This window comes from Butyrivibrio sp. NC2007 (assembly GCF_000421405.1).
Classification (GTDB): domain Bacteria; phylum Bacillota; class Clostridia; order Lachnospirales; family Lachnospiraceae; genus Butyrivibrio.
The window spans coordinates 1-57,671 of sequence record NZ_ATWY01000020.1; the positions used below are offsets into that span (position 1 = coordinate 1).

The 57,671-nt window shown below is 45.9% G+C and carries 57 protein-coding genes and 3 pseudogenes (1 of these 60 running past the window's edge); 44 read left to right on the plus strand and 16 right to left on the minus strand.

Annotated features, from left to right (window positions below):
* A pseudogene (locus G632_RS22180) lies at positions 1-219 on the plus strand (ABC transporter ATP-binding protein); the annotation flags it as partial.
* Between the two features lie 242 nt (positions 220-461).
* Positions 462-1,784 carry an NUDIX domain-containing protein gene (locus tag G632_RS22540; protein WP_330361287.1) on the plus strand — a complete coding sequence of 441 codons (1,323 nt, stop codon included), beginning with the start codon at positions 462-464 and terminating at the stop codon, positions 1,782-1,784.
* Positions 1,785-1,890: 106 nt separating this feature from the next.
* Here G632_RS22540 and G632_RS0114820 read toward each other — a convergent pair whose 3' ends face one another.
* Positions 1,891-2,865, minus strand: a complete 975-nt coding sequence (locus G632_RS0114820) for a hypothetical protein (RefSeq protein ID WP_022770186.1) — start codon at positions 2,863-2,865, stop codon at positions 1,891-1,893.
* Positions 2,866-3,643: 778 nt separating this feature from the next.
* Here G632_RS0114820 and G632_RS0114825 point away from each other — a divergent pair.
* The 12 genes from G632_RS0114825 (at position 3,644) to G632_RS0114890 (ending at position 12,293) form a co-directional block, all read left to right on the plus strand.
* The gene (locus G632_RS0114825) at positions 3,644-5,500 is read left to right on the plus strand and encodes a C-type lectin domain-containing protein (protein WP_022770188.1); all 1,857 of its coding nucleotides are present in this window, start codon (positions 3,644-3,646) and stop codon (positions 5,498-5,500) included.
* Between the two features lie 106 nt (positions 5,501-5,606).
* Positions 5,607-6,422 (plus strand): helix-turn-helix domain-containing protein, encoded by an 816-nt coding sequence (locus G632_RS21415; RefSeq protein WP_051154957.1) that lies wholly within the window; start codon positions 5,607-5,609, stop codon positions 6,420-6,422.
* Positions 6,423-6,650: 228 nt separating this feature from the next.
* Positions 6,651-7,049 carry a hypothetical protein gene (locus tag G632_RS0114840; RefSeq protein ID WP_022770189.1) on the plus strand — a complete coding sequence of 133 codons (399 nt, stop codon included), beginning with the start codon at positions 6,651-6,653 and terminating at the stop codon, positions 7,047-7,049.
* 74 nt (positions 7,050-7,123) lie between these two features.
* The gene (locus G632_RS0114845) at positions 7,124-7,357 is read left to right on the plus strand and encodes a hypothetical protein (RefSeq protein WP_022770190.1); all 234 of its coding nucleotides are present in this window, start codon (positions 7,124-7,126) and stop codon (positions 7,355-7,357) included.
* Positions 7,358-7,394: 37 nt separating this feature from the next.
* The gene (locus tag G632_RS20285; RefSeq protein WP_022770192.1) at positions 7,395-7,691 is read left to right on the plus strand and encodes an HNH endonuclease; all 297 of its coding nucleotides are present in this window, start codon (positions 7,395-7,397) and stop codon (positions 7,689-7,691) included.
* A gap of 5 nt (positions 7,692-7,696) precedes the next feature.
* Complete coding sequence (locus G632_RS0114855; protein WP_022770193.1) at positions 7,697-8,848, plus strand: ankyrin repeat domain-containing protein; 1,152 nt, start codon at positions 7,697-7,699, stop codon at positions 8,846-8,848.
* Positions 8,849-8,854: 6 nt separating this feature from the next.
* Positions 8,855-9,268: a (deoxy)nucleoside triphosphate pyrophosphohydrolase gene (locus tag G632_RS0114860; RefSeq protein WP_022770194.1), complete on the plus strand. Its 414-nt coding sequence runs from the start codon at positions 8,855-8,857 to the stop codon at positions 9,266-9,268.
* Between the two features lie 65 nt (positions 9,269-9,333).
* The gene (locus G632_RS0114865) at positions 9,334-9,879 is read left to right on the plus strand and encodes a prolyl-tRNA synthetase associated domain-containing protein (protein ID WP_022770196.1); all 546 of its coding nucleotides are present in this window, start codon (positions 9,334-9,336) and stop codon (positions 9,877-9,879) included.
* Positions 9,880-9,882: 3 nt separating this feature from the next.
* The gene (locus tag G632_RS0114870; RefSeq protein ID WP_022770197.1) at positions 9,883-10,167 is read left to right on the plus strand and encodes a Nif11-like leader peptide family natural product precursor; all 285 of its coding nucleotides are present in this window, start codon (positions 9,883-9,885) and stop codon (positions 10,165-10,167) included.
* Positions 10,168-10,169: 2 nt separating this feature from the next.
* On the plus strand, positions 10,170-10,775 hold the full coding sequence (locus G632_RS0114875) for an SOS response-associated peptidase (protein ID WP_022770198.1): 606 nt from the start codon (positions 10,170-10,172) through the stop codon (positions 10,773-10,775).
* 114 nt (positions 10,776-10,889) lie between these two features.
* Positions 10,890-11,261 (plus strand): heavy-metal-associated domain-containing protein, encoded by a 372-nt coding sequence (locus G632_RS0114880; protein WP_022770200.1) that lies wholly within the window; start codon positions 10,890-10,892, stop codon positions 11,259-11,261.
* A gap of 213 nt (positions 11,262-11,474) precedes the next feature.
* Entirely contained in the window at positions 11,475-12,293 is an 819-nt protein-coding gene (locus tag G632_RS0114890; RefSeq protein ID WP_022770202.1) for an MBL fold metallo-hydrolase, read from the plus strand.
* Here the strand turns inward: G632_RS0114890 and G632_RS0114895 are convergent.
* Both G632_RS0114895 and G632_RS0114900 read right to left on the minus strand, forming a co-directional pair.
* The gene (locus G632_RS0114895) at positions 12,290-12,532 is read right to left on the minus strand and encodes a Fur family transcriptional regulator (RefSeq protein ID WP_022770204.1); all 243 of its coding nucleotides are present in this window, start codon (positions 12,530-12,532) and stop codon (positions 12,290-12,292) included. The two genes, G632_RS0114890 and G632_RS0114895, sit on opposite strands and share 4 nt — an antisense overlap.
* 12 nt (positions 12,533-12,544) lie before the next feature.
* A complete protein-coding gene (locus G632_RS0114900; RefSeq protein ID WP_022770205.1) occupies positions 12,545-13,120 on the minus strand; it encodes a DUF3793 family protein in 576 nt (191 codons plus the stop codon).
* Between the two features lie 111 nt (positions 13,121-13,231).
* On the opposite strand from G632_RS0114900, the gene G632_RS0114905 reads away from it, so the two are divergent.
* Both G632_RS0114905 and G632_RS0114910 read left to right on the plus strand, forming a co-directional pair.
* Positions 13,232-13,939 (plus strand): ABC transporter ATP-binding protein, encoded by a 708-nt coding sequence (locus G632_RS0114905; protein ID WP_022770206.1) that lies wholly within the window; start codon positions 13,232-13,234, stop codon positions 13,937-13,939.
* Between the two features lie 12 nt (positions 13,940-13,951).
* Entirely contained in the window at positions 13,952-16,642 is a 2,691-nt protein-coding gene (locus tag G632_RS0114910) for an FtsX-like permease family protein (RefSeq protein WP_022770208.1), read from the plus strand.
* 52 nt (positions 16,643-16,694) lie between these two features.
* Here the strand turns inward: G632_RS0114910 and G632_RS22615 are convergent.
* Positions 16,695-16,793, minus strand: a pseudogene (locus tag G632_RS22615) (flavodoxin); the annotation flags it as partial.
* 206 nt (positions 16,794-16,999) lie between these two features.
* On the opposite strand from G632_RS22615, the gene G632_RS0114920 reads away from it, so the two are divergent.
* The 3 genes from G632_RS0114920 to G632_RS0114930 all read left to right on the plus strand — a co-directional run bounded on the left by G632_RS0114920 (position 17,000) and on the right by G632_RS0114930 (position 19,720).
* Positions 17,000-17,692, plus strand: a complete 693-nt coding sequence (locus tag G632_RS0114920; RefSeq protein ID WP_022770210.1) for a YczE/YyaS/YitT family protein — start codon at positions 17,000-17,002, stop codon at positions 17,690-17,692.
* Between the two features lie 115 nt (positions 17,693-17,807).
* Positions 17,808-18,785: a hypothetical protein gene (locus G632_RS0114925; RefSeq protein ID WP_022770212.1), complete on the plus strand. Its 978-nt coding sequence runs from the start codon at positions 17,808-17,810 to the stop codon at positions 18,783-18,785.
* A gap of 98 nt (positions 18,786-18,883) precedes the next feature.
* Positions 18,884-19,720, plus strand: coding sequence for a putative ABC transporter permease (locus G632_RS0114930; protein ID WP_022770213.1), 837 nt, complete (start codon positions 18,884-18,886; stop codon positions 19,718-19,720).
* A gap of 26 nt (positions 19,721-19,746) precedes the next feature.
* Here G632_RS0114930 and G632_RS20290 read toward each other — a convergent pair whose 3' ends face one another.
* Positions 19,747-21,105 (minus strand): MATE family efflux transporter, encoded by a 1,359-nt coding sequence (locus G632_RS20290; RefSeq protein ID WP_022770214.1) that lies wholly within the window; start codon positions 21,103-21,105, stop codon positions 19,747-19,749.
* Positions 21,106-21,234: 129 nt separating this feature from the next.
* On the opposite strand from G632_RS20290, the gene G632_RS0114940 reads away from it, so the two are divergent.
* On the plus strand, positions 21,235-21,861 hold the full coding sequence (locus tag G632_RS0114940; protein WP_026512616.1) for an alpha/beta hydrolase-fold protein: 627 nt from the start codon (positions 21,235-21,237) through the stop codon (positions 21,859-21,861).
* Between the two features lie 19 nt (positions 21,862-21,880).
* On the plus strand, positions 21,881-23,413 hold the full coding sequence (locus G632_RS21420; protein WP_022770217.1) for a PP2C family protein-serine/threonine phosphatase: 1,533 nt from the start codon (positions 21,881-21,883) through the stop codon (positions 23,411-23,413).
* 83 nt (positions 23,414-23,496) lie between these two features.
* On the opposite strand, the gene G632_RS0114950 is transcribed toward G632_RS21420, so the two are convergent.
* Positions 23,497-23,703 (minus strand): hypothetical protein, encoded by a 207-nt coding sequence (locus G632_RS0114950; protein ID WP_022770218.1) that lies wholly within the window; start codon positions 23,701-23,703, stop codon positions 23,497-23,499.
* A gap of 234 nt (positions 23,704-23,937) precedes the next feature.
* Between G632_RS0114950 and G632_RS0114955 the strand changes: the two genes are divergently transcribed.
* The 3 genes from G632_RS0114955 (at position 23,938) to G632_RS0114965 (ending at position 27,524) form a co-directional block, all read left to right on the plus strand.
* Positions 23,938-25,095, plus strand: a complete 1,158-nt coding sequence (locus tag G632_RS0114955; RefSeq protein ID WP_022770220.1) for a hypothetical protein — start codon at positions 23,938-23,940, stop codon at positions 25,093-25,095.
* A 124-nt stretch (positions 25,096-25,219) separates the two neighbouring features.
* Entirely contained in the window at positions 25,220-25,930 is a 711-nt protein-coding gene (locus G632_RS0114960; protein WP_022770221.1) for an ABC transporter ATP-binding protein, read from the plus strand.
* A complete protein-coding gene (locus G632_RS0114965; RefSeq protein WP_022770222.1) occupies positions 25,923-27,524 on the plus strand; it encodes a putative ABC transporter permease subunit in 1,602 nt (533 codons plus the stop codon). The genes G632_RS0114960 and G632_RS0114965 overlap by 8 nt, the downstream gene beginning before the upstream one ends.
* 79 nt (positions 27,525-27,603) lie before the next feature.
* On the opposite strand, the gene G632_RS0114970 is transcribed toward G632_RS0114965, so the two are convergent.
* The 5 genes from G632_RS0114970 to G632_RS0114990 form a co-directional block, all read right to left on the minus strand.
* Positions 27,604-28,341, minus strand: a complete 738-nt coding sequence (locus G632_RS0114970) for an amino acid ABC transporter ATP-binding protein (protein WP_022770224.1) — start codon at positions 28,339-28,341, stop codon at positions 27,604-27,606.
* Positions 28,328-29,014 (minus strand): amino acid ABC transporter permease, encoded by a 687-nt coding sequence (locus G632_RS0114975; RefSeq protein WP_022770225.1) that lies wholly within the window; start codon positions 29,012-29,014, stop codon positions 28,328-28,330. Before G632_RS0114975 ends, G632_RS0114970 begins: the two co-directional genes overlap by 14 nt.
* 8 nt (positions 29,015-29,022) lie before the next feature.
* Entirely contained in the window at positions 29,023-29,790 is a 768-nt protein-coding gene (locus tag G632_RS0114980; RefSeq protein WP_022770226.1) for a basic amino acid ABC transporter substrate-binding protein, read from the minus strand.
* Positions 29,791-30,435: 645 nt separating this feature from the next.
* Positions 30,436-31,287 carry a permease prefix domain 1-containing protein gene (locus tag G632_RS0114985; protein ID WP_022770228.1) on the minus strand — a complete coding sequence of 284 codons (852 nt, stop codon included), beginning with the start codon at positions 31,285-31,287 and terminating at the stop codon, positions 30,436-30,438.
* Between the two features lie 22 nt (positions 31,288-31,309).
* Positions 31,310-31,639, minus strand: coding sequence for a PadR family transcriptional regulator (locus G632_RS0114990; RefSeq protein ID WP_026512618.1), 330 nt, complete (start codon positions 31,637-31,639; stop codon positions 31,310-31,312).
* Between the two features lie 212 nt (positions 31,640-31,851).
* On the opposite strand from G632_RS0114990, the gene G632_RS0114995 reads away from it, so the two are divergent.
* Entirely contained in the window at positions 31,852-33,477 is a 1,626-nt protein-coding gene (locus tag G632_RS0114995; protein ID WP_022770229.1) for a transglutaminase domain-containing protein, read from the plus strand.
* Positions 33,478-33,520: 43 nt separating this feature from the next.
* On the opposite strand, the gene G632_RS0115000 is transcribed toward G632_RS0114995, so the two are convergent.
* Entirely contained in the window at positions 33,521-33,808 is a 288-nt protein-coding gene (locus tag G632_RS0115000) for a hypothetical protein (protein WP_022770231.1), read from the minus strand.
* A 112-nt stretch (positions 33,809-33,920) separates the two neighbouring features.
* Here G632_RS0115000 and G632_RS0115005 point away from each other — a divergent pair, with 112 nt between their 5' ends.
* The 15 genes from G632_RS0115005 to G632_RS0115075 all read left to right on the plus strand — a co-directional run bounded on the left by G632_RS0115005 (position 33,921) and on the right by G632_RS0115075 (position 48,233).
* Positions 33,921-34,748 carry an alpha/beta hydrolase gene (locus G632_RS0115005; RefSeq protein WP_022770232.1) on the plus strand — a complete coding sequence of 276 codons (828 nt, stop codon included), beginning with the start codon at positions 33,921-33,923 and terminating at the stop codon, positions 34,746-34,748.
* Between the two features lie 24 nt (positions 34,749-34,772).
* Positions 34,773-36,215, plus strand: a complete 1,443-nt coding sequence (locus G632_RS0115010; RefSeq protein WP_022770233.1) for an MFS transporter — start codon at positions 34,773-34,775, stop codon at positions 36,213-36,215.
* 42 nt (positions 36,216-36,257) lie between these two features.
* Positions 36,258-36,902 (plus strand): MBL fold metallo-hydrolase, encoded by a 645-nt coding sequence (locus G632_RS0115015; protein WP_022770235.1) that lies wholly within the window; start codon positions 36,258-36,260, stop codon positions 36,900-36,902.
* A 109-nt stretch (positions 36,903-37,011) separates the two neighbouring features.
* A complete protein-coding gene (locus tag G632_RS20300; protein WP_330361288.1) occupies positions 37,012-38,865 on the plus strand; it encodes an ABC transporter ATP-binding protein in 1,854 nt (617 codons plus the stop codon).
* A gap of 17 nt (positions 38,866-38,882) precedes the next feature.
* Positions 38,883-39,362 (plus strand): methylglyoxal synthase, encoded by a 480-nt coding sequence (locus G632_RS0115025; protein WP_022770237.1) that lies wholly within the window; start codon positions 38,883-38,885, stop codon positions 39,360-39,362.
* A 25-nt stretch (positions 39,363-39,387) separates the two neighbouring features.
* Positions 39,388-39,780, plus strand: a complete 393-nt coding sequence (locus G632_RS0115030) for a pyridoxamine 5'-phosphate oxidase family protein (RefSeq protein ID WP_022770239.1) — start codon at positions 39,388-39,390, stop codon at positions 39,778-39,780.
* Positions 39,781-39,815: 35 nt separating this feature from the next.
* Positions 39,816-40,547, plus strand: coding sequence for a PrsW family intramembrane metalloprotease (locus G632_RS0115035; RefSeq protein ID WP_022770240.1), 732 nt, complete (start codon positions 39,816-39,818; stop codon positions 40,545-40,547).
* A gap of 144 nt (positions 40,548-40,691) precedes the next feature.
* Positions 40,692-41,795 (plus strand): TRAP transporter substrate-binding protein, encoded by a 1,104-nt coding sequence (locus G632_RS0115040; protein WP_022770241.1) that lies wholly within the window; start codon positions 40,692-40,694, stop codon positions 41,793-41,795.
* A 20-nt stretch (positions 41,796-41,815) separates the two neighbouring features.
* A complete protein-coding gene (locus tag G632_RS0115045; protein WP_022770243.1) occupies positions 41,816-42,340 on the plus strand; it encodes a TRAP transporter small permease in 525 nt (174 codons plus the stop codon).
* Positions 42,340-43,635, plus strand: a complete 1,296-nt coding sequence (locus tag G632_RS0115050; protein WP_022770244.1) for a TRAP transporter large permease — start codon at positions 42,340-42,342, stop codon at positions 43,633-43,635. The genes G632_RS0115045 and G632_RS0115050 overlap by 1 nt, the downstream gene beginning before the upstream one ends.
* Positions 43,636-43,656: 21 nt before the next feature.
* Positions 43,657-44,127, plus strand: a complete 471-nt coding sequence (locus tag G632_RS0115055) for a YcxB family protein (RefSeq protein WP_022770245.1) — start codon at positions 43,657-43,659, stop codon at positions 44,125-44,127.
* 75 nt (positions 44,128-44,202) lie between these two features.
* Complete coding sequence (locus G632_RS0115060) at positions 44,203-45,705, plus strand: sensor histidine kinase (RefSeq protein WP_022770247.1); 1,503 nt, start codon at positions 44,203-44,205, stop codon at positions 45,703-45,705.
* 10 nt (positions 45,706-45,715) lie between these two features.
* On the plus strand, positions 45,716-46,489 hold the full coding sequence (locus tag G632_RS0115065; protein WP_022770248.1) for a response regulator transcription factor: 774 nt from the start codon (positions 45,716-45,718) through the stop codon (positions 46,487-46,489).
* Entirely contained in the window at positions 46,486-47,502 is a 1,017-nt protein-coding gene (locus tag G632_RS0115070) for a TRAP transporter substrate-binding protein (protein ID WP_035782845.1), read from the plus strand. Before G632_RS0115065 ends, G632_RS0115070 begins: the two co-directional genes overlap by 4 nt.
* Before the next feature lie 17 nt (positions 47,503-47,519).
* Positions 47,520-48,233, plus strand: a complete 714-nt coding sequence (locus G632_RS0115075) for a hypothetical protein (protein WP_022770249.1) — start codon at positions 47,520-47,522, stop codon at positions 48,231-48,233.
* Here the strand turns inward: G632_RS0115075 and G632_RS21425 are convergent, their stop codons facing one another.
* From G632_RS21425 to G632_RS0115090, 3 genes are all read right to left on the minus strand, one after another.
* Positions 48,234-50,723 (minus strand): EAL domain-containing protein, encoded by a 2,490-nt coding sequence (locus tag G632_RS21425; RefSeq protein ID WP_022770251.1) that lies wholly within the window; start codon positions 50,721-50,723, stop codon positions 48,234-48,236.
* A gap of 82 nt (positions 50,724-50,805) precedes the next feature.
* Positions 50,806-51,315, minus strand: a complete 510-nt coding sequence (locus tag G632_RS0115085) for a helix-turn-helix domain-containing protein (RefSeq protein WP_022770252.1) — start codon at positions 51,313-51,315, stop codon at positions 50,806-50,808.
* A gap of 69 nt (positions 51,316-51,384) precedes the next feature.
* Positions 51,385-52,029 carry a phosphoribosyltransferase gene (locus G632_RS0115090; protein ID WP_022770253.1) on the minus strand — a complete coding sequence of 215 codons (645 nt, stop codon included), beginning with the start codon at positions 52,027-52,029 and terminating at the stop codon, positions 51,385-51,387.
* 97 nt (positions 52,030-52,126) lie between these two features.
* Here G632_RS0115090 and G632_RS0115095 point away from each other — a divergent pair, with 97 nt between their 5' ends.
* Positions 52,127-53,113: a diaminopimelate dehydrogenase gene (locus G632_RS0115095; protein WP_022770255.1), complete on the plus strand. Its 987-nt coding sequence runs from the start codon at positions 52,127-52,129 to the stop codon at positions 53,111-53,113.
* 105 nt (positions 53,114-53,218) lie between these two features.
* Here G632_RS0115095 and G632_RS21430 read toward each other — a convergent pair whose 3' ends face one another.
* Positions 53,219-54,694 (minus strand): diguanylate cyclase, encoded by a 1,476-nt coding sequence (locus tag G632_RS21430; protein WP_022770256.1) that lies wholly within the window; start codon positions 54,692-54,694, stop codon positions 53,219-53,221.
* Positions 54,695-54,872: 178 nt separating this feature from the next.
* Between G632_RS21430 and G632_RS0115105 the strand changes: the two genes are divergently transcribed.
* The 3 genes and pseudogenes from G632_RS0115105 to pncB form a co-directional block, all read left to right on the plus strand.
* Complete coding sequence (locus tag G632_RS0115105; RefSeq protein ID WP_022770257.1) at positions 54,873-56,150, plus strand: O-acetylhomoserine aminocarboxypropyltransferase/cysteine synthase family protein; 1,278 nt, start codon at positions 54,873-54,875, stop codon at positions 56,148-56,150.
* Between the two features lie 40 nt (positions 56,151-56,190).
* Positions 56,191-56,400, plus strand: a pseudogene (locus G632_RS22620) (adenylyltransferase/cytidyltransferase family protein); the annotation flags it as partial.
* Positions 56,401-56,712: 312 nt separating this feature from the next.
* Positions 56,713-57,671, plus strand: partial view of a nicotinate phosphoribosyltransferase gene (gene pncB, locus G632_RS0115115; RefSeq protein WP_026512625.1) — the 5' portion only. Its footprint extends 253 nt past the window's final position; 959 of the gene's 1,212 nt are visible here — the first part of the coding sequence; its start codon is at positions 56,713-56,715; its stop codon lies beyond the right edge, outside the window.

Here is a 57,671-nt window from a genome sequence, read left to right on the forward strand (position 1 = left end):
AAGACTACGATTGTTGCGATTCTTCACGACATAAATCTCTCGATCAGGTACGCCGACCACATCTTTGCCATGAAGAGAGGCAGACTTATTGCCGAGGGCGAGCCCAGGGAGATCATCACACCTGAGCTTATGATGGAGGTCTACGGCATGGAGAGCGACATCATCACAGATCCTGTCACAGGAGACCCCTACGTTATCCCAAGAAGTAAGGCCTGCTAAAAATGAGCCCTGGGGACGGAGGTAGCGGACCAAAGGTGAGCCCTGGGGACGGAGTCAGTGGCTCATTATCTGATAATTAACCGCTAGAAAAATAACTTTCAGATAATGAGCCACTGACTCCGTCCCCAGGGCTCACCTTTGGTCCACTGACTCCGTCCCCAGGGCTCATTTGGCGTATTGGAAATTTGACTGTTGTTAGGCGGCTGTCTTGGTGTAGAATAGGGGTTGAATTGGAGGCTGACATGGAAGAGATTTTTGATATAACCGATGATAACGGAGTTCCTACAGGAGAGACGGTGACCAGGTCAAAGGCTCACGAAGAGGGAATTCCTCATAGAACTGCACATATTTGGATTGTGAGAAAAGAAGGAGAGTCTTATCAGGTCTTGCTTCAGAAGAGAAGCGCTGAGAAAGAGTCTTTTCCTAGTATGTACGACACTTCGTCCGCAGGCCATATTCAGGCAGGAGATGAGCCCTTAGAGTCTGCAAGGCGTGAGCTTTTTGAGGAGCTTGGCATAAAGGCGGAGGATGGTGATCTGACATTTGCGGGAAGATTTCATATAAAGTACGCTATGCCATTTCACGGGAAGATTTTTAATGACAATGAAGTGGCATTTGTTTATGTCTACGAAAAGCCCGTAGATGCAGGAAACCTCGTGCTTCAGGAAGAAGAGGTGGAAGAAGTAAAGTGGTTTGACATAGACGAAGTGATAAAGGGCTGTGAGCACCGCGACGGTACTTTCTGTGTGCCGACGGAAGGGCTTGATATCGTGCTGGAATACCTGGGACTTAAGAGCGGGTTTAAGGTTGACAGGCAGAAGGTCAAGGAGCAGTTTGCTTCTTACACAAGAAACTACGATCCGACTGATCCCAAGATCGCGCTGAAGATTGCGCATACTTACAGAGTTGCGGATAACTGCGAGCAGATCGCAAGGTCCATTGGCCTTTCTGATGAGGATGTGGAGTTTGCCTGGCTTTCGGGGATGCTTCACGATATCGGAAGATTCGAGCAGGTGAAGAGGTACAACACCTTCATTGATTCTCAGTCCGTTGATCACGCTGAGTTTGGTGCGGACCTTCTTTTTGGAGACGATAAGCTGATTCTGGATTACGTTGATGACAGGTCAAGGGATGGTGAACTCGAGACCGTAATAAGACAGCACAATAAGTACAGGATTGATGAGAAAGTTTCGGGAAAGACCCTTGTCTTTTGCAATATACTCCGTGACGCGGATAAGGTCGATATCCTTCGGGTAAACGTAGAGACCCCGATGGAGGAAATCTACAACGTCACTGAGGACGAGCTTCTGACCTCCGGGGCCTCTGATATTGTCATGGAACATGTGAGAGAGCATCACGCAATTCCAAGAGATATTATGGTTTCTCCTGCGGAGCACCTTATCGGGCACATCGCCCTTACCTTTGAACTGGTCTACCCAAAGAGCAGGGCGCTTGCCAAAGAGCAGGGCTACCTTAACAAAATGTTCGACTTCCCCACCAGGAACTCTAGCACCAAAGCCGCCCTCATCGAAACCCGCCACGAACTCGAAAGCCTAAACATATGAGTCACCGGGGACGTTTCACTTTGACTCATTTTGAGTCACCGGGGACGTTTCACATTGTCTCATTTTGAGTCAATGGGGACGGTTCTCTTTGACTCCATAGATGGCGTTAGTACTTGAAGGAGAATTCATAGGTTTCATTTGTGTTAACTACTGCGCCGTCAGATACTGATGCGTAGAAGGATGCGCCAAGTGCGAAGCAGTCGATTCTTCCTTCTACAGATCCATCATCGCTTACAAAAGAGATGTACTCTGACTCGGGAGCGTCTTCTGTCGATCCATATCCGATAAGCTCTTTTGAATTATCAAAGTGGATCTTGATAGCGTAGGAGTCACCTTCCATGCCTTCTGTGATGAGAAGATAGCTATCGCCTGCGTAGTCGCCGTAGTATCCACAAGGTGAGTTGTCAGGGAATGAGAAAGCCACATCGCCGGTTACATCCGCAAGAGTGCTGGCAAGGACGTAGGCTTCTCTCTTAAAGCGCATGGCCTCGTTGTAGGAATACATAGTAGGATAGATGCTTCCGCCTTCGTATACATAGGTCATCTTCTCTGCCATGGAAGGCACATATTTGAGCCAACTCTCATATTCTGAATAGATGTTGTTATAGTTCTCGCTGTCTTTTTCTTTGAGTCTGTCGAGAAGACTTGTAACTTCATCTTCCCATACCAGTGTTTCCCACTGGCAAAGGCAGTTCATCTCTGCCTGATCTGATGCGTTCGCAGTCATATCCGCATATTTGTCATATAGTTTGTTTACAGCTACGAGTTCATCTGTAAGTGAATCTGACGCAAGAGCTGCGATCTCGGATTTGATCTGCTCGGTGTAGTCGTCGGTCTCTGCTGTGGTCTGGTTTGCGCTATCTGCGCCATCGGCGTTTGCGTCTGCGTTGCCTGCTGCGTTTGCGTCTGCGCTTCCGACTGCGTCTGCATTGGAGTTCTGGCCTGCTTCCTGATTTGATCCTTCGCTCTGATCAATCTTTTCAAAAACACTACTGCTTTCATCCGGAGCAGAAGCATCTTTTCCGCATCCGCTCATAACAAGAGTCATGGCGATAAGTACCAGTATCAGTTTCCTTTTCATAATATTTCCCTCCTCGCATAAAGCTCTTTTACAAAAAATATACAAAAAAGGGTAGCACGTATAACAATTTAGTGCAAATTTGGGGAGTCAATGGGGACGGTTCTCTTTGACTCATTTTTGATCCCTGGGGACGGAGTCAAGGGCTCATTTTTTGGGCCCCGGGGACGGGGGTTAGGGACCATTTTCGGAAAAGTGGGCCGATTTTGCATCACAAGGCCCCGATCTTTTGGGCGTTGGTTGGAAACGTAATTTCGACCGCCCCACAACTTCCTCCTATACATAAAATAGTTGGAATTTGCAAAAAAGATTTTTGAACTTCCATAAACAATTACATCACATGGCATCCGTAGGCCAAGTGTTGTGATGTAGGATGAGCGTTAGGAATCAAATTATTTAGATCCATGGCTTGGAAAAGAGCTTGTAATTTCCAACTATTTTTTCATATATCAATTTTTGTGATGCATTTCAAAAATCGATTCAAACCATGAAACCAATATTTCCTTTTTGTGATGTAGTTTGGCCGGCATTTACTATAAAGGGACCACTGGATTAGTCCCTAAGGACCGAAAGCAAGTCAAAAGAACCGTCCCCCTGACTCAAAATGAGACAAAGTGAAACGTCCCCATTGACTCAAAATGAGTCAAACTGAAACGTCCCCGGTGACTCAAAATGAGTCAAAGTGAAACGTCCCCGGTGACTCATTTGCTTAAATGGGGGAAATGAGATTAAATGGAAGTAACTGAGATAACTTGAGCTTTGTAAACAAAGAGGAATTGTTATGAAACTTAGAAAGTTGAAATATATCATAAGCACACTATTACTCACGACCATAATAGGTTGTGGAAGCAATGCGCCTGCTACTGAAGAGGCACCCGACAAGAATACAGCCGCGGAAACAGAAGCAGAATCAGAGCCTGGGCAGGCAGAAACCAATGCCAATACTACAGCAGAGGCTGAATCCGATTCCGGCCCGGATTCCGCCGCAGCCACCACCCTCCCCATCTCCGGCGAAGACTTTTACGCAGAGATCCTGGACCAGAACTACTTTGTTCTACTGAACCAGAAGATGTACGACAACTTTTACCTGCCGTATTCCATGCTGACCTACGCCTATTCCGTGGACGGATACGACAAAGAAAAAGCCCTTGATTACTCAGGTTATGGCTTTGAAGACCTGGATGGCGACGGTATGAACGAGCTGATCATTGGCAACATATCCGATGACCCCAAGCTCGATAAGATGATCTACACAATATGCACCAGGCATAACAATGTGCCCTATGGCGTGGTTGCCAGCACTGATTACACCAATTACTACCTGTGCTCAGGCAAGTTCATCGGCTATGAGCAGCACGGCTCCAAGTGGTACAACGAGGCAGGGCTCTATGAGTTCACATCAGATGATCTCGGAACGACGCTGATTACCGGCGTTAAATCTGGCAGGGCTGACGATGACAGCATAACCTGGACGAAAACGGATGTCTCCGGAAATGAGTTCAAGATCACAGAGGACGAGGCACAAAAGGCCATGGAAGAGTACAGAGGCAGGAGAATTGCTCCGACGCTGACTGCTTTTTCGAATTACAAGCCACAAAACCCTGAAGATTACTATGACGGCGCAGCACATTCCACCTTCGGAAAAGGCTACGATTCCTGGAACGAGGGCTACCTGGCTTACCTTGAGGAGCGCATACCTGAGGACCTCATGGATATGTCTTTTGCCCTTATATATGTCGATGATGACGATGTGCCCGAACTTGTGATTGATTCAGGGTTTGAGGCCGGTGGCTGCCAGATCCTGTCTTTCTATGACGGAACCGTAAGAGAACTGCAGACCGCAAGGCTCTACTTTACCTATATTGAAAAGAGTGGGCTCCTCAATAACTCTGAAGGCCACATGGGCTACTACTACGACTATGTCTACAAGCTTGATAAGGGGCTTTGGAAGCTGGTGCTAAGCGGCGATTACTATGAGCTTGACGAGAACGCCATTGAAGAGGATCAGATGTACAACGAAGAAACAGGCAGATTCAGGACGCTCCACTATTCCATCGATGGCGAGGAGACTGACGAGGAGACCTACATGTCACGGCTCAGGGAAGTCTATGATCTTGATAAGGCAAAAGACCCTTCGAGCTACCTCCGCATTGATGATCTGAAATCATATCTTTCCACCGGCAAGTACGTCTCCGATGGCCACAGATACGAGCTTGTGATCGAGGACTGCACTTGGGAAGAGGCAGCCAAAAAGTGCGAGGAAAAAGGCGGCTATCTCGCCTGCCTTACTACCGATGAGGAATTTGAGATAATTGACGATCTTATCAGATCAGAAGATAAGCTGAACAATGTCTTTTACATAGGTGCAAACCGTATAGACAGCTTCTCGTGGCATTGGACGGATCCAAGTCTTACCCAAAACGAGTGCGTTGGCAATTGCTATTGGAAGCACTGGCTTGACGGAATGCCGAGCTATTCGGATAAGCTCCCGGACAGCACTGAGATTGACGAAGAATATGTGGAATATTTCTACAGGAAGTCCGAGGACAAGTTTTACATGAACGACATTCCAAACGACGTTATCGGAAACTACCCCAGCTACAAAGGCCGCATGGGCTACATCTGCGAGTACAACTAAACTCAAGTCAGACTTGAATTAATTATTGAAACTTAAACCCCTGCTCTATAGAATATAAGTGGAATCTGAAATACCATAAAGGCATCAAAGAAAACGGAGGATGCAGATGAGTATCGGTTCAAATATCAAGGCGTTTAGAGAGGAAAGAAAGCTTACGCAGGAACAGGTTGCGGAGGCTTTGGGAATTTCGTTTCAGGCAGTTTCTTCCTGGGAAAGAGATGAGTACAATCCGGACACGGACAAGCTGATAAGGCTCGCAGAGGTGCTTGGCGTGTCGGTTTCGGCCCTGGTGGAGGAGAAGCAGAAATTCTTCAAGACCAAGGAAACCATCTATGACTGGGAGCATATGAAGACCTACGTCAAGACCACCGCCAGAAATCTTAAGCTCCCCAATACGCTAAAGGCTGTCGACTTCGCAGTCAAGGCCCATGAGGGGCAGAACAGAAAGCGCTCAACGACGCCTTACATCTATCATCCGCTGAACCTGGCCTGCCACGCGCTGTCCATGGATATTAATGAAGATGAGATTATTGCTGCATGTCTTTTGCACGATGTTGTTGAAGACTGCAAGATCGGCGTGAATGACCTCCCGGTGAACGAGGAGACAAAAGAGCTTGTAAGGCTCCTTACCTGTGAAAAGACAAATGACGAGAACCGCCACGAGATCATCAGCAGGTACTATAAAGAGATCATGACAAACCCCAAGGCGGCTCTCATAAAGTGCATGGACAGGTGCAACAACCTGACCACCATGTCCTGGGGACTTTCCCGCGAGAGGATCTACAGGATGATAAAAGAGACTGATGAGTTTTACCCGGGGCTTCTGCAGGTAATAAAGGAAACCACCGAGTACAACAACGCAGCATGGCTCCTCAAGTACCAGATTGAGAGCATGCTGGATATATATAAGAGACTTTTGTGAAAAATCACTCATGTTTCAATCTTAAGAAAATCTTAAAGATTTCCTTTTGCTTTTGTGCTATCATCTTCTTGGAATTTGGGATATCAGGCATTGATCATCAATGCCAATCCCACACCAATTCTGAATTCTTAGGCATTTCGCCAGAAATTCATGTTGCAGGGCACAGACCCTAATTTTATAATAAAGGAGATGAAATATTGCTAGAAACAGAAAAAAGTAAAGGTCAGAATGCTCAATATCAACTATGGACGTAATGCAGACCTGCTTAGAGTATGTAAGCCATTGGAAGAATATTCATGGTTTATAAACAGGATTAATGAGATTCTGTTTGATCAGGATCCAAAGGATATTGTTATTGCAACTAAAACAGCAATTGATGAGATACCAATGGACTTTGAAATCAGATCGTTCCTGATTTCACATAAAGCGGAGGTAACAGGCATGCTGGATACTGAATATAATGAGGCGGAGATAAAAGAATTATTCGTTGAGGAAGGACTCCAGAAAGGCATTATTGGATGCATAGAACTGCTTCGCTCGTTAGGACTGGATGATGTAGTTATAGCTGAAAAAATTATGCAACAATACTCTCTTACTAAAGAAGAAGCTGCAAAATATCTGAATTAGTTAATCTCAAAGGGGAGATAGCAATAGGCTATTTCCCTATTGTTAAATATGGAGTCAAAGAAGGAACATTGATTATGAATTCAATTTTGATAAAAGATACAACCAGAGAAGAAAGAGAGCGCATCGTTGCTGAGTCAATCGGCAACATCAGCGGATCCTGTGACGGATGCATGTCCGGACTTGCGGATATGTACCAGGACTACATTGACGGCAAGAAAGAGATACGTGAGATCAACATGGAGTTCAGGGCACACTACGAATCCGGCGTTGACGGCCCGGAGAAGGCCGATTGCGGATACAAGATGTAAGTGCAGGGAAGAGCTAAAGGGGCAGGAGAACAGCGCTATGAGGGGACGTAAGAGGCAGAAATCCGATACGAAGAGACTGATCCTGGAAAAGACAGGTGGAGTCTGCGCACGCTGTGGAAAGCCGGTGCCTCAGGAGAAAGTGACCATCGATCACTTCGTTCCGAAATACCGTGGCGGCGATGATGATGACAGAAATCTTCTTCCCCTATGCAAGAACTGCAACAAGCAAAAGGGCTCCAGAGTGGTGACTACAGAGGAGTACTACCCATACTTAAAAGACACTTACCGCCTTATGGCCGATGAATACAAGGCGGAATGGGAACGGGGGATTTAAGGGGCATGAGCATATTTGATCTGTTTAAGAAAAAGAAAATTGCCGTATCCGAAGAAAATGCGCAGGAAGAATTGTCAAAACCGGCAGCCGTGAAGTCTGGCAAGTCGAAGCGCAAGACCCTGCCCAAAGACCTTGAGGAGTACATTACGGATGACGAAGCGGTAAAAGCGGTTTTTGAAAAGTGCGACATCAATGCCTACGGTACTTATAACAAGGGAAATATTTTCTCGTATCTGATCTCTGAAGATATGATCAAATGGTGCATAGAGCAGGGGGCTGATATCAACTACATCGACCGGTTTGGGAGTACACCCTTGATGCACCATCTGAGTTACGGCAACAAAGAACATGAAAAAGAGGCGCTCCTTCTTATTGCGAATGGTGCAGACATACACTACACGGCTAAGATGCATAAGGAGAGTGCGATTTTCAAGGCGGTACAATCCAAAAGAATTGAAGCTGTTGAAACGCTGATCGCAGCAGGTGCAGATCTTTATCAGAAGAACTTGTATGATCATACTCCTCTTGAAAATGCATTTTGTAATGCAAGGCCAATAGATATACCGGAGCTGGTGCCGGTAACTGAGCTTCTGCTCGGGAAAGGTGTGCCGGTCACTGAAACTCTTAAAGCCGAATATATAAAAGCAGCCAAGGATGTAGAGTTCAGAAGGAGTAGTATAAACCCGGATTTTGTGCCGAGGCTTGATGCTGCATTGGACAGACTGTATGAACTTCTGGATGTGGAGCGTGTCCCAAGAAGGCAGCAGTACGACGGCAAGAGTGAGATAAGTCCCAAATCCGATACCTGGCAGAAGCAGCACGCCGAGCTTTGGGAACTGCTTGTTCCGGGAAGCGGCCATGCATCAACTGTCCAGGGCGAAGTCATTAGGATATCGGGGAAGGTGTGCTACGAGATTCTTGATAATGGCTGCATGAACTGGGACTCAGACTATCAGAAGCTTGTAAAAGCTTTCGTCAAATATCTCGATATGGGGCAGAAGCTTTCGGACGAAGAGCGTGCAGAGATAGCCGAGATCACAAAGGGCATTAAGTACAGAGATGAAAAAGACCTGAACAGACTTACGGAGCTTGGCGTAAAATGGGTGACTTTAAACCCTATGCCGATAGCGCTTGAAAGTGTAGAATACAAGAGATAAGCAAACATGAACAGGAAGATAGTAAACGTCGTCGCAGCTGTGATCTGCGACGATTACCATAAAAAGACCAGAGTATTCGCAACGCAGCGCGGATACGGAGAATACAAGGACGGCTGGGAATTTCCCGGAGGCAAGATCGAGGCGGGAGAGACCCCGGAGGCTGCCCTGAAAAGGGAGATAAGAGAGGAGCTCGAGGCTGAGATAGAAGTCCACGATCTCATCGATGTCATAGATTATGACTACGATACCTTTCACCTTCACATGAACTGCTACTGGGCAACGCTATCAGGAGGCGAGCTTAAGCTCCTTGAGCACGAGGCGGCCAAATGGCTTGGCAGTGCAGATCTTGAGAGCGTAGACTGGCTCCCGGCAGACCTTTCGCTCCTGCCCAAACTCTCCGCCGCCATGCAGATGAGCTGACATGTAGACGAGCTGACGCGACTTGGCAAAAGAGCTGACACAACAATCTAAACAGGAGAAGAATCATGGAATTAGTAGTTGGGAGACCAGAGAGCCCCGAGGGAAGGCTAGGCAGAGAGATCAGGGTTTACGACATGCTCGACAATCTGGGGATCGAGTACGAGAGAGTCGATCACGAAGCAGCAATGACAATGGAAGCCTGCGAGGCCATAGATGTGGCCCTTGGAACACTCATGTGCAAGAACCTCTTTTTGTGCAACAGGCAGAAGACCGCATTTTACCTGCTTCTGATGCCCGGGGACAAGAAGTTCAAGACAAAAGAGCTGTCGAATCAGATAAACTCAGCCAGACTCTCTTTTGCGGAAGCAGAAGATATGCTGAAATATCTGGACATAGAGCCCGGAGCGGTGAGCGTCATGGGGCTTATGAATGACAAGGACCATGCAGTAAGGCTCCTTGTGGATGAGGACGTCAAGGCCGGCGCATTCATAGGGTGCCACCCTTGCGTAAACACTTCGAGCCTCAAGATAAAGACCTCTGATATTTTTGATAAGTTTTTGCCTGCAACAGGGCATGTAGCTGAGATTGTTCACCTGGTTGGAGAGGACTAAAACATGAGCATCGCTGATAAATTGGAGATCCTTTTAAGCAAAGCTAACGAAAACCCGGAGCTGAAGCAAAAGCTCCTTGACACCAGAAACGCCAAGGACCAGCTCTCTGAGTTCTGCAAGATCGCGCAGGAGAGCGGCGTTGACATCACGGTCATGGACATCGTCAATCAGGGCGAGGAGTTCTATGCCGAGATTAAGCGCAGCACCAACGGAGGCGGCGAGAACTCACCGGACCTTGAATTCCAGAACGACGAATACTCGATCTTCATGATGAGACTTGGTGGCTGACCATGTGCGGACGGTATTTTTTTGGCGACAGAACTGCAGATGAAGTGGAAAAAGAGCTCGGACTTCGGCCCGGGTCTATCAGTCCGCGCCCGGGTGATGCGACTCCCGGGATGATTCTGCCCGGAATCGTAAGACGCCGAAATGGCGAACAAAACCATGACAACGAGCCTCAGGCAACAGACGTCCGAGACCTCTTCTGGGGCCTTACTTCCCGTGACAACAAGCTCATCATCAACGCCAGAGCCGAGTCCGTCTTAGACAAGCCCATGTTCTCGGATAGTTTCTCAAACAGAAGATGCCTTCTCCCGGCAGCAGGTTTCTACGAATGGGACAAGGCCAAGACTAAATTCATCTTCAAAAGACCTGACGGAAAGCCCATGTATCTGGCAGGTTTCTATGATCTTAATGAAGGCAAAGACTCTTTTGTCATATTAACGACATCCCCCAACAGCTCCATGGAACCTGTCCACGACAGAATGCCCGTTATGATCGAAGCCGCAAACGCACAGGACTACCTGCAGGATGCGTCAGCAGCCATGGACATGTTAAAAGAGCCCATGCCTGAGCTTGAGCGCAGCACAGACTACGAGCAGCTAAGTCTTTTCTGATCTCTTATTCACCAACCCATTGCTAAAAGGGCTAAATGACTGCTATAATCGTTAGTGACTGCTAACAAAATGTCACAAGATAAGTGCGGACAAAAATCCGCCGGAGGAATATACATGTTATCAAATGTACTGGTTATAGCAATCTTAGCTGTGGTACTCTTTATAGCTTTGAGAGGCAGTATCAAGCATTTCAAAGGAGAGGGCGGATGCTGCGGAGGCGGCGATTCTGTCAAAAAAGAGCCTGACAAAAAGCTTACAGGACCCATAATAAAAACGACGATATTCAAGATAGACGGAATGCATTGCGAGAACTGTTCAAACAGAGTAAAGCGTGCCATCAACAGATTGGACGGCGCTTCAGCCAAGGTGAATCTCAGGAAGAAAGAGGCAGTTGTCCGCTATGAGAAAGACATCGCCGATGACGTTATCACAAAAGAGATCGAGGACCTTGGTTATAAGGTGACTGAGTGTTATGGTAAAGTGTAAGAGCGTGGAGTTTACCATTCCTTCCGTAGAAGGCGATGATATAGCCAAGAATTTTGGACCCTGGGGACGGAGTCAGTGGCTCATTATCAGATAATTAACAGCTAGAAAGATAGTTTTCAGATACTGAACCACTGACTCCGTCCCCAGGGTCCAAAATTCTTTGGTATAATCAGTGTATGGTTTGTGATAATAGATGAGTAAGGCGGGGAAAACATGAAGACAAAACTTACGGTTGTAGTAGATAATATATCAAGCGAAGGCGTCACCGGTGAGTGGGGCCTTTGTTTGCTTGTGGAATTTAATGGAAAAAAGATCCTGGTGGATGCCGGGGCGTCAAAGCTCTTTCTGACAAACATGGAGAAGCTTGGGCTTGATGTTGCGGATGTCGACTACGGCGTGCTGAGCCATGCTCACTACGACCACGCAAATGGAATCCCGGCGTTTTTTGAACACAACAGCAAGGCGAAGTTCTATTTAAGGGATGGCACGGCAACGAACTGTTACCACAAGATGAAGATTTTCAAGAAATATATTGGAATTCCAAGGAGTATGCTAAGAAAGTATCCTGACAGAATAGAGATGGTTTCAGGCGACTATAAGCTCATTGAAGGGGCATATCTTATCCCCCACAAGACCGCCGGCCTTTCCGAGATCGGAAAGCGCGAGCGCATGTACAGGAAGGAAAATCACCGCTGGATCCCTGATGATTTTTCGCACGAGCAGAGCCTTGTGCTTGATACCGACAAGGGCCTTGTTATCATCAACTCCTGTTCACACGGAGGAGCAGCCAATATTATAAATGAGGTAAAAGAGTCTTTTCCTGACAAGCACGTATATGGGCTTATCGGAGGATTCCACCTGTTCAACAAATCAGGCGAAGAGATAAAAGATGTGGCCGGAAAGATAAAGGACACAGGGATAGATTATGTGTGCACCGGACACTGCACTAAAGGCCGCGCCTATGGCATCTTAAAGGAAGAGCTTGGCGATAAGATAGAGCAGATGAAGGTTGGATATCAGATGGAGTTCTAGTATTTGCCGGTCAGGGTGATCATGTCGACGTGCTTTAATATGCCGACATCCTCGAGAAGCCTGATCATTCGATAAACAGTGGCGGTACCGACGGTATTGTCTTTTGCAATCACCTTGTGGTAGATCTCTTTGCAGGATGCACCGTCGCTCCCGAGAATGATATCTATTATAAGTTTTCTTTGTTTTGTGATCCTAAAGCCCTTTTCTTTCAAAAGGGATATGACGTATTCGTTACTCATGTCAGCCTTTCCTTAAGATGCGACGCATCTGTTTCTGGTAGTATTAACGATCATCTGTGATAAGTGTCTGCCTCCGGACAGGCACTTTTTATATACTTCAGTACACTTCTTATAACTGGAAAAGGTCTTTTCCGCCTTCTCCTTATCCCCGTAAACCTTCCAGTAGCCGACGCATTTGACGCCCTTCTTGGTATCCTCCATGAAGCCTCTTACATCAACAGGGGGATAGCCCAGGAAAAGACCTATTTCGTGAGGGAAAGAGTTTTGGCTGCTTATCTGGTTGATGAGATGAACAATGTCGTTCTCCACAGATTCACAACTGTATCCCTTTGCCAGGAGAATCTCACGGGCTTCTTTGCAGGAAAGATCGGCCTTAAGCTTATCCGGTCTGTAAAGATAAAGAAGGACATTTTTATCGGATATTTTAAGAGGAATTGCCCGAAGCCCCTTTCCTGCAAAGCACTGATTAAGCTGCCTTAGTTCTTCATTTATATCGGTGATAAGAGACCTGTCCACTGTGAATATGTTCCCCGTTTTGATCCCCGCCAGTGTTGGTGAACAGTTCTCGACAATGATATTGTCAGGCATTTACATGACTCCCCGAAAAAGATATTTTTGCAACGTTAGCTATTGCTAACGAAATTATAGCGTATTATAATTCTGTTAGCAATAGGTAACTTTGTGCTATGAGGAGGAAAAATGAAAGAACAGTTTCTTGAGATCAAAGATTTAAAGAAGAGTTTCGGAACAGGAGAGGCCAGACAGGATGTCCTTCGGGGCATGAATTTCACTGTTAAAAAAGGTGAATTCTGCGTGCTTCTTGGGCCATCCGGATCCGGGAAATCAACACTTTTAAACATCATCGGCGGAATCGATACGCCGGATGAAGGGTTTGTCAGCATAGGCGGTGACAAGCTGGAAGAGATGACAGAGAAGGAGCTTACGCTGTACAGAAGAAAGCACCTGGGATATGTTTTCCAGATGTACAACCTGATCCCGAACCTGAACGTCAAGGAGAACATCGAGGTGGGAGCATATCTCTCCGACAATCCTCTTGATGTGGAGGAGGTACTGACCACACTTGGACTTCAGAAGCACAAGTACAAGTATCCCAACCAGTTATCCGGCGGACAGCAGCAGAGAGTATCAATTGGCAGAGCTGTCGTTAAGAATCCCGACATTTTAATGTGCGATGAACCAACAGGCGCACTGGATTACAAGACATCAAAAGAAATACTGGCTCTCATTGAAGAATGCAACAATAAGTTTGGCAGCACCGTGATCATGGTGACTCACAATGAGGCGATCAAAAATATGGCGGATCATGTCATCAAGTTAAGGGATGGTGTGGTGCGCCATAATGATATCAACGAAAATAAGATCTCTGCGATGGATCTGGAGTGGTAGGAGGTAGGCGCTATGAAAAATCCTCTTATCAGGAGAATCCCGAGAGAACTTAAAGGTGACTGGCACAAGTATTTGGTTATTATCGTTTTCATGGTGATCATGATCGGAGTTATATCCGGAATGTATGTCGGTCACGATTCTATGCTGGCGGCTGTGTATGCGGGAAGAGATGAGCTTAACCTCGAGGACGGAAGTTTTGAACTGTCCAAGAAGGCGTCGCAGAACCTGCTTGATGATATAAGCTCAGGTAAAAAAGCTGACGTAAGAAGCTACTATATCGACAAGGGCAACAAGGAAGCCGATAAGAAGGTGGCGGAGGCTGTAGAAGATGAACTCAGTGAGCAGGTGACTGCAAAGATTGAGGAAGCTGTCAGGGCCCAGTGTGCTGCATATGGTATTACAGATGAAGAGATGATCAAGGGTCAGATCGATGCGGCCATGGAAAGCTCTTTTGACAAAGCACTTGAAGAAGCAAGGGAGTCGGATGAGTTTAAGAAAGTCGTGGATGAAGCCTATGATGAAGCCCACGAAGAAGTGGTTAAAAAAGTCGATGAGGAGTGGGACGAAGTCGCAGACAGGTACAACCTTAATGATGAAATCAATCCGGTCACGGTTAAGATATATGAACACTTTTACAGAAATGAGTCCGAGGATAACAACGGCGATGGCGTAGAGGACGCCACTGTCAGGGTTTACAAGAGTGACTCGGAGATAGACAAAGCGTCTTTTAACGAAGGACGGGCACCTGAGGCGGATAACGAGATTGCCATCGACAGGATGCATGCTGACAACGTGGGCGTTGCACTGGGCGACACGATCAAAGTCGGCGGAAAAGAGTTCGAGGTGGTTGGACTTCTTTCGTATGTAAATTATCTGACGCTCCATGAGTCCAACACGGACCTGATGTTTGATGCCTTCGGGTTTGACGTTGCAATGGTGACACCTGAGGCGTTCAGCGGATTGCGGTCCAGAGTGCATTATAGCTATGCGTATAAGTATGATAAGGCGCCTGAGTCGAAGGTGGAGCAGCAGGACTATTCAGAGAATTTCATGAAGGCTTTGATCACGCAGACTCTTGTTTACGACAACGAGATTGACGATTATCTTCCTGAGTATCTGCGCCAGGCCAGCAACTTTGCCATCTCTGACATCGAAGGAGATTCAGTCGGTGCAAGCATTCTCTGCTACATACTTATCGGTGTTATCGCTTTTATATTTGCAATCATCATCAGTAACACCATTGAAAAAGAGGCTTCGGTCATCGGGACTCTCAGGGCTTCGGGCTATAGCAGGTCAGAGCTTGTGGTGCACTACATGTCAATGCCGGTTATCGTTACACTGATCGGGGCTGTGATTGGAAATGTCCTGGGATATACGGCGTTTAAGAACCTGGCGGTTTACCTGTATTTTAACAGCTACAGCCTTCCCAAGTGCCACGCGGTCTGGAGCAACACGGCGCTTATTAAGACCACGATAATTCCGCTGCTATTGATGTTCTTCATAAATCTTTTTGTTATCGTGAAGAAGCTGCAGCTAAGCCCGCTTAAGTTCCTGCGTCACGACCTGGTAAAGACAAGAAGGACCAAGGCTATGCGCCTTCCAAGATGGTCGTTCCTAAAAAGGTTCAGGTTAAGGATCCTTTTCCAGAATATTCCAAACTATCTGGTGCTGATATTCGGAGTAATCTTTATTGAGCTCATGATGTGCTTTGCCTTCGGACTTCCGGATTCTCTGAATCATTATGCGAAAGCTGCGCCGGACATGATGTTTGCTGAGTATCAGTACATGCTGATGGATAGCAAGAATTCTGATGGAGATGTGATCGAGACATCCGAGGAAAGTGCGGAGCGCTTTAGCATGACAAATCTTTTGTATCCCAAGAAGAGCAGTTCTTTCCGCGAAGGAATGGGAAGCGGCCAGGATGAGAGCGTGACGGTTTACGGAATCAGCGAGGATAGTGATTACATCACTTTGGGAAAAGACACTTCGAAGGATGCACTGTATATCTCCAGCGCCTTCTCCAAGAAATTCGGAGTTAAGGCAGGGGATAAGATAACGCTTCACGAGGAATATGAGAATAAGTCCTATGAATTCAGCGTTCAGGGAGTTGTGGATTACGACGGAGGAATTGCAGCGTTTCTTGATGCTAAGAGCTTTAATACCGTTTTTGAAAAAGACAGCGATGACTTCTCCGGGTATTTTTCACGAAATGAGATCACTGACATAGATGATCAGGACATTGCGACGGTCATCACTTCCGAAGATATCGTGAAGGTCACAAATCAGCTGATGCACTCCATGGGCGGCTTTATGGGAGTATTTAAATATGCTCTTATAGTACTGTCGGCGTCGCTGATATATCTTTTGGCCAAGATCATCATTGAGAGGAATGAGCACTCTATCTCCATGGCGAAGATCCTGGGATTTAAGAACGGAGAGATCGGATCACTCTATATTATTCCGACGGCCATCGTGGTGGTAGTGTTTGCGGTAGCTGCATTTGTGGTTGGATATTATTTGATGGTGTGGATATTCCACGCATTCATGCTTCAGCTTGACGGGTACTTTGCGTTCTATATGAACCGCTCGTCCATGGTGCTGACGGTGGTTTATCTGCTGATAGGATATGCGTTTGTGTCGCTGGTTGATTTTGCGAGAATTAAGAGAATTCCACTGGATGTGGCGCTTAAGAACATAGAATAAAACTTAAACCTCTGTAAAGAGGGGGCAGCCGGGCTCTCTAAAAAAGGAAACCCACTGAAGCTCCGCTGCTTACGGCGCCTGCCTTAACAGCTTCTGCCATTGACTGTGTGTTACCTGTACCGCTCCAATATACTATTGCTACTTTACTCATACTTTCCTCCTTAATTACACGTTGTTGTGTTCGCTTGAGTTAGAATATGCTAACAATAACGTTTCCTCGGGGCCTAGTCAAGGCACTTCGTTGATAAAATATCTCAAAAGAAATTTTTGTGCTATAATCGAATGCGAATTTGGCTATATGTAGATTTGATTTTGGAAAGATATATTTGGAAAGATATATTTTGGAAAGAATAAGAAATGTTTAAGAACAGTAGATTACAAGATAATAAAACCAGCAGAGATATTCTGCTTAATATGGTCATTGCAGCTATCAGTTTGTTTGTAAATGGATTTGGAGTTTATCTTACAATCCAGGCCAATATCGGCGCCGGCCCCTGGGATGTCCTGAATCTTGGACTTTCAAAGACCTTTGGAATCCTGTACGGAACAGCCTCGGTTGCAGTTTCCTATGCGATACTTGGAATTGATATCGCGCTAAAAGAGCCTATTGGAATAGCAATGTTCATTGATGCCTTCGTGGTTGGTAAGGCAGTTGACCTCTTTAACAGGATTAACCTTGTACCTAAGTGCGACAGCCTCGCTACCGGAATTCCCGTGATGATCCTCGGACTTATCATCATGGCTTACACCCAGTACACCTACATGAGCGCATCACTTGGCTGTGGCCCGAGAGATACACTTCTTGTTGCTCTTGCAAAGCGCGCAGGCAAGATCCCAATCGGCGCTGTGAGCATAACACTTCTTAGCCTTGCGACCTTTATCGGCTGGCTCCTCGGAGGCCCTGTCGGCATCGGCACCCTTATCTGTGCCTTCGCCACCGGCCCCATTATGCAGGCAGCCTTCACTTCCGTTAAATTCGACGCCAAGAGCGTCCACCACCAGCACCTTTTCGATTCAGTAAAAGTCTTCTCCACCCACAAAGCCGCCTAACTTTTTGAGCCCCTGACTCCGTCCCTGGGGCTCAAAAATTTATGGTTTTTTAATTTTTTGGGTGCATAAAGTGATGTAACATTTTATTTGATGTTATATACGAGGAGGACGGGTTATGAAAAAGAATGGACTTAAGATTTTTACGGTACTTCTGCTTTCCGGTGCGATTGCCGCAGCGCTTATGATGGGATGTGCGGATAAGACAGCGCAGAATGCGGCTGCTGGGGAGGCTACAAGCGAGAGCGCAACTGCCACAGAGGCTACAACTCAAGCAGCGGAAGCTGCTACAGAGCAAGTGGCTGAAACAGCTGCTGAGATTCCTGCACCACCTTATTTTACAAAGGGTGTATATGTTAATTACGCAAAAGAAGCAGAGAATCCATCCAAGACTTACTTCTATGTGATCAATGACGAAACCTACGGACACACAGAGGATGGCGAGCATGATGGAATCGGACTTCCGTTTGCTATCACACAGAAAGACGGCGCAGTTGAGTTCTCATTCGGTGGCGCTGACGAAGCTATAGATACACTGACAATTCACTCCGTAGAAAACGGCGTGATCACAGGTGCATTTGAAGACGGTCTTGAGCTTGTTTTCGAGCCGGTAGCAGATGCAGATCCTGAAACATTTAGTTCAGAGAACTTTGTAAACGGCCCTGAGAATAGCGTATATCACGATGCAAACGGCTGGAGCGTTAAGTATGACGCAACAAAGTTTGAAGTAAACCAGAACGGCCCTCAGGTATTTATCGTATACACAGGCGACAGCGCAGGATCAAACCTTATAACCGTAACATACACAGTGGACAACAAGGCTGAAGCTGCGATAAAAGAGCTTGGAAAGCCCTACGGCGATAAGGCAGAATATACAGAGTGGCCATTTCCGGGCGTAAGTGATGTCACGGGCTACAACGTTTCTGTTCCTGTGGACAAAGAAGGATCGGGATCTTACATGACAGCCTTTGCAAGAGATTACATGGACGGAGCTCTTATTTTTGAGACAGACGGTCATGACGGTGACGATGAAGAGATGAACACAGAGGTGCATGCAGCCCTCACAAGCGTTCTTAACTCACTGACCTTTGACTGATGACCAAGATGATTACAAGGCGCCTGAGAAATCAGGCGCCCTTTTTGTGCTAGAATATAATTGTTGCAATACATAAGAAAAAGAAAGGCACCAACATCATGTTAATCGCACAATACTTTGTTGAATTCATATTTTACAGCTTTCTGGGCTGGGTTTGGGAATCCATTTACTGCTCAGCCAACGAGAAGAAATGGGCGGACAGAGGGTTCCTCTTTGGCCCAATTTGCCCAATCTACGGCTCATGCGTAGTTGGAGTCTCGATACTGTTTTCACTGATAAAGCCGCTGTCATCTCCAACATTCCCGATATGGGGGATCTTCATCATATGCTACATAGGCAGTGCAATCGCAGAGTACGGAACATCCTGGGTCCTGGAAAAGAGATTTCACGCCAGATGGTGGGATTACAGTAAGCTTCCGCTGAATATAAACGGAAGAATCTGCGTACCGGTGAGCATAGCCTTTGGTCTTGCGGGAGTAGCGGTAGTCAAGTTCCTGATCCCAGCTGTTGAAGGAGTTCACGCCGCCGTCAGCCCGATCATATACGAGGTTCTCGCAATCGTGATCGCCATGATCTTCGGCGCAGACTTCGCCCTGACGGAAGCCAGCCTTAACGCGCTCCTAAAAGATGTAGAGAAAATGCACGAGGAGTTCAACTTAAAGGCCCAGGAGAGCTATGAGAAGGTCGCCTCAGCACCTAAAGTGATAGAGCAGAAGATCAAGGAAGAAAAAGAGCAGATTGAGGCTCGCCACGACCAACTTGCCAGAGCCTATGCCGAAAAGCTCTCCCTTAACCAGAAGAGAATTCTTCTTGGTATTCAGAAATTCATGCCAAAAGCCGGAGAAGATGAGAACAGCATCGACCACGTTCCGCTGATCCGTGCTACAGACAAGCTAAGAGAGAGGGTCAGAGACCTGAGAAATAAAAAGGCTTAAAAGCTTAGAGAATATAAAAGAAGGCGCTAAATATCGCGCCTTCTTTTTAATGTCCCGGTTTGCAACACGCGAGTAGCCACAAGCCTCATCCAGGCTGTGATTCCGCTGATCGCCCACACGATTCCCGCTGAAAACCAGATACCTGTGGCGCCCATGCCAAGATATTTGGTAAACAGGATCGGAACGGTAAATCTGCCCACAACCTCGACAATGCCGTTGAACAGTGCGAAGAAAGCATCGCCAACGCCGTTCAGAACGCCTCGAACCACGTAGATAAGACCAAGTACAGGGTAGAATATACTGGTTATCTTAAGTCCCATTGCACCCATGGCAATGATCTCGGGCTCATCAACAAACAAGGATGTGATAACACCGCCGAAGAGCTGCATTGAGACGATCATTACAGCCGCAAGGATGACCATTATCAAAAGACCTTTTCTATATCCGTCACGTACTCTGTCAATCTTCTTGGCGCCATAGTTCTGCCCGACGAAGGTAGAAATCGAAGCGTTCAAAGTGGTGAAGGGCTGATGGATGAGCTGTTCAATTCTGTTGGTGGCGGTAAATGCAGCAACAACAGTTTTGCCGTAGCCGTTAACTATACGCTGTACAGCCATTCCTGAGATGGCAATAAGTCCAAACTGAAGTGAGAGAGGAATTCCGAGTCTCAAAACCTTGATGGCAAGGTCCGGGACAAAGACAATGTCCTCTCTTTTTAATTTGAAATAAGGGTTCTTAAGGTATGCATAGATTCCGCAGCAGGCAGCAGCTATGAACTGCGAGATGACGGTTGCGATGGCTGCACCGTTTATTCCCATTCCCATCACATAAACAAACAGAAGATCCAGGGCGACGTTGATGATCGCCGACAGGATAAGGAAATACAGAGGAGTCTTGGAATCACCCAGAGCCCTCATCATTGATGTTATGTAGTTGTAGAGCGACACAAAGATAAGTCCCATGCACATATAGCGCACATAGGAGGTGGCATCTGCAAGGATCTCAGTAGGCGTACTCAGGATCCTGAGAATGTTATCAGCGCTGATATAGCCAATTATCGCAAAGCAAGCAGGTATGATCAGCATGATGATCCCTGTATTTACAATGCCCTTCTTGACGCGTTCGTCATCGTGGGCACCGTAAAACTGTGACACAATGATTCCGCCGCCGCTTCCGATTCCGTTGCACAGCGCAAAGAACAGGAAGGTTATGGAACCTGTGGCACCTACGGCCGCCAGGGCATCAGGCCCTACAAACCTGCCCACTATGGCAGAATCTGCAATATTATACACTTGCTGGAAGATATTTCCGATCAGAGCCGGCAGGGCAAAGAGTATCAGGTGCCTTGTAGGGCTGCCAACTGTCATATCTGTAGTATTTCTCATAAATCACAACTCCATGCATTTTTATTCGCTTCTCTAAGTATAACCTAGTTTTTGTACATAATCTTCTCATATTTGGCTTTGTATATTGTCAATTTTTGGTGGATAATTAAAAGAAGGAGCTAAATGACTATGGATACTTTTTGCTTTGGTAATCCGGATGCACAAAAGGTCCTCATCCAGCCTGTGGATGAGCACGACCTGGAGGTTTTGGAAAGCGAATTCAATATAATAAAGAGCCTGACTGACACGGACTTTTACCTCATTGCAGCCAAGGTCGGCAACTGGAACAAAGACTTATCTCCCTGGAAGGCACCTGCGGTATTTGGAAGCGAAGATTTCGGCGAAGGAGCCGGGGATTTTCTGAAAGCTCTTTTACCATTGTGCTCTGATGGGCAAAAGACATATTACATAGGCGGATATTCACTGGCAGGCCTGTTCGCACTCTGGACCGCCTACCAGACAGACACATTCAAGGGCGTGGCAGCAGCATCGCCATCCATGTGGTTCCCGGGCTTTACCGATTATATGGAAAAGAGCTCCATCCGCACCGACGCAGTTTACTTAAGTCTCGGCGACAAAGAAGCCAAGGCCAGAAACCCTATCATGGCCACAGTCGCAGATAAAATGTCCGAGGCTCAGGAAGTCCTTAAGTCCAAAGGCGTTAACGTCACCTTCGAGTGGAACAGCGGAAATCACTTCAAAGAGTCAGACCTGCGAACGGCCAAGGCCTTCTCCTGGGTATTAAATCATACATAAATGTTTTTGGAGGAATACTATGCAATATATCAGCAAAGCACAGATGAAACGGCTAATGTGGGTATCAGCTTTCTGCATACTTATGATGTTCCTTATGGCGCAGTTTACGTTTTTGAGGGGCGTAGCCAATCTCAAACCCATGTATGTGCTCAACATAGGAATGGATATGGTCAGCATGATGATGGGATACATGCTCTTTGTATGTTTTGTCATCGATGTGCAAAAGAACGGATCAGACCTTCGTTTTCTGATGTTACTGCTTATAACGGCTTATATCGGGTGCTTTACCGATGCCTGTGCATGGCTTGTGGATGGAATCCCGCTGCTGAGATGGGCTAACATTTTAGACAACACGGTGTACTATCTCTGCGCTCCGCTTGAAGCGTGCTATTTCTGGCTCTACACCATGACCTACTTAAAGCTTGATGACAAATACATAAGGCTCGTGGGAAGGATCATTGTCCTCGGACTTATAGGGCCTATCAGCATGAGGATCATCAATCTTTTCACCGGAATATATTTCACAGTGGATGCAAATGGTGTTTATCAGAGAAGTCCCATGTATCTTCTCTCATTGATCTACGCATATGTTGTTATGATCCTGGCCCTCATCGGCGTTATTTATCAGAGAAAGAAACTTCAGAGATTTCAGATGGTCACCTTCTTTGCGTATGCAGCAGTACCGCTGATCATTGGAGGCCTTACGGCGACCATGTACGGTCTTTCGCCAAGCGCATCCGTTGCAATGCTGATAATCCTTTTGATATACGGAATCCTTAACGTCAATCAGGGCAGGGAGAAAGCTGCAGCAGACAGAGATCTGATGGTGGCATCGGCCATCCAGGAGAACATACTTCCCAAGATCTTCCCGTATCTGCCCGACAGAAAAGAGTTTGATCTCTATGCCACAATGAATCCCGCAAGGGAGGTTGGCGGCGACTTCTATGATTTCTTTATGGTGGATGACGACAGGCTTGTGCTCGTTATGGCCGACGTATCAGGTAAAGGGATTCCGGCAGCTCTTTTCATGATGGTATCAAGGACGCTTATCAAGAACAGGGCGCTTCTGGGAGAAGATCCCGCCAAGATCCTCTATGAAGTAAACAACCAGCTCTGCGAGGGCAATAAGGCGGAACTCTTCGTTACAGTATGGCTTGCCACAGTTTCTTTATCCACAGGAGAGGGCCTTGCGGTCAATGCAGGACATGAGCATCCGGTACTCAAGCACAAGGACGGAAAGTTTGAACTTGTTCATTACAAGCACTCACCTGCGGTAGCTACCATGGAAGGCCTGAAATTCAGACAGCACGAGTTTAAACTTGAACCCGGCGATACCTTCTTTGTTTACACCGACGGTGTCACGGAAGCAGCTAATGCAAACAATGTGTTCTTCGGAGAAGAGAGAATGCTGGAGGCTCTGAACAAGGATCAGGATGCAGATCCCGAAAGAATTCTTCTCAACGTTTCGCAGAGTATCAAAGAATATGTTGGAGATGCCAAGCAGTTTGATGACATCACGATGCTGGCATTTACATATAACGGCGTTAATTAGACAAAATAAAAGAACAGGAGGGGCAGCTTCCTGTTCTTTATTTTTTTGTTTGTTTTCCATATTCAGTTTTTATATTTTTTAAATCAGCCAACTAAGAACATCCTTCTTGCTGCCTTGTTTCTGATGGAAACTTTGCGGATCTGGCCGATGATGATCTGAATTGCGATGCATCCGAAGATTATTCCGCAAGCTGCTGCAAAGATAGGATAAAGAGCTGATCCTGCTGCGATAGTGATTACTTCAAATACCAGTGTTAAGATGATGATTGCCTTTGCGATAATAGTTGTCATAATTTTGTTCCTCCTTAATTTAGGTTTTTCTCTCTTCTATTTTTGTGTTGCTGTGTTTGTTTTGTTGATTGTATGTTATCAGACTGAGTGTCACAGAATTATCACACGAGCGAAAAAGCGCGTGGTTATGCTTTTTTTAGAAACTCTTAAGATTTGTTGTGCAGCAACGGTGCTATAATGACTCTGTTGTGTAAATCGAACTGACTGAAAATCATAATAAGAAGAGGAGAGATTATGAAAAAGAAAATTTTACTTGTAATGATGATGAGTGTCTTTGCGCTTCAGATGACTGCATGTGGAAAAGAGGCAACTCCTGCCGAGACAGAGCCTGCTGAGACAACTGAAGCTGTAGAGACCACAGAGAATACTGAAAACACAGAGAATACAGAGCTTGCAAATCCCTGGACAGAGATCACAGAGGAGCAGGCAACAGCGAAGATTCCAAACAGCTTTAGCGCTCCCGAGGGTGCAACAAATGTAGTATGGAGAGCAATGGGTGACATGGATCCTTCTTCTTTTGAAGTTCCCGGACCTGTTGTAGAGCTTGACTTTGACCTTGACGGAATGAGCTTTACTGCAAGAGAGCAGATCACCGGAGATGATAACCAGGATATTTCAGGAATGTTCTATGACTGGACAGTTACAAATGATATAACACTTGCAAACTGGGCTGATGGCAACATGCCTGCAAAGGCTTCACGCTATGTAGGTGATAGCGAGAGCGCAGACCTTGTAACCTGGTATGATGTAGAAATCGGAATCAGCTACAGCCTTTCTACTGTTGCAAAAGACCTTGACGGCTTTGATCCTCAGGCTATCGTAGAAGCAATGTATGATCCAAACAAGCAGGCAAGCGCCGGCATTCCCGATGATGCAGACGAGCACGTTCCTATGGACATCACAGGATGTGACACATTCACACAGATCGTTGACAAGCTCCAGGCTGGACAGGGCTATGCAAATGTAACTATCGCTGACAAGGACGTTCTTTTAGTTGCTTCAGGAACATATGATTATGACGGCGACGGCAAGAAGTTCGTTGCTATCGATGCTGATGTTTATGAGTACAATGCAGATGGAAAGATCCAGTATCTCGGCTATGTAGAGTGCGGCGGAACAGCTTATCCTCTTGCAGTTGACAAGGGTATCCTCTATGTCGGAAACAACCACGGCATGCAGAAAATGACAATCACAGAGTTTGATCTTCTTGCAGTTGATGAGAATGCCTACGTTGAGTATGACTCAGACGGAAACGGAACTTACTACTACACATCAGATCTTCGCACAGTTAATGAAGATCCTGATGGCAAGGTTGCAGATGATTCCAAGCTCAACGAGTTCTATGCAGATTACGAGAAAGCAGAGATGGTTGAATTTAATACAGTACAGTAATTTGCCAAATCAGGTGTAAAACGGGTCGATATCAGTGCGATATCGACCTTTTTTATATGCATATACTATGATAATGTTTAAATAACAAAAACTTAAATGGGGTTCAGTTATGGAGGAAGTATAAATGTTGGAGATAAAAAACTATTCTAAGTCTTACGACGGAGGGAAAAAAGCTGCGGACAACGTGACACTTACCGTGGAGAGCGGCGATATTTACGGCTTTATCGGTCACAACGGCGCAGGAAAATCTACAACCATCCGTGCAGTGGTAGGCGTCCTTGATTTTGACGAGGGTGAGATCCTTATTGACGGCCATTCCGTAAAAGATGAGCCCATGGAATGCAAGAAGATCACCGCCTACATCCCTGATAATCCGGACCTGTACGAGAATCTCACAGGAATCCAGTACCTTAATTTCGTGGCAGATGTTTTTGACATAAGCGCCAAGGACAGAGAAGAGAAGATCAAGAAATATGCGGATCTGTTCGAGATCACCGATGCCCTTGGTGATCAGATCAGTTCTTACTCACATGGAATGAAGCAGAAGGTTGCCATTATCTCAGCACTGATCCATGATCCAAAGCTTCTGGTTCTCGATGAGCCCTTCGTTGGTCTCGACCCCAAGGCGACTTTTACGTTAAAAGAGATCATGCATGAGATGTGCGATCGTGGAACGGCCATATTTTTCTCAACCCACGTTCTTGATGTTGCTGAAAAGCTCTGCAACAAGGTTGCCATAATCAAAAAAGGAAAGATCATAGCAGCCGGAACCATGGAGGAACTTACAGAAGGTCATTCATTAGAGGAAGCATTCCTGGAGGCTGACAATGGATAAGAAGAATCTGATTTTGTTAAAAACTCTTCTTCTTTCTACCAGCAGGGTGAACATCCTTAAGCATTCAAAAGACAAAAAGAAGAAGAATAAGATTATCGCAGCATACGTGGGACTATTTTTCCTGTATGCGATGATAATGGCTTACAGCATTCTGATGTGCGTCGGATATGGAATGATGGGAATAATCGATTCGGTCCCTGCCATGTGCGCACTCGTGATCAGCTCTCTGGCCTTTGTGTTTACTGTGTTTAAGACCAACGGATATCTTTTTAACTTCAAGGAATATGACATGCTGATGTCACTTCCTTTTGAGAGCAGCACTATAGCAGGGTGCAAGTTCCTCTACATGTACATCAAGACGCTGCCCTGGTATATGAGTGTTTCGGTTGCAATGCTTATCGGATACGCGATATTCGCAGGTGTGGGCCCTGTGATCTGGCTCTACTGGATACTGCTTTCGCTCTTTATTCCCCTGATCCCGATGCTGGCTGCATCCTTTGTGGGATTTATCATAGCCAGGATCAGCTCCGGATTTAAGAAGACGAATTTTATTAAGACAATACTTGCCTTTGTATTTATCATTTTCAGTTTCTCTCTGAGGTACATCATCGAGAATTTCTTTGAAAACGGAAGAGCAGAGCAGACTCTTGAGAACATGTCTGAGGCTACAGAAAAAGCATCAGGGATTTATCTTCCAATGGGATGGTTTTCTGACGCAGTTACAAAGGGAAACATTATAAGCGGACTACTGCTTATAGTGGTGTCGGCAGCTCTTTTCCTGCTTCTGTTCCGTATAGTAGGAAGGTCTTACAGGAATATCAATTCTGCGCTTAAGACCCACGCTGCAGGCGGCAAATTCAAGATGACCACTCAGAAAAAGAGAAGTCTCGTTACCGCCATTGCCTACAAAGAATTCAGGAGAATGCTCGGCTCAACAACTTACATCACCAATGCGGCTATGGGTGAAGTTTTGGCGGTGATTTTGGGAGTTGCGACACTGATCTTCGGATTCGATGTAATTGTGTCAAAGGTGACTTCCGGTGCACCCATTGATGCGGCGATATTACAGCCGGCGATTCCGTTTATTGCATACTTCCTGGTGGGAATGATGTCTACCACATCCTGTTCGCCATCCCTTGAGGGCAAGAACTACTGGATAGTGCAGAGCATGCCCATAGAAAAGAAGACTCTTTATCAGGGCAAGATGCTCTTTAACATGTGTCTGACAGTGCCTTTCATGGTATTTACGGTGCTGTGCTTATGCATCTCGGCAAGAGTTCCTGTGATAAATACGCTTTTGTATATCATCCTTGGAACCGCCTTGTGTGCCTTCTCTACAGCCTGGGGCTGCGTGTGCGGAATAAAGCACATGAGGCTTGACTGGGAGAATGAAGTTGAGGTCATCAAACAGGGACCCGGCGTAGCATGGTATATGCTTCCGAATATGTTTGTGGTAATGATTCTTGTGGTGCTCATAGTATTTCTTGGAGTGCGTATAGACCATAAGATATTGGCTCTGATATTTACTGCGATTGCAGGAGTGCTGGCGCTTATCAGCTACAAGAGAGCCCTGGCGCTGGCAGAGAAGCGATAAGATATACGAATTAAGATATAAAGATATAAAAACAGCCGTCGGAGATTTGTGATCTCCGGCGGCTTTGTCATGCCTAAAATTATAATACTTTCGATAAGAAGTCCTTAAGTCTCTGGCTCTTAGGATTTTCGAAGAATTCCTTGGGGGTATTCTCCTCTAAGATATTTCCTTCATCCATGAAGAGGACCTTTGTGGCAACCTCTCTTGCAAATCCCATCTCGTGAGTTACAACCACCATGGTCATTCCGTCATCGGCGAGCTGCTTCATAACGTCCAGAACCTCGCCTACCATCTCGGGATCGAGAGCTGATGTGGGCTCATCAAAAAGCATCATCTCGGGATTCATGCACAGTGAGCGCACGATCGCGATTCTCTGTTTCTGACCGCCTGATAAGGAAACGGGATAAACGTCTGCCTTATCGAGAAGATTGACTCTCTTAAGGAGCTCTGTTGCCTTTTCCCTTGCCTCTTTTTCGCTCATTACCTTGAGCTTGACGGGAGCGAGGATGATGTTATCCATAACGGTGAGATTGTTGAAGAGGTTGAAGTTCTGGAACACCATTCCCATGCGTTGTCTGATCTTGTTGATGTTGATCTTGGGATCGGTGATCTCCTGAGCATCAAAGTAAATCTCGCCGGATGTGGGTCTTTCAAGGAGGTTAAGGCACCTAAGGAAGGTACTCTTTCCTGAACCTGAAGGGCCGACGATAACAATCTTTTCACCCTTGCCGACTTCGTATGTAATGCCGTTTAGGACCTTTGTAATGGATCCGTCGGTATTCTTAAATTCTTTATAGAGATTATTAACGCTTATCACTCTTACGCATCCTCCTTTCAAGTTTGCCAAGGAGTATGGTCAGCAGTTTGATTATCACAAAGTAAACAACCGCTGCACCGATGAGAGGCATAAAAGCATCATAGGTCCTTGAAGCTACCTGGTTTGCCACACGTGTAAGGTCAGCGAGAGAAACGTAACCTACGATCGCAGTCTCTTTTATCAGAGTAATGAACTCGTTGCCCAGAGGCGGGATTACATTCTTGATGGCCTGTGGAAGGATGATGTAGCGCATGGTAGCTGCCTTGGAGAGGCCAAGACTTCTTCCGGCTTCCATCTGACCCTTGTCAACAGCAAGGATTCCGCCGCGGACGATCTCCGATACGTATGCTCCGGAGTTGATTCCAAAGGAAAGTGATGCAACCAGGATTCCATTGTTGGAGGAAGCCATGATGATGAACCACATGATAAGGAGCTGCAGTACGCTGGGAGTTCCTCTGATGATGTCCACGTAAACTGTGGCTATGTAATTAAGGATGGTAGGCCTTCCGTCTTCGGTGGTGGAGAGTTTCATAAGGGCAACAACAGTTCCTATGATGATACCCAGAATTCCGGCAAATATGGCAACTTCAAGAGTGATGCCAAGACCTGCCAGATACTGTTTCCAGCGATCACCGGTTATGAAAGCCGCAATAAAACGTTCAGATAAAGTCATTTAAAGAATTACTCCTCAATGTATTTTTTAACGAGGCTGTCGTATGTTCCGTCTTCCTTGAGTGCCTTAAGTGCTGCGTTGATCTTCTCAGCAAGCTCTGTGTTTCCCTTAGGAAGTGCGATAGCGTAGTTCTCTGGCTCGAAGTCAAAGTTTGTTCCGGGAAGGACGTCAACCTGATCAGGGAACTGAGCACCGAATACCTCAGCGGGGTTCTTGTCTACGATAACGCAGTCAACACGGCCGTTGTTGAGGTCGTTAACAGCGTCTACTGCTTTATTATAAGCGGCTACTTCAGCGCCTTCAATCTCGTCTGCGATGAACTCGCCTGTTGTTCCGAGCTGAACACCGATCTTAAGACCCTTTAAGTCATCAGCTGTTGCGATGTTTGAACCCTTTGCAACGATTACGTCCTGAACAGCTTCATAGTAAGAATCAGAGAAATCAACAGTCTTCTTTCTCTCTTCTGTTACAGTCATACCTGCGATAGCAACGTCAATCTTGTTTCCGATAGAAGATACAAGTGAGTCAAACTCCATATCCTGGATCTGAACTTCAAATCCTGCCTTCTCACCGATTGCCTTGATAAGAGCTACGTCAAATCCGTCAGGCTTTCCGTCATCGCCAACATACTCAAAGGGTGGGAATGCAGCGTTTGTACCAACTACAAGTGTCTCGCCGGTGCTTCCGCTAGAGCTGTTTGATGCGCTTCCGCAACCAACAAGTGAGCCAAGAGCTACAACTGCAGTAAGTGCTACTGCGATAATTTTCTTTTTCATAATAATATCCTCCTGCTTTTATACATTTTCTGCATAAATATACACGTTTTATGTATAATATAACAGCGATATTAAAATATATCAAGTACTAAATTTAATTTTCGTTCTGTTGCCTGAAAAAAGAGCTCATTTTTGTTTTGAGCCCCGGGGACGGAGTCGAGGGTTCATTTTTGTTTTGAGCCCCGGGGACGGAGTCAAGGGTTCATTTTGTGGTGAGGGTACGTCACAAAGTGCTAGCTTTCTGTGCGATGGTTGGAAACGTAATTTCGACCACCCCACAACTTTCCTCTATGCAAAAAATAGTTGGAAATTGCAAAAAAGATTTTCGCGTCGCAAACAAGTATTTGCAAAAAACTACATCACAACGTTCCGTGGAGCCAATGCTTGTGATGTAGCCACTATGTTATGCATCAAATTTTTCAGATAACCCGGCTTTGAATTTTCCTACCAAAAATTCATATAAAAATTTTTGTGATGCTTTTTAAAAACAGACTCCAACCAACAAGCCCATATATATTGTCTTGTGATGCACTTTTGACCTGTCACCTTGTAAGCAAACAAAAAAGGAGTCAAAGAGAACCGTCCCCTTTGACTCCTTTTAAATTGTCTGACAATGAGCCCCTGACTCCGTCCCCAGGGCTCATTTTATGCCTCAGGGTTTTTGTTCAGTGAAAGAAGCTTCTCATATGCTGAAACTTTTCTTGAAGAATTCAGTATGAAGAAAACTCCGATGCCGACCAGGACAAAGATCAGTGATGGTCCAACGGCATTTGAGAGAACTTTGATCCTCATTGCGCCGAGGACGCTCACCGGGATCACACTGCAGATGCAGCACATAACGCCCAGGGCGAACATGAAGTGCTGACTTGAATTGTTTTCTTCAAGCTCTTTTTTCACAAATTCTTCTGTCTCGATTTCAAGGCCACAGTTGCCCTGATCAAGAAACTCCCAGCCCTTTCTCTTGGTGCCTGATAACAGGATCAGTCCAACACCGATAGCAACTGACAGGAACAAAAATCCCACGCCAAAGCTTGATAAGAAATTTGTGAAGGCATTGCTTCCAAAGATGTCCTCAAAGGCACTGAAAAGCACAGGTCCGGCCGGTGAGAGGATGCAGAAGAATACGCCAAGCCCGAAAATAAAGGTGCAAAGTGAGTTGTCCATGACATAATCATTGGCCTCGTCTATTGTCAGCATGCGCTTGCCTTCGCTCTCATAAGTTACGTTCTCGATGGTTGCAACTGTCTGCACCGGCTCAGAAACTACCGGGACGATGGTATCTCTTTTGCCCAGATCCAAAGATTCCTTGAGCTCATCGATATTTCCAAACTCGGTGATGATAGTTCCGACGATGGCATTCTCGGCCATGCCCTGCGCTTTGAGCTCGTTGTACTTATCTTCCATCATGGAAAAGAGCTCGCTCTTAGCCCTGCGTGTTTCCTCTGTGTCAGGCAAATTTGCAAACATTGTTTCAAGATAATTCTTAATTGTTTCCATATCACTTCTCTCCCCTAAAATCTTAATCTGATATAAATCTCTCAATCACATCCTTGGTCAGCCGCCACTCCTCACATTTTTCCTTGTAGTAGACTCTTCCTGCCTCGGTTATCTGATAGTAGGTCCTGCGCTTCCCGTTATCCGCTTCCTGACTGAAAGAGGTGATGTAACCGTTCTTTTCAAGTCTTGTAAACGCGGAGTAGAGCGTTGTCTCTTTTATCAGATATTTGTTCTCCGACAGGGCCTTGATATTCCTGGATATCTCGTATCCATAGGAGGGTTCCTCCATCAGGAAAAATAGGATAATGGTGTCGTTGTAGCCTCGGATCACGTCACTGCTGATTTCCTGCATATTCTGATACCTTATTCCTGTTATTTGGTTATACTACGACCATCGTTACTACGACTGTCATAGTAAATATACAACGACTGTCGTAGTATGTCAAGCGATGCCAATAGATAATAGATAATAATAATGTAATGGTGTCTTTATTGTTTTTTAACACTTTAATGATAAAATACAATTGAAAAATTGTACTGTTTTTGGGATGCACGGAGGCACAGATGAAAATAGTAGATAAACTTTTGCATTTAATTCTAGGGGTGATCGTGCTAATTGTGGCGCTCATCCTTCTTTGTGCTGCAAATCCTGATGTTAGGCAGATTGCAGCAGGCATAGCTCAGAGCATAGGACCTATCTATGTTCCGCCGGCAGAGGAAGAAGAGCCGGAAGCGCAACAGGCAAGTGCAGGTGAATCAGGTGAGGAAGCACCTCAGGAAACCACATACACGGTATCAATGGATCCAAGCAAATTCATATATGCTGATGAGCTGGTAAAGACTGTTGTTGAAGCAACAGATTTCGCGCCTCAGGAAGAGAGCTACAGTGATTATGGCGATAAGCGTGATCTGACTGGCGTTATGAATGATGGAGCACTTCAGGACTATAACCCCGGCAATGACGAATATTTGCAGCTGGTAGAGCAAGGTGATGAAGGTCTGCTGACGCTTGATGAATATCTGAATCAGGCTGTTAAAAAGAGTGATGCCAAGCTGGCAGAACCTGATGTCACGGAGATAATAGACCCTCAGGAAGCACAGAACATTGCGGACACAGTACCCTTTGGTGAAACCGGTGAAGATGCCGAGTTCGACAAGCTCTTTTACCCTTACTATCATATGCTCGGCGAGAAAGAGCAGAAATTATATAAGCAGATTTATGCCAACGCAAATGCGCTGACGCCTGAGTTCAGGCCGGTTGAGGATTGCACTCCGAAGGAATGGATAGCTGCCTGGGACTGCGTTTTCTATGATCATCCGGAGCTGTTCTGGATGGACAATACCAAGTACTATGAGTCTGACTACAGCGGAAAAGTGATCAAAGTCGGTCTGAAATTCTACGCAGAAATTCCGGATGTTGCGAAGGCTAAGCTGCGATTTAATGATGATGCAAACAAGATTCTGGCAGGGGCCCAGAATCTGGAAACGGATTACGATAAAGAGAAATACATCCACGACGCATTGGTCGACAAGATAACCTATATGTTCAACACGCTGGATCAGAGCGCCTTCAGCTCTATCCCCAATGACTACACGGTTTGCTGCGGATATGCCAAGGCGTTCCAGTATCTGATGCAGCAGCTGGGGGTTCCCACATACTTTGTGATCGGATGGGGCGGAGAGCTCCATGCCTGGAACATCATAAAGCTCGACGATGAGTACTACAACGTGGACTGCACCTGGGATGACACAGATCCTAAGACTTACGATTTCTTTAACGTGACTGACAGGAAGAATCTGATGCATTCAAGAATGTATCAGTCAAGATATCTCCCTGCGTGCAATGGAACCAAGTACAGTGGTCTTGAGAACATTGCACCTAATTTAAAAAAGCTTGGAGCTGCAACTGACAAAATTTATACCGATAAGGTTGAATATGCTAATGACCTGATTGATCTGCTGACAAAAGCGATTGCTTCCAAAAAGCATAGTGCGGATATTAAGCTTGTGATAAGCAGAGAACTGTTCATAGAGTGGTACAGAGCATTCTTTGGAACGCAGTATCAGGACGGCGCGAATAATATGCTCTCTTATACCGGAGAAGATAATAGTAGTCTTGTCATGATGTTCGAGCGCCTTGATAGCGGAGACTATCTGATCACACACCATGTTGATCTGATTGCTGAATAAAAAAAGGAGTCAAAGAGAACCGTCCCCTTTGACTCCTTTTATATTACTCGATTGTTTTCTTGAAAAGATTTGCGGAATATTCTGTGAAGTTGTCCTCAACCCAGGTGGTGAATTCTGCGGGGGTGATGACTTTGTCTGCGAAGATCTCTACGACGATGTCGTCGTTAACATCCACAACTCTCTTATATAACTCAACGATCAGGTCGTTAAGAAAAACCTGGGTTCCGGTGCTTGGTAACTGATCCAGCTCGATGAGAGTGTCGGTGATTTCCTTTGAAATGTGGTGTTCGTGCTTGATTGCTTCCAGAAGTTCTTTTTCGTTTTTTACCATGACCCTTTGCCTCCCCAAAAAGTGAATGTTTTTACACTATTATTCTATCACATTTGCTATAATTTTATTTGTGAAAAAAGGAAACTAAACTTCATAGTATAAGGGGGACAACATGGCACTCATTCAAGTGAACTATCTTTCAAAATCTTTGTTCAGGACCGTTCCGGTTAACGTGATCCTTCCGGTGGACAAGCTGGATTTCGAAACTTTTTCCTACGCGTCAAAAGACGGATATAAGTTTAAGACTCTCTATCTTCTTCATGGCCTTCTTGGAAACTACACCGACTGGGTGAGCGGAACCAGGATTCAGAGATGGGCGGAGGAGAAGAACCTGGCAGTTGTAATGCCATCCGGAGATAACGCCTTTTATATCAACAGCCGCATCAGCAAGAATGATTACAGCACCTTTATAGGAAAAGAGCTTGTGGAGATCACCAGAAGGATGTTCCCGTTATCTGACAAAAGAGAAGATACCTACATCGCAGGACTTTCCATGGGAGGGTACGGAGCTCTCAGAAACGGCATTGTTTATAGCGATACCTTCAGCCATGTTATCGGGCTCTCATCAGCAGTTCATCACATGGAGGAGGGCGACACCGAGAGGTTCATGGTGGAATCTCTTTTCGACGACCTTGACGAAGCCCTTAAGACTGACGCAAACCCAAGGGTTGCCTTCACAGATATGGTAAAAGACAATAGACCCATCCCGAAGTTCTATCTCTCCTGCGGAACAGAAGACGGCCTCTACGATGCCAACGTAAGGTTCAGAGAATTCCTCAAGGAAAACGGAGCAGATGTGACCTGGGATGAAGAAAAGCGCGGCCACGACTGGGATTTCTGGGACAGCCAGATAAAGAAAGTCATCGACTGGCTTCCGCTTGGTGAAGGCGCAAGCGGTCTTAGCAGCGGCCATGTAAAGATCGAAAACGATTCGCTATAAAACAGACTTTTTGGGGGAATAAGTATGGGGAACAGCATTGATAAGAAAACCAAGTGGTGTTACTGCGTAGGTGCAACGGGGCGAGATGCAGCCTACGTTCTGGTCAGCATGTTTGTGCTGACCTATGTTCAGTACACCATGAAACTCACGGTAGCTCAGTTCTCGGTAATCTCAGCAGCCATGGTTGTCTGCATGGTCTGGGATGCGGTAAATGATCTTCTCATGAGCACCATAATCGAGAACTGCCATTTTAAGAGCGGTAAGTTCAGACCCTTCATCATTGTTGGCGCAATACTGAACGCCATCGTGATCATCGCGATGTTCACCATAAGACCGACAGGCTGGGCCTTTGTCTTTTTCTTCAGTTTCATTTATCTAATGTGGGGAATGACCTACACCATCAACGACATCGCCTACTGGGGCATGCTTCCGAGCCTCTCCAGCGACCCGAAGGAAAGAGACTCCCTGGTAACCCTCATGGGAATCTTTATCTGCGTCGGCCAGTTCCTGGTGGCAGGACTTGTGCCGATAGTCATCGCAGGTAACGCAGTCATGGCCTTCAGAGTTGTGGCACTCATAGTTGCACTTGGCTTTGTTGCTTTCCAGACCCTGACGTTCCTCGGAGTAACCGAGACCAAAAGACATGACGACAATAACAACAAAGTCGGCTTAAAGAGCATGGCCGGAATCCTTGCAAGGAACGACCAGCTCATCACTGTGGGCATAGCTTACATCCTGTTCTGCGTGGGGCAGCAGCTCTTGTTCCTCCTTGCGCTGAACTTCTTTTACTTCCAGTTCGGATACTCCGAGAGCGGAAACCTTGTAACGATATTTACTGTGATGTACGGCCTTGGAACCATGCTGGCGCAGTTTGCATACCCGATCCTCTCAGCGAGATTTTCCAGAAACAAGATCATAACCTGTACGCTGATCTGCCTTGTGATAGGGTATCTTATTTTCCTTGGCTATGGCTACATAATCCCTGCAAACATCATACTTCTCAATATACTTGGCTTTGTGATTTTCTTTGCCCAGGCCCTTTATAACCTGGCGGTCATCGTCATGGTCAACAACACCATAGAGTACGACGAGTACAAGTATGGTGAGAGGCACGACAGTATTATCTCAGCCATCAGGTCTTTTGCCGTAAAACTTTCTAACGCCTTGAACCAGGCTGCAGCTTCTCTGATACTGATCGTCAGCGGAATCTATGCCGTTAGCCAGAACATCAGCGCACTGGAGATGGAAGTCGGAGCAGGCACCATTGACAGGCAGACGGCGCTCTCTCAGGCCGACAGCTTCATCGCCACAGTTCAGCCCTCACAGACCTTGACCCTGAGAATAGGAATGGTCTTCGTTCCGCTGATCATGATGACTCTCGCATATCTGATTCTTAGGGCCAGATACAAAATTGATGAGAAAGAGTACGACAGAATCGTTGCGGAGATAGCCAAAAGGCAATTATAATAAAATCAGATACGGGTAACTGCTTTAAATGGAGAAAAGAACATGACAGACAGAATAGAAGTTTTCACACACAGTAGCATCAGGATAAAAGATGATTCAAGAACCATTTACGTGGATCCTTACAAGATCAGGGAAGACTATAAGGACGCAGATTATATCTTCGTTACCCACGGACACTACGACCATTTTTCCGTGGAGGATATTAAGAAGGTTGCCACGAAATCCACAATACTGGTGGTTCCCGAGAGCATGGTCGATGACGCGAGGGAAGTTGAGATTTTAGTAAAAGAGATCGTGACAGTAAAGCCCGGTGACAAGAAAGAAATAGAGGGTCTGGAAGTTGAGGCTGTTCCTGCCTATAACAACATAAAGCCCTTCCACCCAAAGAGAGCAGAATGGGTCGGATATATCCTCGGCATAGGTGGCAAGCGCATTTACATCGCAGGCGACACCGGACTTACCAAGGAATCAAAGAAAGTTAAGTGCGACATAGCAATGGTGCCCATCGGCGGAACCTACACCATGGATGCCAAGAAGGCAGCAGATCTTATCAACATCATTAAGCCTTCGGTTGCAATCCCGATACACTACGGAAGCGTGGTTGGTAAGCCATCGGATGCTGAGCATTTTGCAGAGCTGGTAAAAGAGCCTGTGGAGGTGGTCACCAAGATCCAGTATTTTGACTAAAGAATGATGAGGAGTTTCCGCAAAGGAGACTCCTTTTTAGAAGATAAGATTTGGAGGAGAACATATGCCGGGACCGGGATTTCATGGGGGATTGGGACCCAGAGGTTTTTTGACAGACGAAGAAAAAAATAATCTGCCTCAGGTGGATTCGAAACTCCTTGTCAGGATTCTTTCGTATATGAAGCCTTACTGGCTTCAGTTTGTATTTGTCTTTGTGGCAATACTTATAAGTGCTGTGGTAGGTCTTTTGCCATCTATCATCACAGGTAAGATCGTGGATGAAGCCCTTATCAACAAGGATATGGCGCTCCTTGTCCGCCTTCTTCTCATGGCCTTTGCAACTCTTGCTGCTTCGCAGATCGTGGGAGTTTTAGAGCGCTACATAAATGCCTGGATCGCGCAGCGCATCATCTATGACATGAAGAACGAGATGTACCATCATCTGCAGTACATGCCACATTCCTTCTTTACCACAGAGAAACAGGGTGACATCATAACCCGCATGAATACTGATATCAGCGGAGTCAGCAGCGTCATTTCCGGAACGCTCTCAAGTGTTGTTTCAAACGCAGCGACTCTTATAACCACGCTGGTTGCACTCTTTGCCATGAGCTGGAAACTGGCAATTGTGGGCGTCATCATCATACCGCTCTTGATACTCCCAACCAAGAGAGTCGGCAAGAACCAGTGGAAGATCCGCACGGATTCACAGGCCAAGAACGACGAGATGAATCAGCTGATAAACGAAACCTTAAGCGTCAGCGGTTCAATGCTGGTCAAGCTCTTTACAAGAGAGGAGCGCGAGTTTGAGAAATTCAAAAAGACCAACGAGGAGCTCACGGCGCTGAACTTAAAGGAGCAGAGGAGCGGCAGCTGGTTCAGGGTTGTCATGGGGATGTTCACTCAGGTAGGCCCTCTTCTTATGTACTTTGCAGGAGGTTACCTTATCATTTCAAAGCTGGATGAGAGCCTTACCGTCGGTATGATCACAGCCATGGTTGCCCTGATAAACAGGCTCTATCGCCCGGTTCAGGAGCTTTTAAACCTTCAGGTCGACTTCACAAGAAGCCTTGCGCTCTTTACCAGGATCTTTGCGTACTTCGACATGAAGAGCGATATAGTTTCACCTGAAAATGGTAAAAGACCTGATGTACGCTGCAAGGATATCGAGTATAGCCACGTGAAGTTCGCCTATGATCCTGAGGTTCCAATCTTAAAAGATGTGAACTTCACGGTACCGGGAGGCAAGATGTATGCCATCGTAGGTCCATCCGGTTCAGGCAAATCCACTGTTGTAAACCTTATCCCAAGACTCTACGATGTGCTTGGCGGTTCAGTAAAGATAGGCGGCGTCGATGTCCGAGACTTCGACCTTTCATACCTTAGATCAAACATCGGAGTGGTAACCCAGGAGACATATCTTTTCAATGGAACCATAAAAGAGAACCTCCTCTATGCCAAGGAAGATGCCACCGACGAAGAACTGATACAGGCCTGTAAAAATGCCAACATCCACGACTTTATCGCATCCCAGCCTGAAGGCTATAACACAATGGTGGGTAACAGAGGACTTAAGCTTTCAGGCGGTGAGAAGCAGAGACTTTCAATCGCAAGAGTAATCTTAAAAGACCCCAAGATCCTGATTCTGGACGAAGCTACCAGCGCCCTCGATTCAATATCCGAGAACGCGATCCAGGATGCCCTTGAGCTGCTTATGCAGGGAAGGACCAGCATCGTGATCGCCCACAGACTCTCGACCATCTTAAAAGCCGACGCCATACTGGTTGTCAAAGACGGCGTTATAGCCGAGCAGGGATCACACGAATCACTCCTTGCCCTGGGCGGTATATATAAAGAGCTCTACGAAACCCAGTTCCGACTTGTCCTTGATATGGAGGGCGAGGGAGACGTGCAGAAATCAGACTATTGGGGTAATATAGAAGAAGACACAATTGGCTTCTAGCTACAAAGGAGATTTATATGAACGAAACAGTTACACTTACAATCGGAAAACAGAAGAACATCGCCCTTATCGCCCACGACGGCAAGAAAGCTGAGCTTATTAAATGGTGCAAGGACAATGCAGAAATATTAAAAAGACATTTCCTCTGCGGAACAGGTACTACAGCCCGCATGATAACAGATGCTACAGACCTTCCCGTAAGAGGCTACAACTCAGGCCCTCTTGGAGGAGATCAGCAGATTGGTGCCAAGATAGTTGAGGGCAAGATTGATTTTGTAATATTCTTCTCAGACCCTCTTACAGCAGCACCTCACGATCCTGATGTAAAGGCCCTCATGAGAATTGCACAGGTTTATGACATTCCTTTTGCCAACAACAAGGCAACAGCGGATTTCCTCATCAACTCTAAATTTATGGATGAGGAGTACGACCACGAGGTTATCAATTTCAAGCAGAATATAGCAAACAGAGCAGAGACACTGCCAACGCAGATGTAAATTATATTTCAAAAGGAGAGAGATTATGCAGAGAGTGGTGGATTTTTTGAAAGCAGCAAACACATATTATCTTGCAACGGTTGACGGAGATCAGCCAAGAGTAAGACCTTTCGGAACAGCTCATGTTTTTGAAGGCAAGCTCTACATTCAGACAGGCAAGGTAAAAGACGTATCCAAGCAGATTCATGCTAATCCCAAGGTTGAGATCTGTGCATTTATGAACGGTGAGTGGCTCAGAGTAGCAGGTGAGCTTGTTGAGGATGACAGGATCGAAGCAAGACAGTCCATGCTGGATGCTTATCCATCACTTCAGGGAATGTATAAGGCAGATGACGGAAACACAGAGGTGTTCTACTTTAAGAATGCAACAGCAACCTTCAGCTCCTTTACAAAAGCTCCTGAGACTGTTACATTCTGATAGGACAAAACTAACGTTAGGAGATTTGAATTTACATGCTGTTCTTTTTGATGAACCCCATTGTTATGCACGGCGGACTGCTTGTGGCAGCAGCTGCCATACCTGCGGTATTTCTTATGATCAAGGTTTACCGCTCTGACAGACTTGAGAAGGAGAGCCCATATCTTATCAAAAAGCTTATATGGGCAGGCCTTTTCTCAGTGCTGCTGGCACTTGTTGAAGAGACTGTGCTCTCGTTTATATTGGGGCTCTTTGTACCGGTGGAATCGCCGCTTTACAACATCATCATGTTCTTTGTTATTGTGGCATTTTCCGAGGAGACTTCCAAATATCTTTTCATGTACAGAAAGACCTGGAGGAATCCTGAGTTTAACTGCCAGTATGACGGAGTTGTATATGCGGTCATAACATCCCTTAGCTTTGCACTCTTTGAAAACATCACTTATGTAGTGAGCTATGGCCTTGGTACAGCGCTGATTAGAGCTGTCACAGCAATCCCGGGACATGCGAGCTTTGGTGTATTCATGGGAGTATTCTACGGAATAGCCAAGAGATGCGATTACAGAGGAAATAAGTCAGGTGCATCGTTCTTTAAATGCATGGCAATACTGGTACCGGCTCTTTTACACGGAGCATATGACTACATCGCAACCATTGAGGCAGACAGTGGCGACTGGTCCTTCCTGGTGTTCATTATCATCATGTTTATCATCAGTTATATCCTCATTGGCAAGCAGGCAAAAAAGGACAGACCTATAAACTATTAATTAAGCAAGTATAAACTTATTGTTAAAAATGTGCTAGTCAATGCTAAGAATGTCCGATTTTTTTCTGAAAACTTCCAAAATATAATGACATTATCAAGACAAGATAATGTCATTATTTTTTTAGGAAAAGGGAGGTTTTAAGAAATGAGAAGAAGTCTTTCAGTAATCGTAACAGCAGCGATGGTTCTTTCACTTGTTGGCTGTGGTGTTCAGGCACCTGAGACACCTGCAGCTACAGAAGCACCCGCTGCAACAGAAGCACCTGCAGCAGAAGCACCTGCAGCAGAGGCACCTGCAGCAGAAGCACCTGCAGCAGAGCCTGCAGCTGATGCAATCACACTGGTTATGGCAGAGGTTAACCCTCTTGACACAATCGTTGGTATGACAGACCAGAAGTTTAAAGAAGAGGTTGAGGCAAGATCAAATGGATCAATTCTCATCGATCTTCAGGCAAGTGGTGTTCTTGGATCAGAGAACGACGTACTTGATTCAATGCTCGGCGGCGGCGGAACAATCGATATGTCCCGTATCTCAGCTTTCGCTCTTACAAGCTACGGCGGACAGAAGTCAATGCTTCTTTCACTTCCATACATCTTCACAAGTCGTGATCATTTCTGGAAGTTCGCTACATCAGATCTTGCACAGGAATTCCTTCAGGAGTCTTCAGAGAACGGCTCAGGCGTAAGAGGTCTTTTCTATGGTGAGGAAGGTTTCCGTCATTTCTTCACATCTTATGAGATCACAGATATCAACTCCTTCAAGGGCAAGAAGATCCGTGTTTCTAACGACCCTGTTATGAACGGTCTCGTTGAAAGTCTTGGAGCATCTCCTACAGTTGTTGCATTCGGTGAGCTTTATTCAGCTCTTCAGACCGGCGTTGTTGACGGTGCTGAGCAGCCTATCGCTAACTACAAGTCAAATGCATTCCCTGAGGTTGCACCTTACATGATCCTCGACGGACATACACTTGGTGCTATCCAGGTAGTTATCACAGACGAAGCATGGAACAAGCTCTCAGCTGAGCAGCAGCAGATTCTCGTTGATGCAGGTAAGGCAGCTTCAGAGTACAACCGCTCAATCTCAGAAGAGAAGGAAAAGGAAGTTCTCGAAGAGCTCAAGGCTGAGGGTGTTACAATCGTTGAAGTTGATGACATCACACCTTGGCAGGAAGCAGTTAAGCCTGTAATCGAAGAGAACATCAAGGGTCTTGAGGACTACTACCAGAAGATAGTTGACCTTGGCAAATAATTTAGAGGAATAGGTGCCGTATGAAATCATTTTTCGATGCGGTAGATAAGATCAAGCCTATATACGATGTTGCTTATAAAGTGGTACTTTTCATATGTAAGCTCTTGCTGGTGGCAGATATTCTGATCACCAGCATGAGCGTTCTTGGAAGATACGTGTCTTTTGTTCCGGACCCTGCATGGAGTGAGGAGATAGTCCTCACCCTGATGTCCTATATGGCCGTTTTGTCAGCAGCCCTGGCAATCAGACGCGGAGCTCACATTCGTATGACTGCGCTGGATGTTTATCTCCCCAAAAAGCTTTTAAAAATTTTAGATCTGCTTGCAGATGCATTTATCATGGTACTTGCATTTGTAATGCTTATAGTTGGTTGGCAGTATGCAACTACTCTGGGTGCAAAGGCATCCTATGTATCACTGCCCAAGCTCTCCAAGTTCTGGATGTATTTCCCGATTCCGATCGCCGGATTTGCAATGATCATCTTTGAGCTTGAAGCTATCTATAACCACATCAAAGGATTTTTCATAAAGGGGGAGGATAAGTGATGGCTGTGAATACAACTGCCATTGCGATATTGCTGGTAAGCTTTATCGTAATGATATTCTTAAGATTCCATATCGCTTACGCGGTAGCACTTTCATCTATCTTCTGCCTTTTGTATCAGGGACTTCCTCTGACAACAGTATGTCAGCAGATGGTTAAGGGAATCAGCTCCTTCAGTCTTATGGCTGTCCCCTTCTTTATCACCATGGGCTGCCTTATGGGCAGTGGTGGTATTTCCGAGAAGCTGATCGCCCTTGCTGACGCATGCGTTGGATGGATGACAGGTGGAATGGCGATGGTTAACATCGTTGCTTCCTACTTCTTTGGAGGAATTTCAGGTTCTGCTGCTGCAGATACTGCATCCCTCGGAAGTATCCTTATTCCTATGATGGTTGAACAGGGATATGATGATGACTTTTCAACAGCGGTAACAATTACCTCATCCTGTGAGGGACTTCTTGTTCCGCCAAGCCACAACATGGTCATCTATGCCATGAGTGCCGGCGGTGTGTCTGTAGGAAGCTTGTTCCTCGCAGGATATCTTCCCGGAGCACTCCTTGCAGCTTCCCTTATGATCGGTTCTTACATTATTTCAAAGAGACGTCATTATCCTAAGGGAGATGCATTTAGTTTAAAGAAATTTGCAAAGCAGCTCAGTATCTCCTTCTGGGCGCTGGCAGCGATCATAATCGTTGTTGTGGGCGTTGTAGGCGGAGTTTTCACAGCTACCGAGTCAGCTGCTATTGCTGTTATCTATAGCCTTATCGTCAGTGTATTTATCTATAAGGGACTGGATTGGAAAGGCGTTTGGAAGACCCTCGAACAGTGCGTAGACACACTTTCAATCGTTATGATCCTCATCTCAACTTCCAGTATCTTCGGATATTGCCTGACAACACTTCATGTGCCTGATCTTGCAGCTAATGCAATCATCGGCCTTACAAGAAATCCGGTTCTTATAGCACTTCTCTTGAACCTGATCCTTCTTGTACTTGGATGTATCATGGATATGGCGCCGATCATCCTGATCGCTACACCTATCCTTCTTCCAATCGCAACATCAATTGGCATCAACCCTATCCAGTTTGGTATAATGATCATACTTAACTGTGGTATCGGACTCTTAACACCTCCTGTAGGTGCGGTTCTGTTCATTGGTTCTGCGGTTGGTAAGGTTAAGATGGAAAAAGTAGTTAAGGCAACACTGCCATTTTATCTGTGCATGATCGTTGTTCTTATGCTGCTTACTTTCATACCTGAGATCAGTATGTTCCTCCCGAATTTACTGACCAAATAAAGATTTCCGAAAGGTCTTTTTATGGAATACAGATTTAAATGTGATGTGAAGGCCGGGGATCTGTGGAAGATGGCAATGGCCAGGACCTACAGGTCACTGATAGGACTGGTCAATGTTATCTTCACTGTAGCGATGATCCTTTTGACAATTCGTTTTTGGCCGACAGCATCGGATCTATTCAGAGTACTTATGATTCTTGGATGCATTCTTTTTCCTGTTATCCAGCCTCTTGCAATCTACGGCAACAGCGTTAAGCAGCTGGAAGATCTGCCAAAGGATATGGAGCTTCTCTTTAACGATGGCGGAGTACGCGTCTTCGTAGGGGAAAAGAGCGAGTCCCTTGCCTGGAAGAGAATTAAGAATGCAATTAAGAGGAGCAACATGATAGTGGTAATGTCGGATGACAGCCACGGATACATGCTCACCAACAGAGTCCTGGGTGATCAAAAGGAGGAGTTTTATCAATATATCTGTAAGAAGATCAGGGGCTAGTTTTAAATAGTAATTTAAAAGGGGCAGCGCTATAATTATTGATATAACTATAACGCGGCCTCTTATTTTTTGATTATGGACAAGATACGAAATTTCTGGGAAACTCTCACCATTAAAAATAAAATAGCGGTCTTCACCATAAGCGTATTTGTGGCGCTATCTCTGTCGGTGCTCTTCGATGCATGGGTTGTTAAGCTCTTTACCAAGGACTTCAACGACATCATGGAAGATAACTCAAGAGGCGGAGAGATTGTAAATGCCATTAAACGTGAGACAGACGCCTTTGATGAGTATATACGTGGCACAGGTTCCACGGATCAGGAGGCCTGGGAAAAGAGTGTGGAGGCTACCCGCGAGGCTATCTATGCCGTTCCGCTGGACTACACACACCTTGGGGATTCCAGGTTTGCTGTACTTCAGTCGCTGCAGAGCGCATACGAGGTCTACTGCAGCAAAAGAAATCAGGTCATAACGGACTATATGTCCGAGAACATATATGTAGATAAACTCTACGACGTTTACAACATGCAAAATTACCTCTCGGTCTATGCCCAGAGATTTGTTGACGTCACCATGCAGGAGGGAAATGAGAGCTACAGGACCATGCTCCCTGTGGTTGCAAGAGTTCCGTTTATCACAGCAGCACTCAGCATTGCCCTTTTCTTTGTAATATTCCAGATCTCACAGATGCTTAACAGCAGCGTTACAAAGCCCGTACTTAAGCTGGCTAACGCTTCAAGGAGAATTGCCAACAACGACTTTTTTATCGACGACGTTGTGGTTGACAACAAGGATGAGCTTGGGCAGATGGTATCGGCCTTTAACAAGATGAAATTTGCCACCGGCGAATACATCAAGGCCATGGAGGAAAAGAGGGAAGCGCTGGACCAGCTCCACGTGCAGGAGCTTGAGAATCTCGAGATTGAGAAGCAGATGGAGACCATGAACTTAGAGCTCTTAAAGAGCCAGATCAATCCGCACTTTCTTTTCAACACCCTGAACGTAATCGCAGGAACAGCTAACCTTGAGGGGGCTCAGACCACTGAGCAGATGATAGAAGCCCTAAGTTCACTCTTTAGATATAACTTAAAGACCCAGGCAAAAGAGTCTCTCCTGGCCCAGGAGCTCAAGATTTCAAGGGACTATATGTATCTTCAGAAGATGAGATTTGGCGACAGGGTGCAGTTTGATATTGAATGTGATGTCGATGAGAACAAGGTGATCGTTCCCACCTTTACCTTCCAGCCGCTTCTTGAGAACGCCATAATCCACGGCATTTCTCCAAGAGTTGAGGGCGGTAAGGTACAGATAAAAGTAAAGCAGCAGGAAGATAAACTCCTTATTGAGGTGTCAGATACAGGCGCCGGAATGGACGAGGAGACTCTTTTAAGGATAAGAGCCGGCCTTGAAGGCGGCGAGGATACACCTCTTGATGAAGATATTGTCGGCATCGGACTTGGCAATATCAACAGGCGAATCAAAGGAATGTATGAGGGCGGAAGCCTTTCGATAAACAGCACACTGGGAGAGGGAACAACAATCCTTATGACCCTTCCCCTTCACAGAGTTGATGACTAAAGGAGCAGCGATGTACAGAATACTGGTTGCAGACGACGAGCCCATAGAGAGGCTGGTAATTGACAAGAAGATAAAAGCTTTTTTTCCTGACCAGACAGAAGTAGTGCTGGCTGAGAACGGCATTCAGGCTGTGAAGCTCTTTTTTGAAAAAGACTGCCAGATCGCAATCCTGGATATTGAGATGCCGGGAATGAACGGCCTTGATGCTGCGGCTGAGATAAAGAAGGAAAGTCCTCACAGCAGCGTTGTGTTCCTGACGGCCTTTGATGAGTTCAATTACGCCAAAAGAGCTATCGAGATAAGGGCACTTGATTACCTGCTTAAACCGGGCTCTGATGAGGATCTTGTGAACGTACTTGAGGAGGCTTTTAATATCTGCGACAGATATGGAAGCGGCGTAAATACCCTGGACAGAGAGCCTGTAGCCCAGCCTCATGATGATGATAGTGACACACCACCCAACGTTTTTGTTGGTCAGGTGCAGGAATATATTGATACGCACTACAAGGAGGATATTGCTCTCCTTGATCTGGCCGGAGTTTTCGGATATTCGGATGTCTATTTCTGCAAGCTCTTTAAGCAGAACTTTGGCAAGAACTTCATTACCTACCTCAACGAATACAGAATGGATAAGGCAAAAGAGCTTTTGGCAAACCCTGCAATAAATATCAAGGATGTCAGTGCCCTTGCCGGCTACAGGGATGCCAACTACTTCACCAGAGTATTCAAGAGAATGGTGGGTAAGACACCAAGTGAGTATAGAATAGGGGTTATGGGGATATGAACAGCAGACGCAGATATATAGCTATAACTGCATGTGTCCTTTTGCTCCTTGTTGTAGTAGCCTTTGGGATTAGTACCATCAGGGAAAAGAAAGCTGAGGAGTCGGCACCTGAGTATGTCTTTTTATACGCAGAGAACCAGATAGCTGACTATCCGACAACCCATGGAGCAAACAGGTTTGCAGAGCTTGTCTATGAGAGGACAGACGGCAGAATAAAGATACTGGTCAAGCCCGATGCGGAGCTTGGAAGTGAGATGCAGGTTATTCAGCAGATGCAGTACGGTGGCATTGCTTTTGCAAGAATATCCCTGTCGCAGCTTGCTGAGTACATGCCTGAGATGAATGTGCTTCAGATGCCCTATCTTTACAGCGGACCGGAGCATATGTGGCGTGTTCTTGACGGTGAGATCGGGGATGAATTTCTTTTAAAAACAAGAGATCACGATCTGGTGGGGCTGTCCTGGTATGACGCCGGTGCGAGAAACTTCTACAGCACATCGCCTATTACCTGCCTTGAGGATATAAAGGGCATGAATATAAGAGTTCAGGAGTCCGATATGATGGCGGACATGGTATCGGCTCTTGGAGCAAACCCGTCCAAGATCGTATATTCTGAAGTATATTCTGCCATTGAGCAGGGACTTGTTGACGGAGCTGAGAACAACTGGCCTTCCTACGAGGCTATGAGGCACTACATGGTTGCCAGATACTACACTATAGATGAGCACACAAGAGTTCCGGAGCTTCAGATATGCTCCAAGGCAGTTTGGGACAAACTCTCAGAGAGTGATCAGAAGATCATAGAGGAGTGCGCCAGAGAGTCGGCACTTTATGAGCGCGTGTTGTGGGAAGAGAGAGAAAAGCGTTCCAGAGAAGTTGCAGAGAAAAGTGGTATTACCGTGATCGAGCTTTCGCCTGAAGAAAAACTTCGCTTCCGTGATGCTATGCAATCAGTGTATACTAAGTATTGCAGAGATCAAATGGATATACTGCAGGCTATTATGGAGTACTGAGAAAGGAACTTTGATTTATGGAAAATGTCTGTTCCATCATTATTGCAATGATTGTGAGCTTTGTGTCTGTCACACAGGGCATGACAAGTCTGCCACAAGCTGTTGATACTAAGGATGCTGCGGCTGTGGAGAGCTCTGTGACTGCTGAGAACTCTGCACCTGCTGAGAGTGCTGCAGCGGAGGTCAAGGAGTCTTCGGGCTATAACGGATATGGAAAGATCCTCTATGTGGGAGACTCAAGGAGTGTTGACATGTTCAGCGGAGATGTCAGTGAGATTCTTGGGCAGAATATAGATGGAATGATGGTTTATTGTAAAGACGGAGCTTCATACAAGGATATGGTTCCCTGGATTGAGAGCTATGGCATCGATAATTTCGATACGCTTGTTACCTGGATGGGGTGCAATAACTTTGGTGATTTTAGCCAGTATGAGGTATATTATGACAGCCTGCTTGAAAAGGGGAAGACCATAGTGGCAGGTACAGTAGGTCCCACTGTGGATGAATGTCTTTTGATAGATGTTGATTACCTGTATTATCCTAATGCAAATCAGATAAGGTACAACGAATCTCTTGAGGCCTGGGCAAATAAAAGAGGGGTAAAAATTATACCCCTCTATAAATACATTAAAAATAGCAGTACCGTTACAGTAAGTGAAACGGATGGAATTCATTATTTTCCTCAGCCCACCACGGAGCTTTGGAACTACATTAAGGCCAGTTTACAATGATCACATAAATTCCTGAAGGACCGCGGAATACATGTTTTCGTCGGTTATTCCTTCGTCGCTGCGGAGCTTGGAGGCAATCCTTATCTTAAGGGTTATGTTGTTGCCGTCAAGCTCTTTTATTTTGCTAAGCTCTGTCTGAATATTATTCTTAAGAATATCAAGCTCAGAAGGATCACATATATTCGTCAGCAGCGCAAAGTCAGACGAAAGACATTTTGCTACAGCGCCGCTTCCTTCGGAGCTTTCGACAATCGTATCTCCAATCTTTTTCAGGAGCCTGTTAGCGAAATCTTCTCCAAAGTCCTTTATTATTCGCTGATGAGTATCGTTTCTTATGATCAACAGAGTGAAATCAACACCGTTGCTTAAATAGTTTTGGGAATAGCTTTTGCTGACTTCTGCTAAGGCTGCTAAATTCATAAGGCCGGTTACGCTATCGAGTCTTCTTTCCTGATAAAGCTTATCAAGACGTTCAAGTTCCTGGTCAATGTCTATAAAATAACCCATTAGCCCCACTATCTGCCCGTTGACATAGATGGGACTCTTGTTGGTCATAATGTTGTGGACAACACCGTTTACAATACACTGACCCGGGGCGTTTTTGATGTAGGCGCCCTCATTTAGAACATCGATCTCATCGTTATGAAAGTCGGCATTATTAATGTGCCAGTTCATTTCTTCATCGGTCTTACCGGTAATGTCATCGATGGTAAGTTCAAAGAACTCAAGGAACGCCTTGCTGGCACCAAGGAACCTGCGGTTTCTGTCTTTCCAGAAGAACTTGACGGAAGCGCCCGATAAAATATTCTCCCACATCTTGGTAAATAGGGACGGATCAAGGTTAGCGTTGCTGTAATGCGATATGTCGAAAACTGCGGTGTTCCTGGCAAGGACCTTTTGGGCATCATCGGCTGTTGCCTTGGTGCTTATCATAAACTCTTTTCCATGAGTGCCGGGGATCATCATGATGGCAACTTCTCGCCATGCGTAATTTCCGTCTCTTTGTCTGAGTCTGAATATATTTTCGATAAAGCCTTTTTCGGAGTGCCCGATGCGCTCGCCGAGGGTTTCAAAGTCAGCAAATTCAAGAAACTTTTCTCTGTCGGTCGCAGCCACGATATTGTCAGCCATTCTCTTTATATTTTCGGATAAAACACCGATGGTCTCGTCTGAGTCCCTGCCGGAGTATGCGAAGTTTCCAAGCAGAGGGGCGATTGTGTTTCTGCTGGGATTGATCACAAGAACAGACTCAAAGATGTGGTTTAATTCCTTGAGCTTATTGTCTACGTTATTCTGCTTCCTTAAATTGATGTCCATGGAGATGTTGCGGTTAGAAGCTTTTATTATGTGCCTTCCTCCGTGTTCAACAATCTCTTTTGCCTGAAGACACAATATGTTTCCGTTATAGGTGTAGTAGAAGGCCTCAAGGTTCTTAGTGGCCTCCAGCTTGTTTGCAAATTCGCGATATTTCTTTAAAAGAGGCGACTTGGTCTTGTAAATGAGGTTATCAAGCTCTTCCAGGGAAAGAGAGGTCTTTAGCTGGATCTGCCTCTTGTACTCATCGTTCATGAAGAGAGTCCTGAAGTTCTCTCCATCATCCTCAATGATCTCTAAAGGCTCATTCGTGTATCTTGCAACAAAACCTGCTTCCTGATAATAATGCCGCCACTGCCTGGGTTCTATTGTTATGCCAAATTCTTCAATGTGTGCAAAGAATTTATCTACAGGCATAGGCTGTCCGTAGAAGTAGCCCTGAAGCATGCCACAGCCGATGCACTTTAAAAACTCCACCTGTTCAGCAGTCTCCACACCTTCTGCCAAAGTCATGATGTTTATGTCTTTGGCCATGGAGATGGCTGATGTCATGATGGATTTGGATCTGTCTGTGAAAGACTTAAGGAAGTCCATATCCATCTTGAGGGTGTCAAAGTAATAGTCTTTTAGAAGGGTAAGAGAGGAGTATCCGCTACCGAAGTCGTCCATCCATACTTCATAGCCTGCATCTCTGAAGCTGTCGATGACTCTGCGCATCAGGTCAGCATCGGATACGATCATGCTCTCTGTTATTTCCACGTGAATATAGTCCTTGGGAATGTCATATTTTGTTATGGCATCTTCGAGGACCTTAAGCATATCCGTGGCTTCGAAATCAAGGCGCGAAAAATTCACCGATACCGGAACGGCATCGAGTCCATTGTTTATGCGCTCTGAGATGTCAGAGCAGACTTTGTTCACGATAAAGCAGTCCAACTTGTGAATCTGACGGCTTGCTTCGAGAGCACCTATGAATTTGTCGGGGGAAAGAAATCCGAGTTCGGGATCGACCCATCTGGCCAGGGATTCTGCACCACAAAGCTGCCCTGTGAGCGAACGAATAACCGGCTGATAATATACCTTTATCCAGCCGTTTTCAAGGGCAGTATCGATATTTTTGATCACGTATTCCGCAATCTTTCTGGTATCCTGTTGGTTATGATCGCCAGATGCCATTTACGAAATCTCCATCACTAATTAGTGCTATATTGAGCATAACACATTAAGTGACAGAGATTGTAAATAAAGAATAAATTTTTTATTGTTTTCTTAAATTCTGCAATTTTGTTTTATTGATCTTGCCGTCTGCAATTGTGCTGGCAACCCAGATCTTGAGGGACTCTACTGTTGAATCGATAAGATCGAGCTGCTTCTCTATGCTTACGAAATCAGGAAGCTCATCATCTGAGATGACGCCGTCTGCTGTGATGTCGATAAGACGGTTTTTCTGGTCATCGAGAGAGTTAAGGGCTGCAAGCATTCCAAGAACAATCTCGGATAGGCTGGCATTCTTAACTTCCGGAACAGAGTCTTTTCCTATACGACATTCATGTGTGCAGTAGTAGTTGCAAAGTTCGGGCTTCTTGTAGGCAAGAGCCATATCAACGACGTCTTCCGGAACGATGGCTGTCTTGCCGGTCTCAAGCTTCTCAAGACGGCTCTCGCTGATGGTTCCGATAAGCTCGCTGGCCTGGGCTCTGGTAAGGCCTGCTTCTTCCCTGGCTACGAAGTAAACATTCTTATCCTCTTTGATCGACTTTTTTCCCATTTTTTCCTCCATATATAAAAAGGGTCGGCGCTGATGCTCTCGGCGCCAACCCTGCATGATACTCAAAAATTATTTTAGCTCGCTGTAGCCAAAACTGTTAACCAGTGCATCGATTGGTGTTCCGTTTTTGCAAAGCGGACACTCAGCCGGTGAATAGGACTGGTAGTTAGGTATTTCTTCAGGGTGGAATACGGCATTTACAAGTATGCCATCAACTTCTTTTACCGCACTGAAGATTGCGCAGGCACCGGATACGTTGGCTCCGTAGTAGCGTACACCCTCCATGAGGTGCTCTAAAGTTCTTCCGGTTGTAAGTGAGCCCATAAGAAGCAGTACGTGTTTGCCTCTGATGGCCAGCTGAAGATTGTCGCGGAAGATGATCTGGCCGCTTGCTGTGTACTCAGGCGCAATGACATAGACTGTTCTGTGTGCATTGTAATTGAGAACTCCGGCTCTTGTGAGCTCTTCTGCAAGGTAAGTTCCGATAACTTCAGTTCCGTCAGCACATACAATGGTATCCACAGGCGTGGAAATTGTGTAGTGCATTGCTAGAATTGCTGCTACACCATGAGCTTCGCTGCAACGAGTCTTCATGGTACCAATCTCCATATAATTGGTGATATGAGAGTGGGTGGTAGCGTAGTGGCCGGGTATTATTTTGAGGGCCACATTCGAATTCATTGATGCTGGTATCTTGGTGTACTCACTTAGCATACCCAAAAACCCCCTTTTTTTTCTTTTAGTATACCATCTTTTGCTGTATAATACACTTTAATTGCACATGATTTATCAGTTTGGAGGAGGAAATTTAATGAGTATCAGAATTGGTATCCTTGGTTACGGTAACCTTGGAAAAGGCGTAGAACTCGCAGTTGCAGCTGCTCCCGACATGGAGCTTGTAGCTGTTTTCACAAGAAGAGATCCGGCATCTCTTTCTATCAGGACTGCCGGTGTTCCTGTTGTTTCTGTCAGCGAAGCTGCTGATTGGAAAGACAAGATCGATGTAATGATCCTTTGCGGCGGAAGCGCAACCGATCTTCCTGTTCAGACTCCTGAGTATGCAAAGCTCTTTAACGTAGTAGACAGCTTTGACACTCACGCAAGGATTCCTGAGCACTTTGCAAACGTTGATGCTTCAGCTAAGGAAGCCGGCAAGGTTGCTGTTATCTCCTGCGGATGGGATCCCGGAATGTTCTCACTTGCAAGAGTATATTCAAATGCTATTCTTCCTGACGGTAACGACTATACATTCTGGGGCAAGGGCGTATCTCAGGGACACTCAGATGCCATCAGACGAGTTAAGGGTGTCAAGAATGCCAAGCAGTACACAATCCCTGTAGAAAGCGCACTTGAGGCAGTAAGAAGCGGCAAGAACCCTGAGCTCACCACAAGAGACAAGCACACAAGAGAGTGCTTCGTAGTCCTTGAGGAAGGCGCAGACGCTGCAGCTGTAGAGAAAGAGATCAAGGAGATGCCCAACTACTTCGCTGACTACGACACAACAGTTCACTTCATCAGCGAAGAGGAGCTCCTTAAGAACCACAGCGGAATGGCTCACGGCGGATTCGTATTCAGAAGCGGTAAGACCGGTGCTGACAAGGAGCACAACCACATCATCGAGTACAGCTTAAAGCTTGATTCAAACCCTGAGTTCACAACCAGCGTACTTGTTGCTGTTGCAAGAGCAGCATACAAGCTCCAGGCAGAAGGCGCCAAGGGCTGCAAGACAATGCTCGACATTCCACCTGCATACCTTTCAAGTCAGAGCCCAGAAGAGCTCAGAGCACATCTACTTTAATTATATGGAGTCAATGGGGACGGTTCTCATTGACTCCTTTTTTTGAGTCACCGGGGACGTTTCAGATTGTCTCATTTTGAGTCACTGGGGACGTTTCAGTTTGACTCATTTACTGAGTACAGTTTCAACACTTTCATCGCCGTCAGCGTAAACAGACAACCGGCAGCTTGCATTGTACCGCTCCCAAGCTGATACTGCACTATTCTCAGCAGTTTCTTTATATCTGTCTTTAAGCTCCTCAAAGAGCTTATCCCTGTCATAATAATCCCTGTTAGTCAGAACTACCGCAAAGTCATCTCCGCCGATCCTGAATACCTGGGAGTTCACAAATATCTGGCAAATAATCTTGGAAGCACCGACGATGTAGTCGTTTCCTTTATCGTGCCCGTATCTCTCATTTATCATGGCAACGTCTAAGAGCTTAATTATAACGATACCGAACTGAGCGGTTTTATTTTGAATATCCCAGTTCAAGGATTCGATCATCTTCTCATAAGCAGGTTTGTTCTTGACCCTGGTGAGCGGATCCTGATAGGAGGTTGCGCTGTCACTTCCGCCGCTCATAACATTCACAACCTTATTCTTGCCGCTGTGCTTGCCGGCATAGAGCTTTTCATCCGCATCTCTGATGGCGCCGTAGAGTCCGTCACTTCCCTTGAAATATGACATTCCGAAGGTCATGGTAACGGCGAGCTTTTGACCCTCATAACTGAAGTCGGTCTGCTCAATTTCTTTTCTTATGTCATCAACATACTTAAAGGGATCAGTGTCTTTATCCATCTTCCTTAGGAAAAGAAATTCTTCCCCGCCCCAGCGACCTACAAGAACATCTTTCTTTCCGAATATTTCACCTATTGTTTTGAGTACGTAGTCTCCGCAGTTGTGACCGTAGTTGTCGTTTATCTTCTTAAAATTATCGATGTCTGAGATGGCAATCCAGTAGTCCGAATTCTCTTTTTCAACATTCTCAAACTGAGTGGATAGGTAGTAGCGATTGGGCAGACCTGTGAGCTTGTCGTGGGAGAGCTGGTATTCAAGCTGGTTCTCGGAGGAGATTGCGATGTAGACCAGGAGCTGCAGGACAAACAGCATGATCACAAATACAATAACGCCCCATAAGAGGGATAGTGCAAATTCAGTTTTTGCAGGAAGGGAGTATGGAGCCGGGTGATACTGAAGATACACGTAAGAACCAAGATAAAGAAACATGCCGAGAATGCATGCAGGCATCATTCTGATAATCTTAAGCTTAAGGGCTCTTCCTGTGTATTCCGAATAAAGGGCAAGAACGCTCATACCTATAAGCGTTATCTGAAATCCGCTGTTCCAGCCGGTAAGAATGACAGAGCAGGTCATGTGGGCTGCAACTTCCAGATATATGGCAACTGCAAAGAAGGGGAACCACTCTTTATATAGAACAAAGAGCATAAAGATGTAAAAGACAATGCTGAATGCGTTAAAGATCACCATAGGCGTAACGCCGCACTTATAAAAGACGCAGATCATCAGGATATGGATCATCAGGAAACTGATGGCCATACCCCAGCCGAGTATTTTAGTTCTTTTAAGGGTCATGAACATAAGCACAGCCGCCTTTAAGAGAAACAAACACCTTTACATGATAATTTTACTATGGTTTTGCGTCAATGTGTCTAAAAAAAGCATAAAAAGAGTATGACCCGTGCGCTATACTTTTGAGGGCAATATTAGTATAATACTGTGAGGTAGAATCTAAAAAAAGCTTTTGGAGGAATTGAAAATGAGTCAGCAGGGAATTGGAACAAAGTGTGTACAGGCGGGATATACTCCCGGAAACGGAGAGCCCAGGCAGATCCCGATCATTCAGTCTACTACTTTTAAATATGATACCAGTGAGGATATGGGAAAGCTCTTTGACCTTGAGGCTTCCGGCTATTTCTACACAAGACTTCAGAACCCCACTAATGATCATGTTGCAGCCAAGATCGCTGCCATGGAGGGCGGAACTGCAGCAATGCTGACATCTTCGGGACAGGCAGCAAACTTTTTTGCCCTGTTTAATATATGCGAGGCAGGAAGTCACATCGTAGCTTCTTCATCAATCTACGGCGGAACCTTCAATCTCATCGAAGTTACCATGAAGAAGATGGGCATCGATGTTACATTCGTTTCACCTACAGCTTCCGATGAGGAGCTGGATGCAGCATTTAAGGACAACACACGAGCAATGTTCGGTGAGACCATCGCAAACCCTGCGCTTACAGTTCTTGATATTGAGAGATTTGCAAATGCAGCACACAGACACGGAGTTCCGCTTATCGTGGACAACACATTCCCTACACCTGTAAACTGCAGGCCTATCGAGTGGGGCGCAGATATCGTTACACATTCAACCACCAAGTACATGGACGGCCACGGAGCAGCAGTTGGCGGAGTTATCGTTGATTCCGGCAAGTTCGACTGGATGGCTCATGCAGATAAATACCCGGGACTTACAACACCTGATGAGTCCTACCACGGAATTGTTTATGCCGAGAAGTTCGGAAACGCCGGCGCTTTCATCACAAAGGCTACAGCACAGCTGATGCGTGACCTTGGTTGCATACAGTCACCTCAGAATGCATTTCTTTTAAACCTTGGTCTTGAGTCACTTCATGTGCGTATGCCTCGCCACGTTGAGAACGGCCTTGCTGTTGCAAAGTTCCTTCAGACAAGAGAGGAAGTAGCCAAGGTCAACTATCCCGGACTTGAGTCTGATCCATACTACGAGCTGGCTAAGAAGTACATGCCAAACGGCGGCTGCGGAGTTGTTTCCTTCGAGCTTAAGGGCGGAAGAGCAGCGGCAGAGAGCTTCATGAAGAAGCTTAAACTGGCAGCCATCGAGACCCACGTTGCAGATGCAAGGACATGCTGCCTGAATCCTGCAACATCAACACACAGACAGATGACCGATGAGCAGCTCCTTGAAGCAGGAATCCCTGCAGGACTTGTAAGAATGAGCTGCGGTCTTGAGGACAAGGAAGATCTTATCGCAGATATCGCAAACGCTCTTGGCTGAAATGCTATAATTGAGAAGGCGTTTTTTAAGGAGATGGCCTATGGATAATATAGGAATAGTTTTCGGGTGCTTTATACCGTTTCATAAGGGACATGAATCTCTTGTAAAAAGAGCTTTAGACGAGAATGACAGAATGATCATCGCCGTGTGCGGTTATCAGGAGGACAGGGGAAAAGACTTCCTTCCTTTCACTGTACGTTACAAGCTCGTCAAAGAGATGTTCAGAGATAACCCAAGGGTTACCGTTGCCATCATCGACGATAAGAAGATCGGCCTCGACGGTACCTTCACCCACGAGAACTGGGTCGCATGGGGAAAAGAGCTCTTTTCATCCGCAGGGATAGCCCCGGACAGCGCACACTTTAACTGGTATACGGGTGAGCCTTCCTATGTAGAGAAGCTCGGGCCAATTTATCCGGATCATACATTTAATCTGGTGGATCGGACCATTGTGCAGGTGAGCGGAACCGAAATCCGCGAAAATCCAATGGATCTGTCAGATGACATAAATGTTATATTTAGAAATTACCTGCTTAAGACAGGAAAATTAGAGGAGGATCCAATGAATCCAATTATTGACAGCTTACTTGAAACAGACCTGTACAAATTTTCAATGGGACAGGCAATCTATCACAACTTCCCTGATTACACCACAACCTGGACCTTCAGGTGCCGTAACAAGGACGTGAAGTTCACAGCCGAGATGGTTGAGGAGATCAAGAGACAGATATATCTCTACTGCGACCTAAACTTTACTGAGGATGAGCTTAACTACCTTGCAAACATCAAGTGGATCAAGAAGTCCTACGTTGACTTCCTTCGCCTGTGGCACCCAAGATATGAGGACTTCACCATCACAACCGATGCTGAGTGCGGACTTTCCATCGAGACCAACGGAACCTGGCTCAACACATCAATGTATGAGATCCCTACACTTGCAATCGTTAACGAAGTTTACTTCAGAATGAATTATGACTATGAGGAGCTCATGGAATCATTTGAGAAAAAGCTCGATGAGAAGATAGCTCTTTTAACAGATGGAACATACAAGATCGGGGCGTTCTCAGAGTTCGGCCTTAGGAGAAGGCTCTCAGCTGAGGCTCAGGAGCTTGCAGTACTTAAGCTTAAGGAAGCAAAGCTCGACGGAACAGGCTCAAAGTTTGTCGGAACATCAAACGTGCTTCTTGCCAAGAGACACGGAGTTACTCCTGTAGGAACCATGGCTCACGAGTGGATCATGTGCGTAGGTCAGGGTAACCACAAGCACAACCCTGCATACTCAAACTGGTACGCCCTTGACTACTGGGTAAAGGAGTACGGAATCTTAAACGGAACAGCACTCACGGATGCAATCACTACAGACTGCTTCCTGCGTGACTTCCAGCTGACATTCTCAACTCTCTTCTCAGGTGTAAGACATGACTCAGGAGATCCGATCGAGTGGGGCGAGAAGATGATAGGGCACTACGAGAGCCTTGGCATCGATCCTGCCACAAAGACACTGCTCTTTAGTGACAGCCT

Coding starts and splice junctions, on each gene's coding strand:
- G632_RS22540 (WP_330361287.1), top strand. CDS start 462: ATGGAAGAGATTTTTGATATAACCGATGATAACGGAGTTCCTACAGGA.
- G632_RS0114820 (WP_022770186.1), bottom strand. CDS start 2,865: ATGAAAAGGAAACTGATACTGGTACTTATCGCCATGACTCTTGTTATG.
- G632_RS0114825 (WP_022770188.1), top strand. CDS start 3,644: ATGAAACTTAGAAAGTTGAAATATATCATAAGCACACTATTACTCACG.
- G632_RS21415 (WP_051154957.1), top strand. CDS start 5,607: ATGAGTATCGGTTCAAATATCAAGGCGTTTAGAGAGGAAAGAAAGCTT.
- G632_RS0114840 (WP_022770189.1), top strand. CDS start 6,651: ATGCTCAATATCAACTATGGACGTAATGCAGACCTGCTTAGAGTATGT.
- G632_RS0114845 (WP_022770190.1), top strand. CDS start 7,124: ATGAATTCAATTTTGATAAAAGATACAACCAGAGAAGAAAGAGAGCGC.
- G632_RS20285 (WP_022770192.1), top strand. CDS start 7,395: ATGAGGGGACGTAAGAGGCAGAAATCCGATACGAAGAGACTGATCCTG.
- G632_RS0114855 (WP_022770193.1), top strand. CDS start 7,697: ATGAGCATATTTGATCTGTTTAAGAAAAAGAAAATTGCCGTATCCGAA.
- G632_RS0114860 (WP_022770194.1), top strand. CDS start 8,855: ATGAACAGGAAGATAGTAAACGTCGTCGCAGCTGTGATCTGCGACGAT.
- G632_RS0114865 (WP_022770196.1), top strand. CDS start 9,334: ATGGAATTAGTAGTTGGGAGACCAGAGAGCCCCGAGGGAAGGCTAGGC.
- G632_RS0114870 (WP_022770197.1), top strand. CDS start 9,883: ATGAGCATCGCTGATAAATTGGAGATCCTTTTAAGCAAAGCTAACGAA.
- G632_RS0114875 (WP_022770198.1), top strand. CDS start 10,170: ATGTGCGGACGGTATTTTTTTGGCGACAGAACTGCAGATGAAGTGGAA.
- G632_RS0114880 (WP_022770200.1), top strand. CDS start 10,890: ATGTTATCAAATGTACTGGTTATAGCAATCTTAGCTGTGGTACTCTTT.
- G632_RS0114890 (WP_022770202.1), top strand. CDS start 11,475: ATGAAGACAAAACTTACGGTTGTAGTAGATAATATATCAAGCGAAGGC.
- G632_RS0114895 (WP_022770204.1), bottom strand. CDS start 12,532: ATGAGTAACGAATACGTCATATCCCTTTTGAAAGAAAAGGGCTTTAGG.
- G632_RS0114900 (WP_022770205.1), bottom strand. CDS start 13,120: ATGCCTGACAATATCATTGTCGAGAACTGTTCACCAACACTGGCGGGG.
- G632_RS0114905 (WP_022770206.1), top strand. CDS start 13,232: ATGAAAGAACAGTTTCTTGAGATCAAAGATTTAAAGAAGAGTTTCGGA.
- G632_RS0114910 (WP_022770208.1), top strand. CDS start 13,952: ATGAAAAATCCTCTTATCAGGAGAATCCCGAGAGAACTTAAAGGTGAC.
- G632_RS0114920 (WP_022770210.1), top strand. CDS start 17,000: ATGTTTAAGAACAGTAGATTACAAGATAATAAAACCAGCAGAGATATT.
- G632_RS0114925 (WP_022770212.1), top strand. CDS start 17,808: ATGAAAAAGAATGGACTTAAGATTTTTACGGTACTTCTGCTTTCCGGT.
- G632_RS0114930 (WP_022770213.1), top strand. CDS start 18,884: ATGTTAATCGCACAATACTTTGTTGAATTCATATTTTACAGCTTTCTG.
- G632_RS20290 (WP_022770214.1), bottom strand. CDS start 21,105: ATGAGAAATACTACAGATATGACAGTTGGCAGCCCTACAAGGCACCTG.
- G632_RS0114940 (WP_026512616.1), top strand. CDS start 21,235: ATGGATACTTTTTGCTTTGGTAATCCGGATGCACAAAAGGTCCTCATC.
- G632_RS21420 (WP_022770217.1), top strand. CDS start 21,881: ATGCAATATATCAGCAAAGCACAGATGAAACGGCTAATGTGGGTATCA.
- G632_RS0114950 (WP_022770218.1), bottom strand. CDS start 23,703: ATGACAACTATTATCGCAAAGGCAATCATCATCTTAACACTGGTATTT.
- G632_RS0114955 (WP_022770220.1), top strand. CDS start 23,938: ATGAAAAAGAAAATTTTACTTGTAATGATGATGAGTGTCTTTGCGCTT.
- G632_RS0114960 (WP_022770221.1), top strand. CDS start 25,220: ATGTTGGAGATAAAAAACTATTCTAAGTCTTACGACGGAGGGAAAAAA.
- G632_RS0114965 (WP_022770222.1), top strand. CDS start 25,923: ATGGATAAGAAGAATCTGATTTTGTTAAAAACTCTTCTTCTTTCTACC.
- G632_RS0114975 (WP_022770225.1), bottom strand. CDS start 29,014: ATGACTTTATCTGAACGTTTTATTGCGGCTTTCATAACCGGTGATCGC.
- G632_RS0114980 (WP_022770226.1), bottom strand. CDS start 29,790: ATGAAAAAGAAAATTATCGCAGTAGCACTTACTGCAGTTGTAGCTCTT.
- G632_RS0114985 (WP_022770228.1), bottom strand. CDS start 31,287: ATGGAAACAATTAAGAATTATCTTGAAACAATGTTTGCAAATTTGCCT.
- G632_RS0114990 (WP_026512618.1), bottom strand. CDS start 31,639: ATGCAGGAAATCAGCAGTGACGTGATCCGAGGCTACAACGACACCATT.
- G632_RS0114995 (WP_022770229.1), top strand. CDS start 31,852: ATGAAAATAGTAGATAAACTTTTGCATTTAATTCTAGGGGTGATCGTG.
- G632_RS0115000 (WP_022770231.1), bottom strand. CDS start 33,808: ATGGTAAAAAACGAAAAAGAACTTCTGGAAGCAATCAAGCACGAACAC.
- G632_RS0115005 (WP_022770232.1), top strand. CDS start 33,921: ATGGCACTCATTCAAGTGAACTATCTTTCAAAATCTTTGTTCAGGACC.
- G632_RS0115010 (WP_022770233.1), top strand. CDS start 34,773: ATGGGGAACAGCATTGATAAGAAAACCAAGTGGTGTTACTGCGTAGGT.
- G632_RS0115015 (WP_022770235.1), top strand. CDS start 36,258: ATGACAGACAGAATAGAAGTTTTCACACACAGTAGCATCAGGATAAAA.
- G632_RS0115025 (WP_022770237.1), top strand. CDS start 38,883: ATGAACGAAACAGTTACACTTACAATCGGAAAACAGAAGAACATCGCC.
- G632_RS0115030 (WP_022770239.1), top strand. CDS start 39,388: ATGCAGAGAGTGGTGGATTTTTTGAAAGCAGCAAACACATATTATCTT.
- G632_RS0115035 (WP_022770240.1), top strand. CDS start 39,816: ATGCTGTTCTTTTTGATGAACCCCATTGTTATGCACGGCGGACTGCTT.
- G632_RS0115040 (WP_022770241.1), top strand. CDS start 40,692: ATGAGAAGAAGTCTTTCAGTAATCGTAACAGCAGCGATGGTTCTTTCA.
- G632_RS0115045 (WP_022770243.1), top strand. CDS start 41,816: ATGAAATCATTTTTCGATGCGGTAGATAAGATCAAGCCTATATACGAT.
- G632_RS0115050 (WP_022770244.1), top strand. CDS start 42,340: ATGGCTGTGAATACAACTGCCATTGCGATATTGCTGGTAAGCTTTATC.
- G632_RS0115055 (WP_022770245.1), top strand. CDS start 43,657: ATGGAATACAGATTTAAATGTGATGTGAAGGCCGGGGATCTGTGGAAG.
- G632_RS0115060 (WP_022770247.1), top strand. CDS start 44,203: ATGGACAAGATACGAAATTTCTGGGAAACTCTCACCATTAAAAATAAA.
- G632_RS0115065 (WP_022770248.1), top strand. CDS start 45,716: ATGTACAGAATACTGGTTGCAGACGACGAGCCCATAGAGAGGCTGGTA.
- G632_RS0115070 (WP_035782845.1), top strand. CDS start 46,486: ATGAACAGCAGACGCAGATATATAGCTATAACTGCATGTGTCCTTTTG.
- G632_RS0115075 (WP_022770249.1), top strand. CDS start 47,520: ATGGAAAATGTCTGTTCCATCATTATTGCAATGATTGTGAGCTTTGTG.
- G632_RS21425 (WP_022770251.1), bottom strand. CDS start 50,723: ATGGCATCTGGCGATCATAACCAACAGGATACCAGAAAGATTGCGGAA.
- G632_RS0115085 (WP_022770252.1), bottom strand. CDS start 51,315: ATGGGAAAAAAGTCGATCAAAGAGGATAAGAATGTTTACTTCGTAGCC.
- G632_RS0115090 (WP_022770253.1), bottom strand. CDS start 52,029: ATGCTAAGTGAGTACACCAAGATACCAGCATCAATGAATTCGAATGTG.
- G632_RS0115095 (WP_022770255.1), top strand. CDS start 52,127: ATGAGTATCAGAATTGGTATCCTTGGTTACGGTAACCTTGGAAAAGGC.
- G632_RS21430 (WP_022770256.1), bottom strand. CDS start 54,694: ATGTTCATGACCCTTAAAAGAACTAAAATACTCGGCTGGGGTATGGCC.
- G632_RS0115105 (WP_022770257.1), top strand. CDS start 54,873: ATGAGTCAGCAGGGAATTGGAACAAAGTGTGTACAGGCGGGATATACT.